The 55,174-nt window shown below is 65.8% G+C and carries 59 protein-coding genes (1 of these 59 cut by a window edge); 47 read left to right on the top strand and 12 right to left on the bottom strand.

Annotated features, from left to right (window positions below; genetic code table 11):
* The 4 genes from Q0C42_RS00325 to Q0C42_RS00310 form a co-directional block, all read left to right on the top strand.
* Window positions 1-342, top strand: partial view of a LysR family transcriptional regulator gene (locus Q0C42_RS00325; protein ID WP_295070360.1) — the final stretch only. 540 nt of this gene lie to the left of the window's left edge; the window shows 342 of its 882 coding nt (coding positions 541-882); its start codon lies beyond the left edge, outside the window; its stop codon occupies window positions 340-342.
* Window positions 339-785 (top strand): methylated-DNA--[protein]-cysteine S-methyltransferase, encoded by a 447-nt coding sequence (locus tag Q0C42_RS00320; RefSeq protein ID WP_295070357.1) that lies wholly within the window; start codon window positions 339-341, stop codon window positions 783-785. Before Q0C42_RS00325 ends, Q0C42_RS00320 begins: the two co-directional genes overlap by 4 nt.
* Window positions 782-1,009, top strand: coding sequence for a DUF3253 domain-containing protein (locus Q0C42_RS00315; protein ID WP_295070354.1), 228 nt, complete (start codon window positions 782-784; stop codon window positions 1,007-1,009). The genes Q0C42_RS00320 and Q0C42_RS00315 overlap by 4 nt, the downstream gene beginning before the upstream one ends.
* A gap of 141 nt (window positions 1,010-1,150) precedes the next feature.
* Window positions 1,151-1,987 (top strand): DMT family transporter, encoded by an 837-nt coding sequence (locus Q0C42_RS00310; protein ID WP_295070351.1) that lies wholly within the window; start codon window positions 1,151-1,153, stop codon window positions 1,985-1,987.
* An 89-nt stretch (window positions 1,988-2,076) separates the two neighbouring features.
* On the opposite strand, the gene Q0C42_RS00305 is transcribed toward Q0C42_RS00310, so the two are convergent.
* Genes Q0C42_RS00305 through Q0C42_RS00295 form a run of 3 tightly spaced genes read right to left on the bottom strand, consistent with a single transcriptional unit; the run spans window position 2,077 to window position 4,455 of the window.
* A complete protein-coding gene (locus Q0C42_RS00305; RefSeq protein ID WP_295070348.1) occupies window positions 2,077-2,781 on the bottom strand; it encodes a CDP-alcohol phosphatidyltransferase family protein in 705 nt (234 codons plus the stop codon).
* Window positions 2,782-2,833: 52 nt separating this feature from the next.
* Window positions 2,834-3,769 carry a tyrosine recombinase XerC gene (locus tag Q0C42_RS00300; protein ID WP_295070345.1) on the bottom strand — a complete coding sequence of 312 codons (936 nt, stop codon included), beginning with the start codon at window positions 3,767-3,769 and terminating at the stop codon, window positions 2,834-2,836.
* Window positions 3,757-4,455, bottom strand: a complete 699-nt coding sequence (locus Q0C42_RS00295; protein WP_295070342.1) for a DUF484 family protein — start codon at window positions 4,453-4,455, stop codon at window positions 3,757-3,759. Before Q0C42_RS00295 ends, Q0C42_RS00300 begins: the two co-directional genes overlap by 13 nt.
* 217 nt (window positions 4,456-4,672) lie before the next feature.
* Between Q0C42_RS00295 and Q0C42_RS00290 the strand changes: the two genes are divergently transcribed.
* Both Q0C42_RS00290 and Q0C42_RS00285 read left to right on the top strand, forming a co-directional pair.
* Window positions 4,673-5,179 (top strand): BrnA antitoxin family protein, encoded by a 507-nt coding sequence (locus tag Q0C42_RS00290; RefSeq protein ID WP_295070339.1) that lies wholly within the window; start codon window positions 4,673-4,675, stop codon window positions 5,177-5,179.
* 125 nt (window positions 5,180-5,304) lie between these two features.
* On the top strand, window positions 5,305-6,111 hold the full coding sequence (locus tag Q0C42_RS00285; protein ID WP_295070335.1) for a hypothetical protein: 807 nt from the start codon (window positions 5,305-5,307) through the stop codon (window positions 6,109-6,111).
* A 511-nt stretch (window positions 6,112-6,622) separates the two neighbouring features.
* Here the strand turns inward: Q0C42_RS00285 and fsa are convergent.
* Window positions 6,623-7,276, bottom strand: coding sequence for a fructose-6-phosphate aldolase (gene fsa / locus Q0C42_RS00280; protein WP_295070333.1), 654 nt, complete (start codon window positions 7,274-7,276; stop codon window positions 6,623-6,625).
* 92 nt (window positions 7,277-7,368) lie between these two features.
* Here fsa and Q0C42_RS00275 point away from each other — a divergent pair, with 92 nt between their 5' ends.
* Entirely contained in the window at window positions 7,369-9,579 is a 2,211-nt protein-coding gene (locus tag Q0C42_RS00275; RefSeq protein WP_295070330.1) for a primosomal protein N', read from the top strand.
* Between the two features lie 42 nt (window positions 9,580-9,621).
* Here Q0C42_RS00275 and Q0C42_RS00270 read toward each other — a convergent pair whose 3' ends face one another.
* From Q0C42_RS00270 to Q0C42_RS00260, 3 genes are all read right to left on the bottom strand, one after another.
* Window positions 9,622-10,227 (bottom strand): hypothetical protein, encoded by a 606-nt coding sequence (locus tag Q0C42_RS00270; RefSeq protein ID WP_295070327.1) that lies wholly within the window; start codon window positions 10,225-10,227, stop codon window positions 9,622-9,624.
* A 274-nt stretch (window positions 10,228-10,501) separates the two neighbouring features.
* Window positions 10,502-10,792 (bottom strand): hypothetical protein, encoded by a 291-nt coding sequence (locus Q0C42_RS00265; protein WP_295070324.1) that lies wholly within the window; start codon window positions 10,790-10,792, stop codon window positions 10,502-10,504.
* A 60-nt stretch (window positions 10,793-10,852) separates the two neighbouring features.
* The gene (locus Q0C42_RS00260; protein WP_295070322.1) at window positions 10,853-11,194 is read right to left on the bottom strand and encodes a hypothetical protein; all 342 of its coding nucleotides are present in this window, start codon (window positions 11,192-11,194) and stop codon (window positions 10,853-10,855) included.
* Between the two features lie 190 nt (window positions 11,195-11,384).
* On the opposite strand from Q0C42_RS00260, the gene Q0C42_RS00255 reads away from it, so the two are divergent.
* The 4 genes from Q0C42_RS00255 to Q0C42_RS00240 all read left to right on the top strand — a co-directional run bounded on the left by Q0C42_RS00255 (window position 11,385) and on the right by Q0C42_RS00240 (window position 14,809).
* Window positions 11,385-12,617, top strand: coding sequence for an MFS transporter (locus Q0C42_RS00255; protein WP_295070319.1), 1,233 nt, complete (start codon window positions 11,385-11,387; stop codon window positions 12,615-12,617).
* A 92-nt stretch (window positions 12,618-12,709) separates the two neighbouring features.
* On the top strand, window positions 12,710-13,363 hold the full coding sequence (msrA, locus tag Q0C42_RS00250; RefSeq protein WP_295070317.1) for a peptide-methionine (S)-S-oxide reductase MsrA: 654 nt from the start codon (window positions 12,710-12,712) through the stop codon (window positions 13,361-13,363).
* Between the two features lie 99 nt (window positions 13,364-13,462).
* The gene (locus Q0C42_RS00245) at window positions 13,463-14,356 is read left to right on the top strand and encodes a 50S ribosomal protein L11 methyltransferase (RefSeq protein ID WP_295070315.1); all 894 of its coding nucleotides are present in this window, start codon (window positions 13,463-13,465) and stop codon (window positions 14,354-14,356) included.
* 105 nt (window positions 14,357-14,461) lie between these two features.
* The gene (locus tag Q0C42_RS00240; RefSeq protein ID WP_295070313.1) at window positions 14,462-14,809 is read left to right on the top strand and encodes a hypothetical protein; all 348 of its coding nucleotides are present in this window, start codon (window positions 14,462-14,464) and stop codon (window positions 14,807-14,809) included.
* A 97-nt stretch (window positions 14,810-14,906) separates the two neighbouring features.
* Here the strand turns inward: Q0C42_RS00240 and Q0C42_RS00235 are convergent, their stop codons facing one another.
* Entirely contained in the window at window positions 14,907-15,110 is a 204-nt protein-coding gene (locus Q0C42_RS00235; protein ID WP_295070310.1) for a DUF1127 domain-containing protein, read from the bottom strand.
* A 320-nt stretch (window positions 15,111-15,430) separates the two neighbouring features.
* Here Q0C42_RS00235 and ruvC point away from each other — a divergent pair, with 320 nt between their 5' ends.
* The 5 genes from ruvC (at window position 15,431) to Q0C42_RS00210 (ending at window position 18,555) form a co-directional block, all read left to right on the top strand.
* On the top strand, window positions 15,431-15,940 hold the full coding sequence (ruvC, locus tag Q0C42_RS00230; RefSeq protein WP_295070307.1) for a crossover junction endodeoxyribonuclease RuvC: 510 nt from the start codon (window positions 15,431-15,433) through the stop codon (window positions 15,938-15,940).
* A complete protein-coding gene (ruvA, locus tag Q0C42_RS00225) occupies window positions 15,937-16,611 on the top strand; it encodes a Holliday junction branch migration protein RuvA (RefSeq protein WP_295070304.1) in 675 nt (224 codons plus the stop codon). Before ruvC ends, ruvA begins: the two co-directional genes overlap by 4 nt.
* Entirely contained in the window at window positions 16,608-17,636 is a 1,029-nt protein-coding gene (ruvB, locus tag Q0C42_RS00220; RefSeq protein ID WP_295070301.1) for a Holliday junction branch migration DNA helicase RuvB, read from the top strand. Before ruvA ends, ruvB begins: the two co-directional genes overlap by 4 nt.
* Before the next feature lie 81 nt (window positions 17,637-17,717).
* A complete protein-coding gene (locus Q0C42_RS00215) occupies window positions 17,718-17,918 on the top strand; it encodes a hypothetical protein (protein ID WP_295070298.1) in 201 nt (66 codons plus the stop codon).
* A 10-nt stretch (window positions 17,919-17,928) separates the two neighbouring features.
* A complete protein-coding gene (locus Q0C42_RS00210) occupies window positions 17,929-18,555 on the top strand; it encodes a hypothetical protein (RefSeq protein ID WP_295072773.1) in 627 nt (208 codons plus the stop codon).
* 118 nt (window positions 18,556-18,673) lie between these two features.
* On the opposite strand, the gene Q0C42_RS00205 is transcribed toward Q0C42_RS00210, so the two are convergent.
* Window positions 18,674-19,588, bottom strand: a complete 915-nt coding sequence (locus Q0C42_RS00205; protein WP_295070295.1) for a LysR family transcriptional regulator — start codon at window positions 19,586-19,588, stop codon at window positions 18,674-18,676.
* 25 nt (window positions 19,589-19,613) lie between these two features.
* Here Q0C42_RS00205 and Q0C42_RS00200 point away from each other — a divergent pair, with 25 nt between their 5' ends.
* From Q0C42_RS00200 to folD, 17 genes are all read left to right on the top strand, one after another.
* Window positions 19,614-19,913, top strand: coding sequence for a hypothetical protein (locus tag Q0C42_RS00200; RefSeq protein ID WP_295070292.1), 300 nt, complete (start codon window positions 19,614-19,616; stop codon window positions 19,911-19,913).
* Between the two features lie 82 nt (window positions 19,914-19,995).
* Window positions 19,996-20,397: a tol-pal system-associated acyl-CoA thioesterase gene (ybgC, locus tag Q0C42_RS00195; RefSeq protein ID WP_295070290.1), complete on the top strand. Its 402-nt coding sequence runs from the start codon at window positions 19,996-19,998 to the stop codon at window positions 20,395-20,397.
* A gap of 220 nt (window positions 20,398-20,617) precedes the next feature.
* On the top strand, window positions 20,618-21,313 hold the full coding sequence (tolQ, locus tag Q0C42_RS00190; protein WP_295070287.1) for a protein TolQ: 696 nt from the start codon (window positions 20,618-20,620) through the stop codon (window positions 21,311-21,313).
* A gap of 3 nt (window positions 21,314-21,316) precedes the next feature.
* Window positions 21,317-21,811, top strand: a complete 495-nt coding sequence (tolR, locus tag Q0C42_RS00185; protein WP_295070284.1) for a protein TolR — start codon at window positions 21,317-21,319, stop codon at window positions 21,809-21,811.
* A gap of 5 nt (window positions 21,812-21,816) precedes the next feature.
* Window positions 21,817-23,055: a cell envelope biogenesis protein TolA gene (locus Q0C42_RS00180; RefSeq protein ID WP_295070281.1), complete on the top strand. Its 1,239-nt coding sequence runs from the start codon at window positions 21,817-21,819 to the stop codon at window positions 23,053-23,055.
* A 102-nt stretch (window positions 23,056-23,157) separates the two neighbouring features.
* Window positions 23,158-24,489: a Tol-Pal system beta propeller repeat protein TolB gene (tolB, locus tag Q0C42_RS00175; protein WP_295070278.1), complete on the top strand. Its 1,332-nt coding sequence runs from the start codon at window positions 23,158-23,160 to the stop codon at window positions 24,487-24,489.
* Between the two features lie 83 nt (window positions 24,490-24,572).
* Window positions 24,573-25,106 (top strand): peptidoglycan-associated lipoprotein Pal, encoded by a 534-nt coding sequence (gene pal, locus Q0C42_RS00170; protein WP_295070275.1) that lies wholly within the window; start codon window positions 24,573-24,575, stop codon window positions 25,104-25,106.
* 4 nt (window positions 25,107-25,110) lie between these two features.
* Window positions 25,111-25,956 (top strand): tol-pal system protein YbgF, encoded by an 846-nt coding sequence (gene ybgF / locus Q0C42_RS00165; RefSeq protein WP_295070273.1) that lies wholly within the window; start codon window positions 25,111-25,113, stop codon window positions 25,954-25,956.
* Entirely contained in the window at window positions 25,947-27,131 is a 1,185-nt protein-coding gene (gene tilS, locus Q0C42_RS00160) for a tRNA lysidine(34) synthetase TilS (RefSeq protein WP_295070271.1), read from the top strand. The genes ybgF and tilS overlap by 10 nt, the downstream gene beginning before the upstream one ends.
* Window positions 27,132-27,222: 91 nt before the next feature.
* Window positions 27,223-29,148, top strand: a complete 1,926-nt coding sequence (gene ftsH, locus Q0C42_RS00155; RefSeq protein ID WP_295070268.1) for an ATP-dependent zinc metalloprotease FtsH — start codon at window positions 27,223-27,225, stop codon at window positions 29,146-29,148.
* A gap of 85 nt (window positions 29,149-29,233) precedes the next feature.
* The gene (locus Q0C42_RS00150; RefSeq protein ID WP_295070265.1) at window positions 29,234-30,211 is read left to right on the top strand and encodes a magnesium transporter CorA family protein; all 978 of its coding nucleotides are present in this window, start codon (window positions 29,234-29,236) and stop codon (window positions 30,209-30,211) included.
* Window positions 30,202-30,978 carry a methyltransferase domain-containing protein gene (locus Q0C42_RS00145; protein ID WP_295070262.1) on the top strand — a complete coding sequence of 259 codons (777 nt, stop codon included), beginning with the start codon at window positions 30,202-30,204 and terminating at the stop codon, window positions 30,976-30,978. Before Q0C42_RS00150 ends, Q0C42_RS00145 begins: the two co-directional genes overlap by 10 nt.
* Window positions 30,978-31,583 carry an MOSC domain-containing protein gene (locus tag Q0C42_RS00140; protein WP_295070259.1) on the top strand — a complete coding sequence of 202 codons (606 nt, stop codon included), beginning with the start codon at window positions 30,978-30,980 and terminating at the stop codon, window positions 31,581-31,583. The genes Q0C42_RS00145 and Q0C42_RS00140 overlap by 1 nt, the downstream gene beginning before the upstream one ends.
* Before the next feature lie 171 nt (window positions 31,584-31,754).
* Complete coding sequence (locus Q0C42_RS00135) at window positions 31,755-33,431, top strand: formate--tetrahydrofolate ligase (RefSeq protein WP_295070257.1); 1,677 nt, start codon at window positions 31,755-31,757, stop codon at window positions 33,429-33,431.
* Window positions 33,432-33,497: 66 nt separating this feature from the next.
* Entirely contained in the window at window positions 33,498-33,809 is a 312-nt protein-coding gene (locus Q0C42_RS00130; protein WP_295070254.1) for a chorismate mutase, read from the top strand.
* 323 nt (window positions 33,810-34,132) lie between these two features.
* Complete coding sequence (locus Q0C42_RS00125; RefSeq protein WP_295070231.1) at window positions 34,133-35,026, top strand: bifunctional 5,10-methylenetetrahydrofolate dehydrogenase/5,10-methenyltetrahydrofolate cyclohydrolase; 894 nt, start codon at window positions 34,133-34,135, stop codon at window positions 35,024-35,026.
* 13 nt (window positions 35,027-35,039) lie between these two features.
* Entirely contained in the window at window positions 35,040-35,930 is an 891-nt protein-coding gene (gene folD, locus Q0C42_RS00120) for a bifunctional methylenetetrahydrofolate dehydrogenase/methenyltetrahydrofolate cyclohydrolase FolD (RefSeq protein ID WP_295070229.1), read from the top strand.
* Window positions 35,931-35,958: 28 nt separating this feature from the next.
* Here folD and pdeM read toward each other — a convergent pair whose 3' ends face one another.
* Both pdeM and Q0C42_RS00110 read right to left on the bottom strand, forming a co-directional pair.
* Complete coding sequence (gene pdeM / locus Q0C42_RS00115) at window positions 35,959-36,606, bottom strand: ligase-associated DNA damage response endonuclease PdeM (protein WP_295070227.1); 648 nt, start codon at window positions 36,604-36,606, stop codon at window positions 35,959-35,961.
* A gap of 148 nt (window positions 36,607-36,754) precedes the next feature.
* Window positions 36,755-39,142: a ligase-associated DNA damage response DEXH box helicase gene (locus Q0C42_RS00110; protein ID WP_295070224.1), complete on the bottom strand. Its 2,388-nt coding sequence runs from the start codon at window positions 39,140-39,142 to the stop codon at window positions 36,755-36,757.
* Between the two features lie 319 nt (window positions 39,143-39,461).
* On the opposite strand from Q0C42_RS00110, the gene Q0C42_RS00105 reads away from it, so the two are divergent.
* The 6 genes from Q0C42_RS00105 (at window position 39,462) to Q0C42_RS00080 (ending at window position 44,639) form a co-directional block, all read left to right on the top strand.
* On the top strand, window positions 39,462-40,274 hold the full coding sequence (locus Q0C42_RS00105; RefSeq protein WP_295070221.1) for a TIGR00282 family metallophosphoesterase: 813 nt from the start codon (window positions 39,462-39,464) through the stop codon (window positions 40,272-40,274).
* Window positions 40,271-41,209 carry a DMT family transporter gene (locus Q0C42_RS00100; protein WP_295070219.1) on the top strand — a complete coding sequence of 313 codons (939 nt, stop codon included), beginning with the start codon at window positions 40,271-40,273 and terminating at the stop codon, window positions 41,207-41,209. The genes Q0C42_RS00105 and Q0C42_RS00100 overlap by 4 nt, the downstream gene beginning before the upstream one ends.
* The gene (locus tag Q0C42_RS00095; protein ID WP_295070216.1) at window positions 41,209-42,987 is read left to right on the top strand and encodes an SLC13 family permease; all 1,779 of its coding nucleotides are present in this window, start codon (window positions 41,209-41,211) and stop codon (window positions 42,985-42,987) included. Before Q0C42_RS00100 ends, Q0C42_RS00095 begins: the two co-directional genes overlap by 1 nt.
* Window positions 42,988-43,011: 24 nt before the next feature.
* Complete coding sequence (locus Q0C42_RS00090) at window positions 43,012-43,377, top strand: hypothetical protein (RefSeq protein WP_295070214.1); 366 nt, start codon at window positions 43,012-43,014, stop codon at window positions 43,375-43,377.
* Between the two features lie 150 nt (window positions 43,378-43,527).
* Complete coding sequence (locus Q0C42_RS00085) at window positions 43,528-44,268, top strand: YebC/PmpR family DNA-binding transcriptional regulator (RefSeq protein ID WP_295070212.1); 741 nt, start codon at window positions 43,528-43,530, stop codon at window positions 44,266-44,268.
* 164 nt (window positions 44,269-44,432) lie between these two features.
* On the top strand, window positions 44,433-44,639 hold the full coding sequence (locus Q0C42_RS00080) for a cold-shock protein (RefSeq protein ID WP_103258861.1): 207 nt from the start codon (window positions 44,433-44,435) through the stop codon (window positions 44,637-44,639).
* A gap of 54 nt (window positions 44,640-44,693) precedes the next feature.
* Here the strand turns inward: Q0C42_RS00080 and Q0C42_RS00075 are convergent, their stop codons facing one another.
* Window positions 44,694-45,578 carry a LysR family transcriptional regulator ArgP gene (locus Q0C42_RS00075; protein ID WP_295070209.1) on the bottom strand — a complete coding sequence of 295 codons (885 nt, stop codon included), beginning with the start codon at window positions 45,576-45,578 and terminating at the stop codon, window positions 44,694-44,696.
* 95 nt (window positions 45,579-45,673) lie between these two features.
* Here Q0C42_RS00075 and Q0C42_RS00070 point away from each other — a divergent pair, with 95 nt between their 5' ends.
* The 8 genes from Q0C42_RS00070 to Q0C42_RS00035 form a co-directional block, all read left to right on the top strand.
* Window positions 45,674-46,057, top strand: coding sequence for an ACT domain-containing protein (locus Q0C42_RS00070; RefSeq protein ID WP_295070206.1), 384 nt, complete (start codon window positions 45,674-45,676; stop codon window positions 46,055-46,057).
* Window positions 46,050-46,655, top strand: a complete 606-nt coding sequence (locus Q0C42_RS00065; protein ID WP_295070203.1) for a LysE/ArgO family amino acid transporter — start codon at window positions 46,050-46,052, stop codon at window positions 46,653-46,655. The genes Q0C42_RS00070 and Q0C42_RS00065 overlap by 8 nt, the downstream gene beginning before the upstream one ends.
* 68 nt (window positions 46,656-46,723) lie before the next feature.
* Entirely contained in the window at window positions 46,724-47,623 is a 900-nt protein-coding gene (locus Q0C42_RS00060; RefSeq protein WP_295070200.1) for a DMT family transporter, read from the top strand.
* 217 nt (window positions 47,624-47,840) lie between these two features.
* Complete coding sequence (locus Q0C42_RS00055) at window positions 47,841-49,118, top strand: DUF2793 domain-containing protein (protein ID WP_295070197.1); 1,278 nt, start codon at window positions 47,841-47,843, stop codon at window positions 49,116-49,118.
* Complete coding sequence (locus Q0C42_RS00050; RefSeq protein WP_295070194.1) at window positions 49,115-49,312, top strand: hypothetical protein; 198 nt, start codon at window positions 49,115-49,117, stop codon at window positions 49,310-49,312. The genes Q0C42_RS00055 and Q0C42_RS00050 overlap by 4 nt, the downstream gene beginning before the upstream one ends.
* Window positions 49,309-50,967, top strand: a complete 1,659-nt coding sequence (locus tag Q0C42_RS00045; protein ID WP_295070191.1) for a hypothetical protein — start codon at window positions 49,309-49,311, stop codon at window positions 50,965-50,967. Before Q0C42_RS00050 ends, Q0C42_RS00045 begins: the two co-directional genes overlap by 4 nt.
* Before the next feature lie 175 nt (window positions 50,968-51,142).
* Window positions 51,143-52,447 (top strand): UDP-glucose/GDP-mannose dehydrogenase family protein, encoded by a 1,305-nt coding sequence (locus Q0C42_RS00040; RefSeq protein WP_295070188.1) that lies wholly within the window; start codon window positions 51,143-51,145, stop codon window positions 52,445-52,447.
* A 180-nt stretch (window positions 52,448-52,627) separates the two neighbouring features.
* Window positions 52,628-55,174: hypothetical protein (locus tag Q0C42_RS00035; protein WP_295070186.1), on the top strand; the 2,547-nt coding region annotated here is incomplete at its 3' end.

Raw genomic sequence — 55,174 nt, 5'->3', positions numbered from 1 at the left:
CGGCGGCCGGTGCCGGTGGCGATGTACTTCAAGTCCGAGTGGAGCCGGGATTACGTGGAAGGCTCGCTGAACCGGCTGAGCATCGACTGGCGCGCGGCCTGGTCCTGCGACATGGCGGCCGGCTTCCGGGTGGCGGTGACGAACGGGATGGCGATTGCGCCCCTGTCACGCAGCACAATCCCGGCGGGCTGTCGCGAGCTGACGACGGAAGACGGGTTCCCCATCGTCGACCAGGCGCGGGTGGTCTTGCGGCGGAACCCGCGGGGGACCTCTCCGGCGATCGAGGGGATGGCCGAGGTGCTGCGACAGGCCTTCGCTCCGTTGCGGGAGGGGGGGCGATGATCCGGGCCGGGATCACGGGGCCGTTCGGGCCGGTCAGCCTGGTGGAGCGGGACGGGGTCCTGGTGGGGCTGGAGTGGCGGCTGCCCGACGCGCAGGGGGAAAGTGCCGTGCTGACCGAAGGGCTGGCGCAACTTGCGGCCTATTTCGACGGGCGCTTGAAGCGGTTCGACCTGCCGCTGGATTGGGGCACGGGGCTGAACGAAGCCGTCCGGCGGGCGATGGCCGCGATCCCCCGGGGCGAGACGCGGACCTATGGCCAGATCGCCAAGGCGGTGGGGGCCCCGGCGCAGGCGGTGGGGCAGGCCTGCGGGGCGAACCCTTTGCCAATCGTCATTCCCTGCCACCGGGTCACGGGGACGAACTGGTTCGGCGGCTTTTCGGCGCCGGGAGGGGTCGAGACCAAGGCGGCCCTGTTGCGGCACGAGGGGGCGCTTTTGCTATGAACGGGGTGCGGGAGGCCATCCTGGATCTGGCGTTGCGGCGCGGGCGGGGCAAGTCGCTGTGCCCGTCCGAGGTGGCAAAGGTGCTGGAACCGGAAGGGTGGGAGGCGATGATGCCCGAGGTTCGCCGGGTGGCGGCAGGGATGCCGGAAATCATGGTGACGCAAAGCGGCGTTGAAGTGGACCCGCTGACCGCGCGGGGGCCGATCCGGCTGCGGCTGCGTTGAGCGGGGGAGCAGGGTGGGCGATATGCCCACCCTACGCTTGGGCTGAACCTATCGACCGCGCGCGACTGGACCTAAGCTTCGGCTTGTGCGCCGTCCTGCCGGGGCTTACGCCTTGCGTGACAGTTTCATGACGGGTGCAATGTGACCCTTGGCGTCTTCCTTGCCGTCCTGGGCGCGGCTTTCCTCCATGCGCTGTGGAATGCGCTGATCAAGGTGGGGACTTCGAAGGTCGGCGGGATGGTGATCCTGTCCATCGTCGAGGTGCCGATCGGGCTGGCGGTGGTGATGCTGACCCCGGCCATCGACCCGGCCGCAATCCCTTGGGTCATCGCGGCGGGTTGCACGCATTTCGCCTACAAGTTCTTCCTGACCTATGCCTATGACCGGGGCGACCTGTCCCGCGTCTACCCCATCGCAAGGGGTGCCGCACCGATGATCGTGGCGCTTTTCGGCGCGGCCTTTCTGGCGGACGCCGTGACGCACCAGGAATACATCGGCATCGCGGTGGTGGCCGCCGGTATCCTTCTGATGGCGCGGGGGGTCTTCACCAGCGGCGAGGACCGCAAGCTCTTGCCCTTCGCCTTGGGGTCGGCCTGCGCGACGGCTACTTATACGCTGATCGACGGCCTCGGTGCGCGCGTGTCGGGCTCACCCGCCGCCTATGTCGCCTGGGTCTTCGTGGCGGACGGCGTGTTCTTCACGCTGGGGATGCTGGCACTGCGGGGCTGGGACGTGATCCCGCGCAACTGGCAGGCCTGGCGGATGGGGTCCTTTGCGTCCGCCGCCAGCTACGGGGCCTATGCCGTCTCGATCTGGGCGATGACCTTTGCGCCGATCGCCGTGGTCGCCGCGCTGCGCGAGACCTCGATCCTCTTCGCGGTGTTGATCGGCTGGCTGGTCTTCGGCGAGAAGATGGGCCGCGAGAAGGCGCTGGCCTCGGTTATCATCGTGGCGGGGGTAATGCTGACGCGGCTCTAGCGGGTTGCTCGTCGTGCGTCTGGCGACTTCTCCTCGCGCGGCGGTGCGCGGCCAGCGAGGAGGGCGCAGCCGTCGACGAGCGTTTGGCCCTAACGCACCCGGCGGATGCCCTCGGGGATGATCTGCTGTGCGATCCCTGCCAGCATCAGGTACATCGAGGTCAGCACCAGAAGCCACTTCGCCACCGGACCCTCGTTGAAATCCCACCAGGCAGCCCAGCCGGCGAGGACGATCCAGGCGATGCAGACGCCGAGCGACAGTTCGTACCAGCGGCTGGTGCGGACCGGATGGATGAACTTGAGGTTGGTGAACATCGTCACCGTCAGAAGGATCACCACCAACAGGATGACCGCCTCGCCGGGCTTGGTCGCGAAGAGGACGAGGACCACCATGTTCCAGCAGGCCGGGAAGCCCGCAAAGCTTTTGTCCTTGGTCTTCATGCGGGTGTCCGCGAAATAGACCACCGAGCCGAAGCAGATCACGATGATGGCCAGCCAGCCGGTCCAGCCGGGCAGCAGGCCGGACTGGAACAGCGCGAAAGCCGGGATGAAGACGTAGGTCAGATAGTCGACGATCAGGTCCATCAGAACGCCGTCATAGGTCGGCCAGTTCTTGTGGACCTCGTACCTACGGGCCAAGGGGCCGTCGATCCCGTCGACGATCAGCGCCACGACGAGCCAGAGGAACATCAGGCTCCACTCGCCCTTCACGGCTGCAAGCATGGCGAACATCGCCAGTACCGCGCCCGAGGCGGTGAGCAGATGGACGGAGAGAGCTTTCAAGCGCGGGGTCATGTGGACTTGATGGCGGATTACGACGCGGCGTGCAACAGTTTGGCGGTCCGCCTCAGGCGCGCGGGTGGGCTTTTTCGTAGACCTCCATCAGGCGCGCCGCATCGACGGCGGTGTAGGCCTGCGTGGTGGACAGCGAGGCGTGGCCCAGAAGCTCCTGGATCGCACGCAAGTCGCCGCCCGCCGACAAGAGGTGCGTGGCAAAGCTGTGCCGCAGCGCATGGGGCGTCGCGGTTGCAGGCAGGCCAAGACGCAGGCGCGCTCGCTCCATCGCGGCCTGGATTAGGCGGGGGTTCACCGGACCGCCGCGCGCGCCGCGAAAAAGCGGGGCGTTAGGCGTCAGGTCGAACGGGCAGTGCCGCACGTAATCCGCAACAGCCTGAGCCGCGGCGGGGATGACCGGAACGGGGCGGATCTTGCCGCCCTTGCCGGTGATGCGCAGTGTGGGCGGCAGGGGATGGTTGGCTCCGGTCAGGGAAAGAGCCTCGGAGATGCGGAGGCCGAGACCGTAAAGCAGCGTGGCGATTGCGCTGTCGCGGGCGGCGATCCAGTCTTCGCGGGCGTCGCTGCCGATCTCGGTCAGCATCGCGGCGGCACCGTCTTCTGACAGCGGGCGGGGGAGTTTGCGCCGGAACTTGGGGCCGCGGGCGGAAAGGACGGTGGTTGCGTCGGTCCCGGTCCGGTCGGCGGCCCAGGCGGTGAAGCCTTTGACGGCGGAAAGCGCGCGGGCGAGGGACCTGGCGGAAAGGCCGCGCGACCGTTCCTCGGCCATCCAGGCGCGGAGGTCGGACTGGGTGGTGCGCGCGACGGCGGCGATGCCCTCGGCACCGCCGTTATGTGCGGACAGGAACTTCAGATAGCGGGTCACGTCGCGGCGGTAGGCCTCGACCGTGTTAACCGCGGCACCCTCCAGCGCGGCGAGGTGCGAAAGCCACTGCGCCAGCGCGGCCCCCAGCGCAGGGGCCAGGTAGGGATCGCTCAGCCCAGCCACCGGCGCATCGAACGTTCGAAGACGCCCGCAAAAAACTGAAGAAGATCAGTGCCGTGGGTGGACTTGAACTGGGTCGGGTCTTCGGAGGCGAAGACCAGCATGCCCGGCAGGCGGTTGGGGCCTAGGTCGAGTTTCATCAGGGCTTCGGACTGGAGGTCTTCGGCGCGTTCACCATAAAGCGTGGGGGCCAGGGTGGTGACGGAGCGCAGCACGATCTGGCGGCCGGCGCCGTTGCGGCCGTTGGTCAGGTAATGGCCGACGAAGCCGGCGGGGACGACTTGCAGGACGTCGCCAAGGCGGCGGAGGGTGGGGTCGGTCTCGGGGTCGTCTTGCAGGCTTTCGAGGACGAGGCGGACCACATCGACGCGGAGGGTCTGGGCGACCTCACCGGTCAAGGCCTTGATGAAGCTTTCAAAATTCGTCGGCTCCAGCAGTTGCAGCACCGCCCGGTGGACCTGGTTGGTCCCGGCCAGGTTCTCGTAAGCCGCTGCAATCACCGAGCGATGGGTGTCTTCCAGCCGGTCTAGACGGCTCTCCAGCCGCTGCATGGCGATGCCGCGGAGGTCGACGACATTGGCCCCCAACTCGCGGTCGTTGGCGGCGACGAGGGCGTTCATCACGTCGCGGTCTTCCAAAAGCCGTTCAGGCTCGGCAAGGATCCGGTCGCGGAGGTCGGGTTCGATCATGGGAGTGCCAGTTTCCGTCAGGATTCCCGCAGACTATAGGCCGAAGCTAAGGCAGATGGCGACACATTTTCGGACGGGTGGGCGGCGGATGGGGCAGGGATGCAACAGTGGGGTCTACACCCCGTATCCATCGCGTATTCGCCCCGTGCATACGCGCGTATGCCTTGGGCGTTGTTAACCTTTGGGCGCGAGGCTGGGGGCCGCAAAGGAGGCCGCCATGCCCGACCTGAAGAAACAGACGCCCCGCCAGCGCGCCCAGATGACCTACATGATGGACGTCATGCGGCGGCTGGAATGGGACCTGCACAACACCATCGAACTGACCGGGCGCATTCCCGAGGCCTGGCACGAGATCGCCACGGCGACGCCGCGACAGGCCAAGCAGCGGGTCTGCATCGCGCTGGAGGCGGATGTGCTGAAGTTCTTCCGGTCGATGGGCGAGGGCTACGGGCCGCGGATCAACGACGTCTTGAAAAGCTACATGCACGCGCGGCTGGCCGGAGTGATCCGCGGGGCCGAGACGCTGGCGCATTACCGGGAGCGGGAGGAGGCCTGGTCCGGCGAGAAGCCGCAGTTCGGGGATGTGGCGAAGGTGACGGGTGGGGCGTGGGAGGACGCAGGGCCGCCGGTGGTGGAGGCCGTCCGGGCGAAGGCTCAGGAGGGGGTGCAGAAGGCGGTGGCGGAGGGGGAGGAGCGGGTGTTCGGCGGGCCGTTGGTGCGGTGAGGGGGTATTCGAGACTAAACGCGGGTTCGCCGGTAAATTGACAACCGCTGAATACAGGCCATAATAATCGATTGATGGATAGGATATCACTGGATCAGCACCAGAGGGAAGATCACTCGGTCGCCGTGGCCGATCTTCACAAATTGGCGCACCTCCTGAATCGAGCGAATTTATCGATGATTCTGATTGGGGCGCGCAAGGATAACGAACTTAGGAGAAACCAATTCCGAGTGGTATCTGCTCATTTGTTGTCTGCACTCGGTACTCTCCACGCAATTCTGCGGTTGACAGAACAACTTAGTCTAAATGTCCGAGAAGCCATAGCACTCTCTCGTGTTTACTATGAAAGTTGTCTTGTTGCTGCCTTTACTGCCCTTGATGAGGGGCAGCGCGCGGAGCGAGCCACCCAATACTCGATATTCAAGGCGTTTTACTCCCAGACTAAGGTCCAGAAAGCGGGGCTGCATTTACTTAGAGTTGACCGACATCCGCGCATTTCGCGTCGTCATCCGAAGGTTCAGGAAGCGATCAAGGCCTTCTCCGGAAAGAGAAGCGATCGTTGCTTTGACGAAAGCCGGGGGGACATGATCGCAGAAGTGACGAATAGAGATGGCAGTGCAGGATTATTTTTTGGAGGAGTTGAAGGAATGATCTTTGACTTGAGTTCTGAAATAATTCATGGCTCCTTATACAGTTACGAGGACTTCAACGGAACATTTGTGCAGCCTGCAAGTGTGTCAGACCATCTGATGTCACACTTTGAGAGCGTTCTGTTTTCCACCTGCCTTTCTAGCGCTGCCGTTGCGAGGGTTCTCGCAAAAACCCTAGCACAATTCCCTGAATTGGAGGCCGTCGACAAGCAAGCATTTTCGGCACTCAAACAGTTTGTACCAGAGGACATGCAGCGGCAATTACCTGACTATTTTTCTTGAAGCTTGCAAAGCACTTAAGCTCTTCAGGGGTGATGACCGGCGCATTGGCACAAGCTTTCGGTGGATGTTGCGATCCGGGAAATGCATCGTGGATGGTGCGCTGTAGCACACCCTACGATTGGGGCTTGTCGCGCTCATGGAGGTCAGACGGCAGCGCCCCTTGGCCCGGAATCAAGGCGCTTGCGCCGCCGGGCCGCGCCCTCTCCCACTGCCCGGCCACGGGCCGGGCGTTCTTCGCGGAAATCCTCCACCGGAGGATTTCTTTTCGCTCATCACCCCCCCGGGAGGGCGCTCTTGACGTGTCACGCGCAGAACTGCGGTGGGAGGGGTTGAGGGATAAAGTGCGCAGAACTGGCGGGGTTTGCGCCCACCCGAGGGAGGGCGCGGCCCTGTGTGGTAGAGGTGCGCAATGAATGCACACCCTACGGGAGTCTGAAGCCCGACCTATGGGTGTGTGGGCGTAGCAGTGCGGTAGTGGTGCGCAATGAATGCGCACCCTACGGTGGCCGCGTCAGATGATCTTCTGACCCGTCTTCGCCCAATCCGCCGTGAACTGGTCCAGCCCCTTGTCGGTCAGCACATGGCTCGCCAGCGCCTTGATCACGGCCGGGGGGGCGGTGATGACGTCGGCTCCGATCAGGGCGCAGTCCTTGACGTGGTTGGCGGTGCGGATCGAGGCGGCGAGGATCTGGGTCTCGAAGTCGTAGTTGTCATAGATCGTGCGGATGTCGCCGATCAGGTCGAGGCCTTCGAGATTGATGTCGTCCAGACGCCCGATGAAGGGCGAGATGAAGGTCGCCCCGGCCTTGGCGGCGATCAGGGCCTGGTTGGCGGAAAAGCAGAGCGTGACGTTGACCATGAAGCCCTCACCCGACAGGACCTTGCAGGTCTTGAGGCCGTCCCAGGTCAGCGGGACCTTGACGGCGATGTTCGGGGCGATCTCGGCCAGCTTGCGGCCCTCGGCGATCATGTCCTCGGCTTTCAGCGCCACGACTTCGGCGGAAACGGGGCCGGAGACGAAGCTGCAGATTTCCTTGGTGACTTCCAGGATGTTGCGGCCGGATTTCAGGATCAGGGACGGGTTCGTGGTGACGCCGTCCACCATGCCGAGGTCGTGCAGCTCACGGATGGCGTCGACGTCGGCGGTGTCGATGAAGAATTTCATGGGGGGCTCCTGGGTCGGAAGGCGGCGGCGGTTGCGGAAGGTGCCGCGCGGGGGTTGAATGCTCTCGGGTCGCGGTTTAGCCCAAACGGTGAATGAGCGAAAGGTTTCAGGTGGCGGACCGGGTCTATCAGGCGGGTGATCTGGTCGGGGTGCTGACGACGGAGCCTTTGGGGCGGGTGCTGGACTATCGCGCGCCGGAGGGGGGCTGCGGGGACGGGGATTTCGTCGAGGTGCCCTTGGGGCCGCGGCGCGTGCTGGGGGTCGTGTGGGGGCCGGGCGTCGGGGGGTGGGACCCTGCGAAGGTGCGGCCTGTCGGGCGGGTGCTGGATGCGCGGCCGATGCGGTTCGAGCTGCGGTCGTTCCTGGCGCGGGCGGCGGAGTACACGCTGACGCCGCTGCCGGCGATGCTGCGGCTGGCGACACGGACTCCGGGGCTTGGGGAGCCGGCCTCGGTGCGGCGGGTGTACCGGCTGGCGGGGGCGGTGCCGAACAGTCTGACCGAGGCGCGGCACCGGGTGGTGGAGGCGTTGCGGGCGTTTGGCGGGGCTCCGGTGACGCTGGGGGAGCTGGCGGAGGCGGCGGCCTGTGGCGCGTCGGTCGTGAAGGGGCTGGTGAAGCTGGGGGTGGTGGCGGAGGAGGACGCGCCGCGGGATACTCCGTACCCCCGGCTGTCGGCGGGCGTCGGGGTTCGGCTGCAGGGGGAGCAGGTTGCGGCGGGGGATGCCTTGGTCGCGGCGGTGGCGTTGGGGGGGTATTCGGCGACGCTGTTGAAGGGGGTGACGGGGTCGGGGAAGACCGAGGTCTATCTTGAGGCGGTGGCGGAGTGTCTGCGGGCCGGGCGGCAGGCCTTGGTGCTGCTGCCGGAGATCGCGCTGACGGCGGAGTTTCTGACGCGGGTCGAGGCGCGGTTCGGCGCGCGGCCGGCGGAGTGGCACTCCGGGGTCACGATGACGGAACGGCGGCGGCTGTGGAAGATGGCGGCGGAAGGGGAGGCCGGGTTGGTGGTGGGTGCGCGGTCAGCGCTGTTCCTTCCGTTCCAGGACCTGGGCCTGATCGTCGTCGATGAGGAGCACGACACCTCCTACAAGCAGGAGGAGGGGGTCCTCTACAACGCGCGGGACATGGCGGTGTTGCGGGCGGCGGTCTGTGGGTGTGCGGTGGTGCTGGCCTCGGCGACGCCGTCGCTTGAGACCTGGGCGAATGTCGAGGCGGGGAAGTATCAGCGGCTGGATCTGGGATCCCGGTTCGGGGCGGCAGAGATGCCGGAGATGCGGGCGATCGACATGCGGGCCGAACGGCTGCCGGGGGACAAGTGGATTTCGCCGACCCTGGCCGCGAAGGTCGACGCGGTGGTCAAGCGGGGGGAGCAGGCGCTGTTGTTCCTGAACCGCCGGGGGTTCGCGCCGGTGACGCTCTGCCGGGCTTGCGGGCATCAGGTGGGCTGCGACCACTGCGACGCGCGGATGGTGGAGCATCGGTTCCAGAAGCGGCTGGTCTGCCACCAGTGCGGCGCGACGAAGCCGGTGCCTTTGGCCTGTCCTGCCTGTGGGGTGGAGGGCCGGATGGCCGCCGTCGGGCCGGGGGTTGAGCGGCTGGCCGAGGAGGTCGCGGCGCGGTTTCCGGAGGCTCGGGTGGCGGTGCTGTCGTCGGACCTGTTTGGCTCGGCCCGCGCGCTGAAAGAGCAGATCGCGGCGATTGCGGCGGGTGGGGCGGACATCATCATCGGCACGCAGATCGTGGCGAAGGGGCACAACTTTCCCCTTCTGACGCTGGTGGGGGTGATCGACGCGGACCTTGGGCTGCAGGGGTCGGACCTGCGCGCGGCGGAGCGGACGTTTCAGCTGATGCGCCAGGTCGCGGGTCGGGCGGGGCGGACGGCGGAGCGGAAGGGCGAGGCCTGGCTCCAGACCCACCAGCCAGAGCATCCGGTGATCCGGGCGATCCTTGGCGGCGACGAGGAGGCCTTCTGGCGGGCCGAGGCGGCGGAGCGGCGGGTCGCAGGCGTGCCACCTTACGGGCGGATGGCGGGTATCATCCTGTCCTCGACCGACGTGGCGCAGGTGTTCGACTTCGGGTCCGAGTTGGCGCGTCGGACCGAGCCTTTGCGGCGAATCGGTGCGGAGGTCTGGGGGCCGGCACCGGCTCCGATTGCCCGGGTGCGGGGGCGGCATCGGGTGCGGCTTCTGGTGAAGGCAGAGAAGGGGGCTCCACTGCAGGCGGCGCTTGCGGAGTGGCTGGCTCAGTTCAAGCTGCCGAGGGATTTGCGGCTGGCGGTGGATATTGATCCGCAGAGTTTCTTGTGAGGGGGTGGTGCGACTTGCGGGCCATCCGGGTCGCAGGGAGTTCTAAGGCGTCCGTTTAATTCGATCTACCAAATCTAAGGCTTCAACAGGCGTGGAAATATGTTGCATACCAAGTTCTGATAGACGGAGGGCGTTTTTCTGAAAGTCACTGGTATTGTTGGTCACGAAGATGTCTCTACCCTCATGGATATGCGAGTAAGCAGAAATAACATCACACCAAGTATTTCGCCACTTCCAAAGCGCTTCTGACTGGATGGCCTGATCGGTTAGCGCCACTCCGTTGGGAAGATGCTCCGATGGCTTGCGTGGAACTTTGGGAGCAATTGTAGCCCAAAGAGCATCCATATCACGCTCGAATTTCTCACCATCTTCAACACGGTAGCAGAAATCCCAATAGCTGAGACCAATGATGCCTGGCATCCGCACCATAGGAAGATCCTGCAGTCCAAGGGCTGAAACTCGTTGGTGAAAAAGTGAAGCGTTTCCCGGAAACTGCTTGGACTTGGAGTTTTCAGACGCCGAGGCCGCAAGGAGCGCGACTTCAAACTTCCCCTTCCGATGCATTGCGACAAGTTCAGTAACATAAGGTGCCTGCGCTCTACATTCTTCAAGCTCGATCAAGCAATTCCAGTCAAGTGTGAGTTTCATAATAGGGCGGGCCCTCTTTACGGCAAGCCGAAGGTGCGCTGTAGCGCACCCTACCATATTTGGCGACCCTTCGAGTTATGATTGGACACAGGGCAACGCCTGACCGCCGGGTGGGCGCAGCGACGGCTGTCTAGGCACTTTATGGTTCAAATCCTCCCACCGAGGTTCTGCGGCTGACGGTGCAGAAGCGCCCGCCCGAGGGGGCGGTCGGGCGCTGCCCGGCGGGCTTCGCCCTTGATTCCGGGCAAGGGAAGGAAGCTTGGGCATCGTGTTATCAGGTTTGCCACAACCGCACCGGAGCTTTCGGCGCGCGCTTCAACACGCCCTTCGCCTCCAGATCAAGTTGCACGCATTTGACCCACCAGCCTGCGGTCTCGCCGCCGGGGAAGAGGGGTCCGGAGAGGTGGGGTTTGCCGGCTTCAATGATCTCGGCGGGGGTGAGGCCGGGGGGTTCGGAGGGCGTGACGGTAAGAACGGCCTTGCGCATCTCGGCGTATTTTGCGGCGTCGACCTTGTAGGTCTTGCCGGGTTGGCCGACGTTTTCGACCTCGATCTTCTCGGACATGGCGGGTTCCTCCAGTCGGGAAAGGGGGGTGAAGTCTGTGCCGGGCCGGGGCCGGACAGGCTAGAGGAGGAGATCGTCCAGCCCGAACCGGGCGCCGACCACGCCGATGACAAGGCCGGCGGGCAGGCTGAGAAGCAGGACCAGCGGCCGGCGCTCTTTGGGTGCAGGATGGGAGGCCGGTCGGACGCCGCTGGGAAAGAACCGCCCGAACAGCCTGCCGAGCAGACTGTCGAACACGAGGACCCCGGCGAAGAGGAGGGGGATGAGGATGATGATGGGCCAGGACGCCGTTCCGACGAGGAGTACCATGTTGGCCAGGGCCAGCCCGAGGAACAGCCCCATTGCGAGGAAGGCAGTGGCGGTCAACCAGTCACCCGGTCCCATCTTGCGCCGGTTCGGCATTGGCTCTGTTCCCGTCCCCAGTTCTGCGCGACCAGCAAACACGACTGATTGCCGTCAGGCAACTCTTCCGTCCCTGGGGCCGTCGAACAGGCGGGGCGGTATCCGGGGACGGGGTCACGGGCGCGGTGCGGATTGTGCGGGGCACAAGGTTTGGGTTTGCCTTGGCCCCCGTTTTCGCTAAGTCCGGCGCATGTCCAGCCCCATACCTCTGTCCGAGACCCATCGCCTGCCTGCGTGGCGGCGGCCGGAGGCGCTGCTCTACCTCATGGCGGCGGCGATGCCCTTGAGTTTCGCGACCTGGTCGGCGCTGCTGAACAACTTCGTCATCGAGGTGGCGGCCTTCACGGGCAAGGAGATCGGCTGGCTGCACACGGTGCGGGAGATTCCGGGGCTGCTGGCGGTGGTGGTGATCGTCATCCTGCTGGCGGTGCGCGAGCAGGTGCTGGCGCTGGTGATGCTGGCGCTGCTGGGGGCTGCGACGGCGGTGACGGGGTGGTTCACCTCGTTTTCCGGGCTGCTGGTGATGACGCTTTTGTCGTCGATCGGGTTTCATTACTTCGAGACGGTGAACCAGTCGCTGCAATTGCAATGGATCGACAAGGCGCGCGCCCCTATCGTGCTGGGGCGGATCGTGGCGGTGGGGGCGGGGGCGTCGCTGGCGGCATACGGGGCAATTGTCGCGCTGTGGGACAGTCTGGGGCTGGACTACAACACGGTGTACATGGCCTCGGGCGGGTTGACGATTGTGATCGTGCTCTTTGCGGCCTTGGCCTATCCGCAGTTCCAAAGCCCGCACCTGCAGCACCGGCATATGGTGCTGCGGCGGCGGTATTGGCTGTATTACGCACTGCAGTTCATGGCCGGGGCGCGGCGGCAGATCTTTGTGGTCTTTGCCGGGTTCATGATGGTGGAGCGGTTCGGGATGAAAGTCTCGGAGATGACGCTGCTTCTGCTCTGCAATTACCTGATCAACATGGCGGTGGCGCCGGTGATGGGGCGGGCGCTGGGCAAGTATGGCGAGCGGAATGTGATGGGGTTCGAGTATATCGGGCTGACGCTGGTCTTCCTGGCCTATGGCGGGATTTACTGGTTCGGCTGGGGGATCGTGATCGCGGGCGGGCTTTATATTCTGGACCAGCTGTTCTTTGCGCTGAGTTTCAGCCTGAAGACCTATTTCCAGAAGATCGCCGATCCGCGCGACATCGCGCCGACGGCGGCGGTGGCCTTCACGATCAACCATATCGCGGCGGTGTTCCTGCCGGCGGCGCTGGGCTATCTGTGGGCGACTTCTCCGGACTATGTGTTCCTTCTGGGGGCCGGGATGGCGCTGGTGGCCTTCGGGCTGATCTGCCTGATCCCGCGGCATCCGGAGCCGGGGATGGAGACGGTGTTTTCGCGCGGGTTGCCGGTGGCGGCGGAGTGACCGTCGGGTCAAGGCTCGGTGATGCGGAGGCATCCGGGCTTGGGCAAGCCGTCGCAGGCGCTATATTCCGATCAGACAATGGAGGTCCGCAGATGTTCTTCACCCGCAAGTCGATGGAAATGGTTCGTCCCGAGGATGCCCTTCCGGGGCGGGCCGAGCCGTTGCCGACGGCCGAGACGCATTTCCTGTCGGGCATCCCGCTGAAATCGCCGGTGCCTGAGGGCATGGAAGAGGCGATGTTCGGGATGGGCTGCTTCTGGGGCGTGGAGCGGAAGTTCTGGCAGGTGCCGGGCGTGTGGCTGACGATGGTGGGCTATGCGGGCGGGTATACTCCGAACCCGACCTACAAGGAGACCTGCACGCAGCTGACCGGGCACAACGAGGTTGTGCGGGTGATCCATGATCCGGCGGTCATCAGCTATGAGGGGCTGTTGAAGCTGTTCTGGGAAGGCCATGACCCGACGCAGGGGATGCGGCAGGGCAATGACGTGGGCTCCACCTACCGGTCGGGGATCTATACCTACAGCCCCGAGCAGATGGAGGCCGCCAAGGCCTCGAAAGCGGTGTATGAGCAGGCGCTGAAGGCGGCGGGGATGGGGCCGATCACGACCGAGATCGTGGACGTGCCGGAGTTCTTCTTTGCCGAGGACTATCACCAGCAGTACCTGGCGAAGAACCCGGGCGGCTATTGCGGTGTGGGCGGGACGGGTGTGACCTGCCCGATCGGGACCGGCGTGCGGGTCTGAGAGCCCGGTTTCTGCAGGACTTCGCGGGGGCGGAAGGTCGGACCGGCTTGAACGGCTGGTCCGCGGCGCGTAAGGGCGAGGGCAAAGGAGTGCCACGCCATGCCAACCTATTCCGCCCTGACGACGCTTCCCGGTGAAGAGGCCGCCCAGTCGCTGGCCGCCGCGATGGAACGGATGACACCCGAACCGACAGGCGTGGGGGTCTTCGAGATCGAGGATGGGTCGGGCCTGTGGGAGGTCGGCGGTTATTTCCTGGAAGCTCCGGACGGGGTGATGCTGGAGGTGCTGGCGACGGCCTTCGGGGCGCGGCCCTTTGCCGTGTCCGAACTGCCCGAGGTGGACTGGGTCGCCCATGTCCGGCGCGAGCTGTCCCCCGTCGAGGCGGGGCGATTCTTCGTCTATGGCAGCCATGACGCCGACAAGGTGCCGCAAGGGGCCGACCGGGTGCCGTTGCAGATCGAGGCGACGGTGGCCTTCGGGACCGGACATCACGGCACGACCCTGGGCTGTCTGAAGGCCTTCGACCGGCTGCTGACCGAGGGCTGGCGCCCGGCGAAAGTCGTGGACATCGGGTGCGGCACGGCGGTGCTGGCGATGGCGGCGGCGGCTACGCTGCCGGATGCGCTGGTGATCGCCAGCGACATCGACCGGGTCGCGGTGGACGTGGCCGAAGCCAATGTCGCCATCAACGGGCTGCAGGGCCGGATCGAATGCCTGGAGGCGGCGGGCCTGGATCATGCCCGAATCAAGGCGGCCGGACCCTATGATCTGGTCTTCGCGAACATCCTGAAGGGCCCCTTGATCGAGCTGGCGCCAGCCATCGCGACTCACCTTGCAACTGGTGGTAGAGCCATCCTGTCGGGTCTTCTATCTGTGCAAGCAGATTCGGTGACGTCGGCTTACGTGGGTTCCGGGATGGTCCTGAACAATAGGGACGATATCGGCGAATGGTCCACGCTTGTTCTACAAAAGCCCGCAGTTGGTGGACAATAGGGCGGACAAACGGCTGTATCATTAACGGCAGATGAACGTGCCGCAATTTCGCCATATCTGTGCGGCAAAAAATTCTTATCAGGGCTGCCACCTGGAGTAATGAAAATGTGGGTTGATCCAAATCTTAACGACTTCTACAGCCGCGTTTCGCGGATCGAGAAATCCCATGCCAAGGGTTACGGTTTCGAAGCCGCTGGCACGCTGGGGCGCAAGGGTGCGCACCGCGGTGGGTCCCGCCTGCTGAAGCTGGTCAAGCCGCTGGTGCTGGTGCTGGCCGTCGGCACCGGGATCAAGGGCGTGATCCACTACTATGTGGGTGCCCAGACTTATGAAAGCCGCGTCAGCGCCCTGGCGGCAGGCGACGGGTTCGATCCCGTCGGCGCCTGGCTGATGCAAGCGGACCCGGTGACCCTCTGGGCCTCGGGACAGATGCAGACCCTGCTTCCTCGTTGATCGAAGCTGCTTGATCGAAAGTATTGAATGAAGAAGGGCCGCATCTTTCGATGCGGCCCGATTTCACGTCTATCAGCGCCCATGCGGGCTGGTGCGATCAGCGACCGATGTAGTCCAGGTCGCCGCGGCACAGGCCGATATCGTCCAGTTCACGGTCCGAAAGCTTGCCCAGCGCCTTGCGGGTCACGCGGGCGTCGTTCCAGCCCCGGAGCACCATGACGGCGTTCGACAGGGCGTTGATGGCACGGTAGGTGGTGATGGCGCCATACGGCGCCGGGCGGGTCGTCTCGACAGCGGCCATGGCGTTCATCCTTGTTCTTACACTGCTCAAATCGGAGGCTCATTCCTCCATGCAATGCCAGATAGTCTTGCTGCATGTGCAAAGCAATCGACGAACAAGCAATCCCGCCATGCAGGCACTGCATGACGTGTGTCAAAATTTTGTCATCTATTTCAGGCGTTTCCGGCTGGCAGCGCGGACCATGTCGTATTTCTGTCCTGCAGCGTCGGATTTTGCAAGTGCGAAATTACAGGCTTTGGCGACGGGCGGCGCCGGAAAGCCATTGGCGGATGTTCCCTTTTCGTGCTAGCCCTAGTGGCAAGAATAAGAGCGGGGGCAAGATGCGGGTCATCGGCATCGATCCAGGGCTTAGAAACCTGGGCTGGGGCGTGATCGACGTGGCGGGCTCGCGCCTGACGCATGTGGCGAACGGCATCTGCCATTCCGACGCTAGCGAGGGCGACCTTGCCGTGCGGCTCTTGTCACTGCATTCCCAATTGACCGAAGTGCTGCGGACCTGGACGCCGGAAACGGCGGCGGTGGAGCATACCTTCGTCAACAAGGACGCGGTGGCGACGCTGAAGCTGGGTCAGGCGCGGGGGATCGCGCTGCTGGTGCCGGCCCAGTTCGGGCTGGCGGTGGGGGAATATGCGCCGAACGCGGTGAAGAAAACGGTGGTGGGTGTAGGCCATGCGGCCAAGGTGCAGGTGGATCACATGGTGAAGCTGCAATTCCCCGGCGTGAAGATCACCGGGCCGGATGCCGCGGACGCGCTGGCGATCGCAATCTGCCACGCGCATCACGTGCAGTCTGCGGGCCGGTTGGCAGCAGCGCTGAGGGCGGCGGAATGATCGGCAGGATCTCGGGGCGGCTGGACTGGCGCGGGTCGGACCACGTGCTGATCGACGTGCGCGGGGTCGGGTACATCGTCTATGTCAGCGAGCGGACGCTGGCGGGAATGCCCGGGTTGGGCGAGGCGGTGTCGCTTTATACGGATCTGCTGGTGCGCGAGGACCTGCTGCAGTTGTTCGGGTTCCCGACCATGCTGGAGAAGGAATGGCACAAGCTTTTGATGACGGTGCAGGGCGTGGGCGCGAAGGCCTCGATGGCGATCCTGGGGACCTTGGGGGCCGAGGGCGTGGGCCGCGCGATCACGCTGGGCGATGCGCGCAGCGTGCAGGCGGCGCCGGGCGTCGGGCCGAAGCTGGCGCAGCGGGTGATCCTGGAGCTGAAGGCGAAGGCGCCGGGTGTCATGGCGGCGGGCGTGGGGCTGTCGGCCAAGGCCGGGGCCGACGACGTGGTGATCGAGGAGGCCGCGCCTGCACCGCGCAAGCCCGCGAAGGTGGATGAGGGTGCCGCACGGCGGGCCACGGCCTCGGCCGATGCGCTGTCGGCGCTGGTGAACCTTGGGTATGGGCAAGGGGATGCGGCGCAGGCGGTGGCGACGGTGATGGGCGACCTGCCCGAGGCCGAGACCGCGACCGTGATCCGGGCGGCGCTGAAGGTGCTGGCGCCGAAATGAGCGATCCGAACCCCGATCTGCGGCCCGAGCGGCTGCCCGAGGATACCGACAAGGCGCTGCGGCCGCAGATGCTGTCCGAGTTCATCGGGCAGGCGGATGCGCGCGCGAACCTGGCGGTGTTCATCGAAAGCGCCCGGATGCGGGGCGAGGCGATGGACCACACGCTGTTCCACGGGCCTCCGGGGTTGGGGAAGACCACGCTGGCACAGATCATGGCGCGCGAGCTGGGGGTCGGGTTTCGGATGACCTCGGGTCCCGTGCTGGCCAAGCCGGGCGATCTGGCGGCGATCCTGACGAACCTGGAACCGCGCGATGTGCTGTTCATCGACGAGATCCACCGGCTGTCGCCCATCGTGGAGGAGGTGCTGTACCCTGCGCTGGAGGATTTCGCGCTGGATCTGGTGATCGGCGAAGGCCCGGCGGCGCGGACGGTGCGGATCGACCTGCAGCCCTTCACGCTGGTCGGTGCCACGACGCGGCTGGGGCTTTTGACAACACCGCTGCGGGACCGGTTCGGGATCCCGACGCGGCTGGAGTTCTATACCGAGGCGGAGCTGTTCGAGATCGTCACGCGCGGGGCACGGCTGATGGGGGTTCAGGCGGAACCGGAGGGCTGCCGGGAAATCGCCCGGCGCGCGCGCGGGACGCCGCGGATTGCGGGGCGCTTGCTGCGGCGGGTGGTGGATTTCGCGCTGGTCGAGGAGGGCGGGCGGATCACCCGTGCGCTGGCCGACCGGGCGCTGACGCGGCTGGGGGTGGACCATCTGGGGCTGGATGGCGCGGACCGGCGGTATCTGATCCTGTTGGCCGAGAACTACGGCGGCGGGCCGGTCGGGGTGGAGACCATCGCGGCGGCTCTGAGCGAGCCGAGGGATGCGATCGAGGAGGTGATCGAGCCCTATCTTTTGCAGCAGGGGTTGATCCTGCGAACGCCGCGGGGCCGGATGCTGGGCGCCAAGGCTTGGCGGCATCTGGGGCTGCAGGCCCCCAAGGCTCCGGGTCAGACGGACCTCTTCGATGCCTGAAGCCGCCTTCGCCGAGAAACCGCCGAATGACCGCCACGTCCTGTCGCTGCAGGCAGCGGGCGACTGGCGGCGGTTCTGTCGGTGGCGCCGCTTTGCTGGCTGGGCAGGCTTTCCTACAGTTTCTACCTCTGGCATTACCCGGTGCTGCGGGTGCTTCGCGAGTATGGCGACTGGCAGATGGCGCTTCTGATCGGGGGGCCACTGTCGCTTGGTCTTGCGGTGGTGTCCTACGGAACGGTGGAGCGCTGGGGTCTGGACCAGCGCGCAAGACGGGGCCTTTGACGTGGACGAACTGACACAGACATGGATCGAGGCTTTGTTCACCCGCTCGGACGGGCAGTATCTGTTCGCGCGCTGGGGGCGTCCGATCGTGCCGGTGGTCTTCGGGGTGGAGGACGCGAGCTTGTCGGTCTTCAAGGGCGCGTTCGAGGCGGTGGTTGTCCTGGCGGGGCACAAGATGGCCGAGACGGACCCGGAACTGGGGGCGAACCTGATGGTGTTCTGCTTCCGGGAATGGGGCGAGTTGCTGGAGGTCAAGGATCTGGGGCGGCTGGTGCCGGAACTGGAGGGGCTGGTCGCGCGGCTGGAGGCGGCGGGGGCGAACCAGTACCGGATCTTCCGGTTCGAGCGGGACGGGTCGATCAAGGCGGCCTTTGTCTTCCTGAAGATGGATGCGGCGCTGGCCGCCATGGAGGCGGAGACGCTGGCCCTTGCCCAGGCGGTGCAGACGGTGGTGCTGTGGTCGGACCGGGCGTTCGACGGGACCTCTCCGCTGGCGCGGGTGGGGGAAACGGTGATCCTGCGGCCGGAGATCGGGGCGGTGATCCGGGCGGGCTATGATCCGGTTCTGCCGGCGATGGCCCGCGATCCGTCCCACGCGCTGCGGCTGGCGGCGCGGGTGTCCACGGTGAACAACTAGGGCAGGTCCTGCAATTTAAAAAGCTTGTCTGTGGGCGTTCAGGGTTTGTTAGCATTTGATCCCCGAATTTTTTCCTGCATTTGATCGACCCCTGATCAGCAACTTCCTCTTTCCTGCATCAGTCTGTTTTGAAAAGCTGTGGAACTGCCGGAAATTGCGCGCGGTAGTGCGGAACGAAGAAGGCAGTGAAGGCTTTCACCTCGGGTCTTCGCCAGGCGACGGGATTGACCAGAAGCCAGATGGTTGTTGCTGTTTCCGGTGGAAGCTCGAAGCATTTGATCAATGTGTCGTTGGTGTTGGGTGTCGGCAGGATTCCGATGCCGGCCCCCATCAGGATTGCAGCCTCCATCGCGGTCATGTTGTGGACGGCCATCGCGATCTGGCCGGGGTCTATTCTGGACAGCACCCACTGATTGGAGTTGGAGTTGACGTGCCGGCCCTGATGCACGGCGAACTTGTGGCCGCCGAACCCCGCTTCGGAGGAGGGCAGGGGGTGTCGTTCGGCATAGCTTTTGGAGGCGAAAAGGGAAAAGCCGATCTTTCGGACAGTGCGGCAGATCAGCGTCGTTTCGCGAACCACGTCCGCGCCACGCAGCGCGATGTCAGCCTCGCCGCCCACAAGGTCGAGCTTGTCGTTGCTTGGCAGGAACTCGAACCGGACGTCGGGGTGGGTCAGCGCGAAGGCCTCGATCACCGATGCCAGGCGATGGTTGAAGGCTTCCTGGAACGCGGTGAACCGGATGGTGCGCGAGGTGCCGGCGCTTTGCTGGCGGGCTGCCTCGGAAAAACCGGTGGCGGCGGCTTCAAGAGATTGCGCGTGCGTGATCAGGGCCCGTGCCGCGGGGGTGGGCTGGCAGCCGCGGGTGTCGCGTTCGAAGAGGACCAGGCCCAGAGCATGTTCCAGCGCTTCGATCCGCCGTGCCACGGTGGGCTGGGCCATCCCGAGGATCTTCGAGGCGGCAAGGGTCGATCCGGCGCGAACGACCGCCAGGAATACCCGCACATCCGACCAATCCCGCAGTTCGCTCTTCATTTTTGTAGAGCCTTACAACACCGGGGTGGATACCCCCGGCAATGCGCATCCGGCAATCTGGTCGAAGAATAACCCGGAGGACCGCGTGATGCAGCTTGAATTTCCACCGATGGGCTTCCTGCATCTGGTGGCGCAGTTTCTTGGGCGTGACCGGATTGCACCCGCATCCGCCGTTGTCGAGTCCGGGCCGTCGCCCCTGCCCGATGCGGATCACGACCGCGCCGACCGTTCCTTTCTGCTGGAGATCATGAACAGCCATCCCGAAGCGGTTCAAAGTGAAACCGGGATGATGCTGTTGATGGCTCAGTATCCAAAATACCTTTAGCCCACTGGCGCGGGGCAGGGTCTTGCGGCAAGAGGACATATGCGCAAGCCGCATCTCGTCCAACGCAATTAACAGGGCGCCCATGACCCACACCCACGCCGTGCGCGTCTATTACGAGGACACCGATCTGGCGGGGATCGTCTATTATGCCAACTACCTGAAGTTCATCGAACGGGCGCGGACGGAATGGGTCACCGCGCTTGGCGTCGACCAGATTGCGCTGAAGGCGCGGGACGGGATCGTCTTCGCTGTGCGCCGGGTGGAAGCGGATTATCTGCGGCCCGCGAGGTTTGGCGATGATCTGGTGGTGGAAACCCGGTTGCAGACGCTGGGCGGGGCGCGGATCGTGCTGGAGCAGGTCGTCCTGCGCGGGGACGAACGGCTTTTCGCCTCGGTGGTGACGCTGGTCTGTCTGGGCGACGACGGTCATGCGGCGCGGATACCAGCGGGGGTCCGGGCGAAGCTTGCCGGGCCGTTGCACTGAAGTTCCGGTGCGGACCGCCACCAACTTCGTTGCTTCCCGCGGCGCGATGCACCGACGATAAGACGAAGGCGCAGGAAGAGGGTCGCCGCGGATGACAAGTTCGTTCATCTGCGGGCAAAACCCCGCCGCCCACAGACATGTGTTGGCAATCTCCCTGCAATCTTGATAGAATCAGCGGTAACGGAGCCGAGAAACGGCCCGATCAACAAGAGCAGGCGTAATGGAAACCGAAACCCTTGCGATGGCGCAGGAGATTGATTTCTCCATGTTCGCCCTTTTTGCCCGTGCAACCCTGACGGTGAAGATCGTCATGTTGATGCTGTTCATCATGTCCTTCTGGAGTTGGGCAATCATCGTCCAGAAACACCTCATGCTGCGCCGGGCGCAGGGCGAGGCGACGGTCTTTGACCGGGCGTTCTGGTCGGGCGAACCCCTGGACGAGCTCTTCGAGAAGATCGGGGCCGAGCCGCAGGGGCAGTCGGAAAAGATCTTTGCGGCGGGCATGCTGGAATGGCGTCGGAGCCACAAGCAGGATGGCGGGCTGATCGCGGGCGCGCAGTCCCGGATCGACCGGGCGATGAACGTGGCCATTGCGCGCGAGTCGGAGGTGATGAACCGGGGGCTGAGCTTCCTGGCCACCACCGGGTCCACGGCGACCTTCATCGGCCTATTCGGCACGGTCTGGGGGATCAAGCACAGCTTCGAGCAGATCGCCATCAGCCAGAACACCAGTCTGGCCGTCGTGGCGCCCGGCATCGCCGAGGCGCTCTTGGCGACCGGCGTGGGTCTGGTCGCGGCCATCCCGGCGGCAGTCTTCTACAACAAGCTTTCGGCGGACATCGACCGGGTGGTCGGGGGCTATGAGGCCTTTGCCGACGAATTCGCGACGATCCTGTCGCGCCAGCTGGACTCGTAAGTCATGGGCATGGGCGCTTCGGGATCGTCGGGCGGCGGAGGGCGGCGCCGGCGCGGCGGCCGGTCGGCCGCGATGAGCGAGATCAACATCACGCCGATGGTCGACGTGATGCTGGTGCTGCTGATCATCTTCATGGTGGCCGCACCGATGCTGACGGTGGGCGTGCCGGTCGAACTGCCGAAGACGGCGGCGGCGGCCCTGCCGACCGAGCAGGAAGAGCCGCTGACGGTGACGATCACCTCGGATGGGCGGTTGGCGATCCAGACGACGGAAGTGTCGGACGACGAAATGATCCCGCGGCTGACGGCGATTGCGGCGGAGCGCACCTCGAACAAGATCTTCCTGCGCGCCGATGGGGCGATCCCTTACGAGCGGGTGGCGCAGGTGATGGGTGCGCTGAACGCGGGCGGCTTCAACGAGATCGGTTTGGTGACGGATGCCGAGGGGCCAAGCTTTGGGGCCGGGCCCGCGTCCAACACTGAAAGCGATGGCGGCTGAGGCGGATGGACACGCGGTTCCAGACGGGAACGGTTGTTTCGGCGATCGGGCACTTGGGGGTCGTCCTCTGGGTGCTGGTCGGCGACTGGCTGTTCACGGATGCACCTGCGGAAGAGGTTATCGTGACCTCGGTTTCGATGATCAGTTCCGAGGAATTCGCGGCATTGCAGGCTGGCGCGACACCGACGCCGTCCGAGGAGCCCGCCCCGGTCCGGCCGCAGGCGCGGCCCGAGGAGGTGGTGGAGCCGGAGCCCGCGCCTGAGCCAGAGCCAGAGCCGGTGCCTGAACCCGAGCCGGAGCCAGAGCCGGAGCCGGAGCCGCTGCCCGAACCGGAACCGCTGCCAGAACCCGAACCCGAACCGGAGCCGGTGGTCGAGCCGCCGCCTTCGGACGCGGTGCAGGCCGAGGAAGAGCAGGCGATCCCGTCGGAATCGACCGAGATACAGCCAGCCCCCGAGGCCGAAGAGATCATCGCGCCCGATCCGGTGCAGCCGGAGACCGAGGCGGAGACGTCGGAGGCCCCTGAACCGGCGGTCAGCGAGGACCCGGCGGCCGAGGTGATCATCGAAGAGGAGCCGACCGAAGCGACGGCCCCCGAGGATACCGGCGACGTGACGCAGACCGAAGCCAACGAGGAACAGACGGCGGAGACGGGGATGACGACCTCGGTCCGTCCGCGGTCGCGCCCCGAGCCTGCGGCCGAGTCCGAGCCGGAGCCCGAGCCGGAGCCCGAAACCGAGGTGGCGACCGAGGAGGCCCCGGTCGAGGAACCGTCGGAGGAGCCGTCGGAGTCGGCCGCGCTGAACGTCCAGCCGGTGGACGATTCCGCCACGCAGGATGCCATCGACGCGCTTCTGGGTGAGGCGAGCGAGGAGCCGGTCGAGGAAACCTCGGAGACGGGCGGGCAGGACCTGCCGCAGGGCCCGCCGCTGACGGGGGGTGAGATGGGCGACATCTCCAGCGCCATCGCGCGGCGGTGGAACCTGGGCGCGGCGTCCACGGACGTGCTGAGTTCGATGGTGGTGATCCGGGTCAGCTTTGACGAAAGCGGGCGGCCGGTGGACTTCGAGCTTCTGGAGTCGAGCGGGCCGACCCAATCGGCGGTAGACAATCTGTTCTCGATCGCCAAACGGGCAGTGAACCGCACCCATAGCGAAGGCGGAATTCCGCTGCCTGCGGACAAGTTCGACACCTGGCGCGTGCTTGACTTCGTCTTCGATGCCAATGGCATGCGGGTGCGATGACAGGTCCCGTGGAACCAAATCGGGGAAATTCCCCTTCTCTCCTGCGGCCGACGCAGGCAATGACATAGAAAAGAACGGAGCATGAGGCCGATGATCAGACCCATGAGTAAAGCTTTAGGTGCGCTGCTGGCGCTGGCCCTTGGGGTCGTGACGCTGGTGGCCGCCCCGGTTCTGGCCCAGTCCAGCCCGCCGCGGATCGTGATCGGGCAGGGCGTGATCGAACCGATGCCGATCGCGATCCCGACCTTCATCGACGAGGGCGGCGCGGGGGAATACGCGCGGGAGATCAGCCGGGTCGTGATCTCGGACCTGGAAGGCACGGGCTTTTTCCGCAACATCGGGGAAGAGGCGCATATCAGCCGGATCACCAGCTTTGACGGCGGGGTCGCCTTCGAGGACTGGAAGGCGATCAACGCGCAGGTTCTGGTCACGGGGGCCGTGTCGGTCAGCGGCGACCGGATCACGGTGAAGTTCCGGGCCTATGACGTGTTCAACGGGACCACGCTGGAAGGGGCCGCGCTGCAGTTTGCGGGCACCACGCAGGGCTGGCGGCGGATGTCGCACAAGGTCGCCGACGTGATCTATTCGACGATCACCGGCGAGGGCGGCTATTTCGACAGCCGGGTGGTCTTTGTCAGTGAGAGCGGGCCGAAGAACGCGCGCCTGAAGCGGCTGGCGGTGATGGATTACGACGGGGCGAATGTCGCCTATCTGACGGACAGCGCGTCGATCGTGCTGGCTCCGCGCTTTTCGCCGCGGGGGGACCAGATCGTCTACACCAGCTTCGAGACCGGCTTTCCGCGCATCACGCTGATGGATGTGGGCAGTCTGAACCGGCGCGCGCTGGAAGAGCAGCCCGGCACCATGACCTTTGCGCCGCGCTTTTCGCCAGACGGCGGGACCGTCGTGTTCAGCCTTGAGCGGGGTGGCAACAGCGACATCTATCTGCTGGACCTGAATTCGGGCGGGCTCAGCCAGCTGACGAATTCCCCGTCCATCGAAACGGCGCCGTCCTTCAGCCCGGACGGCAGCCAGATCGTCTTTGAAAGCGACCGGTCGGGGGCGCAGCAGATCTATGTGATGCCCTCCAGCGGCGGAGAGGGCACCCGGATCTCGGGCGGCGAGGGGCGCTATGGCACCCCGGTCTGGAGCCCGCGCGGCGACTACATCGCCTTCACCAAGCAGAATGCGGGCCGCTTCCACATCGGGGTGATGCGGACGGATGGCAGCGAAGAGCGCCTTCTGACCGCGAGCTTCCTGGACGAGGGTCCGACCTGGGCGCCGAATGGCCGGGTGCTGATGTTCACCCGCGAGACCAGTGGCGCGGGCGGGCAGACCTCGCTGTGGTCGGTGGATATCACCGGGCGGAACCTGAAGCAGATCCCGACCGAGGGCCCGGCCAGCGACCCCGCCTGGTCGCCGCTTTTGCCCTGAAATGTGACGCGCCGCCGATTCCCTCGGCGGCGCAAAGCTGTTAATCTGGCCGCAATCGAGCCAACAAGAAGGATGAGCCTCCCATGAGCCTTGCTGCGAAGTCACTTCTCCTGATCGCCGTTCTGGGCCTCGCGGCCTGCAACAACCCTGACCGCTACGGCGCCGGTGGCGCGGGCGCGGGTGGTGCCGGTGGGGCCGGAGGTGCGGGCGGGATCGACACCACGGGTCTGGGCGATCCCAGCAACCCGACGTCGATCGCCTACTTCAACCAGACGGTCGGTGACCGGGTGCTGTTCGCGGTGGACCAGTCGACGCTGTCGCCCGAAGGTCGCGACGTCCTGGCCCGCCAGGCGCAGTGGCTGATGACCAACCCCGGTTATGCCGCGATCATCGAAGGCCATGCCGACGAGCAGGGAACCCGGGAATACAACCTTAACCTCGGTGCCAAGCGCGCTGCGGCAGTGCAGAACTTCCTGATCAGCCAGGGCGTCCCCGCAGGGCGTCTGCGCACGATCAGCTACGGCAAGGAACGCCCGCTGGAGGTCTGCTCGGAAGAGGCCTGCTATGCCAAGAACCGCCGCGCGGTGACGGTCCTATCGGCCGGCGCCGGGGTCTGACCTGATGCTGCGCTTTGGCCTGGCCGTTGCGCTGTGCCTGCTGCCGGTCCTGGGACATGCCCAGGATCGGACGCAGACACTTGCCGATATCCGCGCTGAACTGGGGGCGCTGGCCGCCGAGTTCAACGCGTTGAAAGCCGAACTGGTCTCGTCCGGGGCGGCTGCGTCGGGCGCGGCGGGTGGCGATGCGCTGACGCGGATGGACACCATCGAAGCCGAACTGGCCCGCCTGACCGCGCGGACCGAGGAGGTCGAGCTGAAGCTGAACCGCGTCGTCTCGGACGGGACGAACCGGATCGGCGACATGGAATACCGCCTGTGCGAGGTGACCGAGGGCTGCGATCCGGCCAATCTGGGTGCCACGCCGACGCTGGGTGGCGACGCGGGCGGGGCTGCGGCTCCGGTCGTTGACGCGGGTGCTGCACCCGCGACGGGCACGACGGGTGGCGCTGGTGGCGCGGAACTTGCGGTGGCAGAGCAGCAGGACTTTGACCGGGCCAAGGAGGTGCTCGGTCAGGGTGACTTTCCCGGAGCTGCAACGCTCTTTGCGACCTATGCCCAATCCTATCCTGGCGGGCCGCTAGTCCCCGAGGCGCATTTCCTGCGCGGCGAGGCTTTGACGAAGCAGGGTGACACGGCCGGTGCGGCGCGGGCCTATCTGGACGCGTTCTCGGCCAAGCCGGACGGGCCGATGGCGGCGGACGCGCTGCTGAAACTGGGCGAGGGTCTGGGGGCTTTGGGTCAGGTGCCCGAGGCCTGCGTGACGCTGGCCGAGGTCGGTACGCGCTTTCCCGGCAGCATGGCGGCGACGCAGGCGACGGTGGCGATGCAGGGCTTCGGGTGCCAGTAGAGGAGCGGCTGTTCGGGTTGATCCGGACGGCGCTTCCCGCGGACCAGACCATTGGCGTGGCGCTTTCGGGCGGTGGGGATTCCACCGCCCTTCTGCATTTGTGTCTTCGCGCGGGTTTGCGGGTCGAGGCGGTGACGGTGGATCATCGGCTGCGCCCGGAAAGTGCGACGGAGGCGTCGGCGGTAGGCGCATTGTGCCAGGCCTTGGGGGTGCGGCATGAGGTGCGGGTCTGGGAGCATGGGTCGATCGGCGGCAACCTGATGGACGCGGCGCGGCGGGCCCGGATGGAACTGATCCGGGATTGGGCGGAGGTGCGGGGGGTCGGGGTGATTGCCTTGGGCCATACGCGGGACGATGTGGCCGAGACGGTCCTCATGGGCCTAGCGCGGTCGGCCGGGATCGCGGGTCTGGCAGGGATGCGGCCGAGCTGGGAGGAGGCGGGCCTGAAGTTCGTCCGGCCCCTGCTTGCCGCGGGTCGGCAGGAACTGCGGGACTGGCTTGAGTCCGGGGGGATCCCATGGGTGGATGATCCCACCAACGAGAATGACCGCTTTACCCGGATCAAGGCGCGGAGGGCGCTGGCGGCCCTGGCGCCTTTGGGGATTGGCGCGGAACGGCTGGCGGAGGTCGCGGCAAACCTCGCGCGGGCGCAGGAGGCCTTGGCGGTTCAGGTCGCTGCCGCCGGGCAGTGGGTCGAAGAGCGGGCGGGTGCCTTGCGGTTCGAAGCGGGGGTCGGGGCCGAGCCGGGGGAAGTGCAGCGCCAGGTGGTGATGGCGGCGGTGCAGTGGCTTTCCGGTGACCTCTATCCCCCCCGGGCCGCCGAAGTGGGACGACTTGCCGCAGCACTGACCGCGGGGCGGGATGCGACGCTGGCAGGCTGCCGGGCGCGCGGGGGGTGGCTTATGCGGGAAGCTCGTGCTGTCGGTGGCCCTGTCGCCGTTGGCCAGGTCTGGGACGGGCGCTGGCTGGTCGAGGGGCCTGCGGGCGAGGTCAGGGCCTTGGGGGCCGAAGGGTTGCGGCAGGTCAACGACTGGCGCAATTTGGGGCTGCCGCGGGAGGTGCTGCTGGTCACTCCCGGCGTCTGGGAGGGCGACCGGCTGCTTGCAGCGCCCCTGGCGGGGGTTTCCGCCGGTTGGACCCTGCGGCTTCAGCGCCCGTTCACACTTCACCGTTAGTGGATTGAACACCGGCCCCAAAGGTTTATCTTAAGTCCAAGCCGCTTCAGCCCCGCTTGGGGGTTGAGGGCGCATTCAGGAGATCCCTGCATTGGGTAATGCACGCAATATCGCGTTCTGGGTCGTGCTGCTGATCTTGGTCATGGCGCTGTTCCAGCTGTTTTCGGGCAACCAGACGACGATGTCGTCCCGGTCGCTGTCCTATTCGGACTTCATCGAACGGGTGGACGCCGGGCAAGTCAGCAAGGTGGTGCTGGACGGCGAACGGCTTGTGGTCGTCGGCAAGGACGGCAATTCCTACGTCACGATCAAACCGCCGGGCGACATGGTCACGGAAAACCTTTCGCGCGAGCTGATCGGCAAGGGCGTCGAGGTCGAGGCCGAGCCGCAGGCGCAGTCCGGGTTTGTTTCTGTGCTTCTCAGCTTCCTGCCGTTTCTTCTGCTGATCGGCGTCTGGATCTACTTCATGAACCGGATGCAGGGCGGCGGCCGTGGCGGCGCGATGGGCTTTGGCAAGTCGCGCGCCAAGTTGCTGACGGAAAAGCAGGGGCGCGTCACGTTTGATGACGTGGCGGGCATCGACGAGGCCAAGGAAGAGCTGGAAGAGATCGTGGAATTCCTGCGCAACCCGCAGAAGTTCAGCCGTCTCGGCGGCAAGATTCCGAAGGGGGCGCTGCTGGTCGGTCCCCCCGGTACCGGTAAGACGCTGCTGGCCCGCGCCATTGCAGGCGAGGCTGGGGTGCCGTTCTTTACCATCAGTGGTTCGGACTTCGTCGAAATGTTCGTCGGCGTGGGCGCGTCCCGTGTCCGCGACATGTTCGAGCAGGCGAAGAAGAACGCGCCCTGCATCGTCTTCATCGACGAGATCGACGCCGTGGGCCGGGCCCGCGGTGTGGGCATCGGCGGCGGCAATGACGAACGCGAGCAGACGCTGAACCAGCTTCTGGTCGAGATGGACGGGTTCGAGGCGAACGAGGGTGTGATCATCATCGCGGCCACGAACCGGAAAGACGTTCTGGACCCGGCGCTGCTGCGTCCCGGCCGTTTTGACCGTCAGATCCACGTGCCGAACCCGGACATCAAGGGCCGCGAGAAGATCCTGTCGGTCCATGCCCGCAAGGTGCCGCTGGGGCCGGATGTCGACCTGCGCACGATCGCACGCGGCTCGCCGGGGTTCTCGGGTGCCGACCTGATGAACCTCGTGAACGAGGCCGCGCTGATGGCCGCCCGAGCCGGTCGCCGCTTCGTGACGATGATCGACTTCGAGAATGCCAAGGACAAGGTCATGATGGGCGCCGAGCGTCGCAGCATGGTCCTGACGCCCGAGCAGAAGGAGATGACCGCCTACCACGAGGCCGGCCACGCCATCGTCGGCATGGCTTTGCCGAAGTGTGACCCGGTCTACAAGGCGACGATCATTCCGCGCGGTGGTGCGCTGGGCATGGTGATGAGCCTGCCGGAGATTGATCGTCTGAACTGGCACCGCGACCAGTGCGAAGAGCGCATCGCGATGACCATGGCCGGCAAGGCGGCGGAAATCATCAAGTGGGGCGAGGACTCGGTGTCGAACGGGCCGTCGGGTGACATCCAGCAGGCTTCGGCTCTGGCCCGCGCGATGGTCTTGCGCTGGGGCATGTCGGACGTCGTCGGCAACATCGACTATGCCGAGGCGGCCGAGGGATATCAGGGCAACACCGGCGGCTTCTCGGTTTCGGCCGAGACCAAGCGGCTGATCGAGCAGGAAGTGAAGCGCTTCATCGACGAGGGCTATCAGACGGCCCGCCGCATCCTGCTGGAAAAGCAGGAAGACTGGGAGCGGCTTGCCAAGGGCCTGCTGGAGTACGAGACGCTGACCGGCGACGAGATCCGCAAGGTTGTCGCGGGCGAGGCGCTGGGTGGTGACGACAATGCCGACAAGCCCTCGTCGGGCGGCGGCACGACATCTGTCGCGGCGATCCCCAAGACGCGGGGTCGCACGAAGAAGCCCGGCACCGAGCCGGAACCGGCTCCGCTGTAAAGAAGGAAAGGCCCCGCATCGTCGGGGCCTTTTGCTTTTCCCCCCCTGCCGCTAACCTGCCACCCGGGCCAGGGAGAGACGGCGGATGATCACGGCATATGCAACCCGGGGCGCGCGGCTGGAGAAGCTGGACCTGTCGGACCGCCACCTGTCCGAGTCGCTGTGGATCGACCTTGAGACGCCGACGGATGCCGAGGAAGACGCGGTCGAGGCAGTGCTGGCGCTGGACATCCCCACGCGCGAGGACATGCAGGAGATCGAGGTCTCGTCCCGCATCTACCGTGAGGATGGCGCGCTGTTCCTGACCGCGCAGGTCATCGCCAGCCCCGAAGCCCGCGAGGCCGAGATCGGCCCGGTGACCTTTGCCGTGCGGCACGACCGGCTGGTCACGGTGCATTACCATCACCCGCGGTCCTTGGGCTATTTCGCGGACTGGGCGGCGCGGCACGATACGGCGCTGGAGAACGGGCTTGATGCGCTGATCGGCCTTCTGGAGGCCATCGTCGACCGGCTGGCCGACATTCTGGAGGCCGAGGCGCGCCAGCACGAACTGCTGTCCAAGGCGATCTTCGCCGCGCACCGCCCCACGGGTCGGGCCGAGACGCTGGGTGCTGTCTTGCAGCGGATCGGGCGGGCCGAGGCGATGAATGGCCGGGCCAACGAAAGCCTGGCGACGATCCTGCGGATTCTGACCTACCTGACCTCTACCCCCGAGACGGCGGACGGACCCTGCCTGCAGGCGCGGCAACTGCCCATCGCGCAGGCGCAGTTGCAGGACGTCCGGTCCCTGCGCGAGGTGGCGGCGGCGCAGGCCGAGAAGGTGCGGTTCCTGCTGGATGCAACGCTGGGGGTGATCAACATCCGGCAGTCGGACGTGATCAAGATTTTCTCGGTGGTGGCCTTCGTCTTCCTGCCCCCGACGCTGATCGCCAGCGTCTACGGGATGAACTTCAAGCACATGCCGGAACTGGAGTGGACCTGGGGCTATCCGATGGCGCTGGGCTTGATGGTGATGTCGGCGCTGGTGCCGTACCTGCTGTTCCGGTGGAAAAAGTGGCTCTAGCCCCGACCGACTGGGACCCCGACCGCTACGGAGCGTTCCGCGACCTGAGGCTGCGCCCGGCGCTGGACCTTCTGGCGCAGGTGGCGGCGCTACCGCCGGGCGAGGTGGTGGACCTGGGCTGCGGCGACGGGGCCGTTGCGGCGGCGTTGACCACGCGGTTTGCCGGGCGGGGGCTGATCGGGGTCGATGCATCCGCTGCGATGTTGAGGAAGGCGTCCGGGCGTCTGTGCTATGACCGGCTGATAGAGGCGGACATCGCAGGTTGGACGCCGCTGGTGCCGCCCGCGCTGATCTTCTCCAACGCCGCGCTGAACTGGCTGCCGGACCATGCGGCGCTGATGCCGCGGCTGGCGGGGATGCTTCCGCGGGGCGGAGTGCTGGCGGTGCAGATGCCGCGGCAGGGCGAGGCGCCGTCGCACCGCCTGTTGCAGGACCTGGCCGAGCAGCTGTTTCCCGGGCGCTTCCCGGCGCGGCCCTCGGTGCTGCAGGCGGGGGAGTATGCCGAACTGCTGCTTCCCATGGGCGAGGTGCGGGCCTGGACGACGGATTACATCCAGATGCTGGACCCGGTAGCCCAGGGCCACCCGGTCCGCGCCTTTACCGAAAGCACCGCGATGCGGCCATTTGTGGCGGCGATGGCCCCCGAGGAGGCGCAGGCCTACATTGCCGCCTACGATGCGGCCCTGATCGCTGCCTACCCGGCATTGCCTGATGGCCGCGTCCTGTTCCCCTTCACCCGCGTCTTCTTCATTCTGGAGCGTTCCTGATGCCTGCCCTTGTCCCGACCGAATACACCGCCCGCGTCGTCTGGTTGGGCTTCCAGCCGGTGCCGGTGGAAAAGCTGGTGATCACCTCGCAGCCGGTGTCGGAGATGCCGCTGAGCTTTGCGGGGTTCGAGGGTGAGGTGCATGCGGGGGAAACCCGGCCCTCATGCAGCCGGGTGCTGAAGCAATATCCGCGCAACACGGTGATCCGGAACGTGCGGCAGCTTTGCGTGGTCAGCGCCGAGGAGATGGCGGAGGTGGCCGCGACGATGGGGCTGGCGGCGATGGATTATGCCTGGGTGGGTGCCTCGCTGGTGCTGGAAGGAATTACGGACCTGACGCATTTGCCGCCCTCCAGCCGGTTGCAGGGGCCGGACGGGGTGACGCTGGTTGTCGATATGGAGAACCTGCCCTGCCAGGAGCCTGCCGTGACCATCGAGAAGGCTTTGCCGGGGCAGGGCAAGGGGTTCAAGCGGGCGGCAGAGGGCAAGCGGGGCGTGACAGCCTGGGTGGAGCGCGAGGGGGTGTTGCGGTTGGGCGATGTGGTGCGCCTGCATGTTCCGGCGCAGAAGCCTTGGGCCGGTCGGAACAACGCTACGGAAAAATAGTTAATTCTGGTGAAAATTTCCCGTTCGGGACCCGTGGTTTCGTATCGGAAACGCGGGCTGGCGAATTTGGCGGTGTTTAGGTCGCAAAACACCTTCGGCAAGTGGCTCCGGACCGGTATCACGTCGCAAATGGCACAATTTGCCGCACATAAGCCCATCGGGGAGACGCACATGGCCTTCAAGACCGACATCGAGATTGCACGCGAAGCGAAGAAGAAGCCGATCATGGAGATCGGTGCCAAGTTGGGCATCCCGTCGGAGCACCTGCTGCCTTACGGCCACGACAAGGCCAAGGTCAGCCAGGAGTTCATCAAGTCGCTGGCGGGCCGTCCCGATGGCAAGCTGGTCCTGGTGACCGCGATCAACCCGACCCCGGCGGGCGAGGGCAAGACGACGACCACGGTGGGTCTGGGCGACGGTCTGAACCGCATCGGCAAGAAGGCCGTGGTCTGCATTCGCGAAGCCAGCCTTGGCCCGAACTTCGGGATGAAGGGCGGCGCTGCGGGCGGCGGGATGGCGCAGGTCGTGCCGATGGAGGAGATGAACCTTCACTTCACCGGCGACTTCCACGCGATCACCAGCGCGCACAACCTTTTGTCGGCGATGATCGACAACCACATCTACTGGGGCAATGAACTGCAGATCGACGAGCGCCGGATCGTCTGGCGCCGGGTCATGGACATGAACGACCGCGCGCTCCGCGACATCGTGGTGAACCTGGGCGGCGTCGCCAACGGCTTCCCGCGCCAGACCGGGTTCGACATCACCGTGGCCTCGGAAGTCATGGCGATCCTCTGCCTGTCCAACGACCTTGACGACCTGCAGAAGCGTCTGGGCGACATCGTCGTCGCCTATACCCGCGAGAAAAAGGCGATCTATGCCCGCGACATCAAGGCCGACGGCGCGATGACGGTGCTTCTCAAGGACGCGATGCAGCCGAATATCGTGCAGACGCTGGAGAACAACCCGGCCTTCGTGCACGGCGGGCCGTTCGCCAATATCGCACACGGCTGCAACTCGGTCATCGCGACCAAGACCGCGCTGAAGCTGGGCGAGTACGTCGTGACCGAAGCCGGTTTCGGGGCTGACCTTGGCGCCGAGAAGTTCTTTGACATCAAGTGCCGCAAGGCGGGGCTGAAGCCTTCCGCCGCGGTGATCGTCGCCACGGTGCGGGCGATGAAAATGAACGGCGGCGTGGCGAAGGCCGATCTTGGGGCGGAAAACGTCGAGGCCGTGCAGAAGGGCTGCCCGAACCTCGGCCGTCACATCGGCAACGTGAAGTCGTTCGGGGTGCCGGTCGTCGTCGCGATCAACCATTTCTACAGCGACACCGATGCCGAGATTGCCGCCGTGAAGGCCTATGTCGCCGAACAGGGTGCCGAGGCGATCCTGTGCAAGCATTGGGCTTTGGGGTCGGAAGGGATCGAGGAACTGGCGCACAAGGTCGTGCAGATGGCGGAATCGGGCGCGGCCAACTTCGCGCCGCTGTATCCCGATGCGATGCCGCTGTTCCAGAAGCTGGAGACCATCGCCAAGCGCATCTACCACGCTGACGAGGTGATCGCCGACAAGTCGATCCGCGACCAGCTGAAGACCTGGGAAGCGGCTGGCTACGGCCACCTGCCGATCTGCGTGGCGAAGACCCAGTACAGCTTCACCACCGACCCGACCGTACGGGGTGCGCCGACCGGCCACACCGTTCCGGTCCGCGAAGTGCGGCTCTCGGCTGGCGCTGGCTTCATCGTAGCGATCTGCGGTGAGATCATGACGATGCCGGGCCTGCCCAAGGTGCCGTCGGCCGAAGTGATCCGGCTGAACGACGAGGGCAACGTCGAAGGGCTGTTCTAAGCGGTCGCATTGCCCTTTGCAGGGCTTCCCCTTATCTCGGGGAGGCCTTTGCGAAGGGAGACCAAGATGCTGAAGCCCGCCGATTGCACCACGATGGCCGAGATCCGGGCCGAGATCGACCGGCTGGACGAAGACCTCGTCCGGCTGTTCGCGGAACGGGCGGGCTATATCGACCGCGCGGCGGAGATCAAGGCCGAGGTGGATCTGCCGGCTCGGATCGGAAGCAGGGTGGAGGAAGTGGTGTCGAACGTGCGCGCCCATGCCGAAACCTACGGGCTGCCGCCCGAGCTGGTGGAAAAGCTGTGGCGGCGGCTGATCGACTGGTCCATCGCGCGTGAAGAAAACAAGCTTGGACCGGACAGTCTGCGGAAGGGATGAGGGGGTGACGACTCACCACGGCAGGCCCGGTGGACGGTTGGTTGAGGTGCTGTTTGCCCTGGGGTTGGCGGTGCTGTCGGCTGCCTTTCTCTGCGCCGTGCTTGCTGGGGCAATGTATGTCCTGGGACCGCTTGCATCTAGTGGGGGCAGTCGAGGTGGCGGTTTGCTCATGGTCGGCATCTTGGGGCTGGGCGTCTGGGTTCTGAAGTATCCTTGGACGGCGCTACTTCGCTACTACCGCTACGAGGCGCACACGCTGCGTCCACTCAAGGATAACGAGACTGCGCCGCCACATAAGGCGCGCGACAAGAACGAGGGATGACATGACGGCCACGCTGATCGACGGCAAGGCCATCGCGGCCCGGATGCGTGACGACACGAAGGCGGAGGCGGGGCGGCTGACCGCCCTTGGTTGGGCGCCGCGGCTGGTGTCGATCTCGGTTGGGGATGTGGCGGCGGCGGAGCTGTACGTCAGGAACCAGCAGAAGTCGGCGGAAGCCAATGGCGTGGCTTTCGAGGCGCGCAATTATCCCGACAGCATCAGCCTTGAGCAGTTGCAGGGTGTCCTTGCGGGCCTGAATGCGGACCCGCGGGTCAACGGGATCATCATCCAGCGGCCCTTGCCCGCACATATCCCGGTGAAGGCGCTGCAGAAGGCGGTGCATCCGATGAAGGACGTGGAGGGGATGCACCCCTCGTCCATCGGCAACATCGTCTATAATGACCTGACCCTTGGCCCCTGTACGGCGGTCGCGGCGGTGGAGATCCTGAAGACGCTGCCCCTGACGATGGAGGGGTTGGACGTCTGCGTGATCGGACATTCGGAGATCGTGGGCAAGCCCATCGCCTTTCTGATGATGGGGCTGGGGGCGACGGTGACGGTCTGCCACCACATGACGCGGCAGGTCGCGGTGCATTCCCGTGCGGCGGATGCGGTCTTCGTGGCGGTGGGTAAGCCCGGCCTTGTGCGCGGAGAGATGCTGAAGCCGGGGGCGGCGCTGATCGATATCGGGATCAACCGCGTTGTCGATCCTGACGGAAACGCCAAGACGGTAGGCGATGCGGATTTTGCCAGCTGCAAGGATGTGGCGGGCTGGATCACTCCCGTCCCGGGCGGGGTCGGCCCGGTGACGGTGGCGATTCTGATGAAGAACGCAGTGCTGGCGACGCGCCTGCAAATGGAACATTACCGCACGGCATTTGCTGCTGCGGTCTAACGGAGGATACGGGATGACGGCCAAGGTGATCGACGGCAAGGCTTTCGCGGCCAAGGTGCGGGCAGAGGTCGCAGAGCATGTGGCGCGGCTGAAGGACGAACATGGTCTGACGCCGGGATTGGCGGTCGTGCTGGTGGGCGAGGACCCGGCCTCGAAGGTCTATGTGAAGAACAAGCACGCTTCGACCATCGAGGTCGGAATGGCATCTTTCGAACATCGGCTTTCGGCAGAGACGGGCGAGGCGGAGTTGCTTGCCCTGATCGACACGCTGAACGCGGACCCTGCGGTGCATGGGATTTTGGTGCAGCTGCCGCTGCCGGGGCATCTGAACTCGGAACTGGTGATCAACCGGATCGATCCGGCGAAGGATGTGGACGGATTTCACATTTCGAACGTCGGACTTCTGGGGACCGGGCAGAAGTCGATGGTGCCCTGCACCCCACTCGGGTGCCTGATGATGCTGCGGGACCATCATGGGAAGCTGGCCGGGTTGAACGCCGTGGTGGTGGGGCGGTCGAACATCGTGGGCAAGCCGATGGCTCAGTTGCTGCTGGGCGACAGCTGCACGGTGACGATCGCGCATTCGCGGACCAAGGATCTGGCCGAGGTTTGCAAGCGGGCGGATATTCTGGTGGCGGCGGTCGGGCGGCCCGAGATGATCACGGGCGACATGGTGCGGCCGGGGGCGACGGTGATCGACGTCGGCATCAACCGGATCGAGCGCGACGGCAAGGCGAAGCTGGTGGGCGACGTGCATTACGAAAGCGCTGCGGCAGTGGCGGGGGCGATCACTCCGGTGCCGGGCGGGGTGGGGCCGATGACGATTGCCTGCCTTCTGGCCAACACGATGACGGCCTGCTGCCGGACGAACGGGCTGGCCGAGCCGAAGGGGCTGACGGCATAGGTGGCATAGGTGCGCCTGAAGGCACACCCTACTTGGGCATTGGAATTGCAAGGACGCGCGGGCCGGTCAGGATGGCCAGCGCGTCCTTTGCCATCAGAGCGGTCAGGGCCGAGTGATGCGACCGGAGGCCTCCGGTGTAGACGCCGTAGGCGGGCATGATGAGGCGGCTGGCGTCGGCCAGGAAGCAGGGCTTCGACTGGCCCGCCAGGCTGGCCTTGGGGTGGTAGTGGCCTGAAATCTCGGCCCGATCGGCAGGATCGGCAATGTGGCGGAAGGTGAAGGGCTGGAGCTTCAGTTCCGCCCGGTGCGTGCCGCCAAGGTCGATCGGTCCGGGGTCGTGGTTGCCGGTGATCCAGGTCCAGTCGCGGCCGGCCATGAGACGGGTGATCCAGAGGCGTGAGGTCTCTTCGATGCCGTCCAGCGCGGCGAGGTCGTCGAAGCTGTCGCCGAGGCAGATGACGGTCTCGGCCCTGGTGTGTTCAAGGTCACGGTCGAGTTTTTCCAGCGTCGCCTGCGTCTCGTAGGGGGGGAGCAGCGTGCCGCCCCGGCGGGCGAGGCGTTCGGATTTGCCCAAGTGCAGGTCGGAGACGGCAAGCGTCTTCCGCGCGGGCCAGTGAAGCGCGCCCGAGGGCATCAGGTGCAGCGTTTCGCCGTGGAAGAAGAGCGCGTGGTGCATGGGTGGGTGAATGCCCCGGCGGCGGGTCTGCTTCAAGGGGCGGCTGTGAAATTGAGTGCTTCGCACAAGGTTTTTGCCTCGGCTGCGCGGACTGCGCCGCTTGCCTCGGATGCGCTCCGCGCGGGGATATTTGGGCAAAGATGAAAGGTCAGGCGAGGCCTGCGGCTTCCATCAGCGCTTGGGCCTGCGAGACGGCGAGGCGGTCGCGGCCTTCGCCTTGGACCGGGATGCGGCTGGGTTCGAAGAAGAGCGGTGCGGCGAGGGGGGTGACCCGTTTCAGGCGTTTGAGGTCGATGTTGGGGCCGACGCGGGCGAGCATCGCCTCGATCCGGGAAAAGTCGATGAGGCCGCGGAGCGCCTCTTCGCGGGTGATCTGCAGCAGAAGGTGGTCGGGGTCGTACTTCTTGAGCGTGTCGTAGAGGATGTCGGAGGAGAAGGTGGCCTGGCGGCCGGACTTGCGGCGGCCCTGGTGGGAGCGTTCGATCAGGCCGGAGATGATGGCGGTGTCACGGAAGGTGCGCTTCATCACGGCGTTGCCGGAGAGCCAGGATTCGAGGCCGTCTCTGAGCGTTTCGAGGCTGAAGAGGGGGGCGGGGTCGGTGACCGGGTCGAGGCCCCAGGTGAGGGTGGCGTAGTCGGTGGCGACGAAGCCCAAGGGGGCAAGGCCTTGTTGTTCCATCTGTTTGGTGACGAGGAGGCCGAGGGTCTGCTGGGCGTTGCGGCCGGCAAAGCCGTAGATCACCAGGTGTTCGCGGCCGTCGTGGGGGAAGCTTTCGAGGAGGAGTGAGTGGGGGTCGGGAAGGCGCGAGACCTCCCGCTGGAGGGAGAGCCACTGGGCGGTGTGGGCGGGGAGGTCGGGCCAGCTGGGTTGCTGGAAGATTTCCAGGATGCGGTCGGCGAGGAGGGTGGAGGTGGCGAACTTGGTGCCGTTGAAGACGGCGACCTTGGGGTCGCGTCCGGGGGTTTTTGAGACCTCCACCGTCATCTCGCGCAGGGATTCGTAGCGGACGATCTGGCCGGCGATGAGGAAGGTGTCGCCGGGGGTGAGGGAGGCGGCGAAGCCTTCCTCGACCTCGCCGAGCGGTGCGCCATGGTTCCGGAGGCGGACCTTCAGGTTCTCGGTATCGATGATGGTGCCGAGGTTCTGGCGGATCAGGGCAGCGGCGCGGGGGTCGCGGAGGTGCCAGTTCCCGTGGGTCTGTTTCAGTCGCTGCCAGCGGTCGTAGGCTTTCAGCGCGTAGCCGCCGGTGGCGGTGAAATCCAGGCAGGCGTCGAATTCGGGTCTGGTGAGGGCCGCGTAGGGGCCGGCTGTGGTCACTTCGGCGTAAAGCTGGTCGGCGTCGAAGGGACCGGAGCAGGCGGTGGCGAGGATGTGCTGGCAAAGGACATCGCGTGGCCCGGGGCCGCGGGGCTCGCCGTCGAGGGTATGGGCGTGCACGGCGTCGAGAGCCGCCTGGCATTCGACGACTTCGAAGCGGTTGGCCGGGACGAGGAGCGCTTTCGAGGGCGCGTTGTAGCGGTGGTTGGCGCGGCCGATGCGCTGGACGAGGCGCTTGACGTTCTTCGGCGCGCCGACCTGGATCACGAGATCGACATCGCCCCAGTCGATGCCGAGATCGAGGGAGCCGGTGCAGACGACGGCCCGGAGGGCGCCAGCGGTCATGGCATGTTCGACCCGCTCGCGCTGTTCGCGGGAGAGAGAGCCGTGGTGGATGCCGATGGGCAGGTCTTCGGTGTTGGCAAGCCAGAGGTCGTGGAAGAAAAGCTCTGCCTGCGCGCGGGTGTTGTGGAAGATGAGGGTGGTCTGGTGGCGGGTGACTTCGTTCAGGATCGCGGGGATGGCGTAGCGTCCGCCGCCGCCGGACCAGGGGGGGGGCGCCTCAGTTTCCAGCATGGAAATGTCGGGGTCGGGGCCGGGGTCGGCTTCGAGGATGGTGGTTTCGGGGGCGAGGAAGCGGGCGAGGGCCGGGGGGTTCTCGACCGTGGCGGAAAGGCCGATGCGGCGGAGGCCGGGGTTCAGGGATTGCAGGCGGGCGATCTGCAGGACGAGCTGGTCGCCGCGTTTGGATTCGGCGAGGGCGTGGATTTCGTCGATGATGACCCGCTGTATGCCTTGGAAAATCCGGGGGGCATCTTCGTAGCTGAGGAGGAGGGCGAGGCTTTCCGGTGTGGTCAGGAGGATGTGCGGCGGGTCGGCGCGCTGGCGGCGGCGCTGGGTGTAAGAGGTGTCGCCGGTGCGATCCTCGACCCGGATTTTCAGGCCCGCGCCTTCGATGGGAGTGCCGAGGTTGCGGCGGATATCGGCGGTCAGCGCCTTGAGGGGGGAGACGTAGAGGGTGTGGAGACCCGGCGCGGGGTTTGGCCCGAGTTCGGCGAGGGTGGGGAGGAACCCGGCGAGGGTCTTGCCACCTCCGGTCGGGGCGATGAGGAGGGTGGCGGGGTCCTGGGCCTTGGCCAGCATGTCGAGCTGGTGGGGGTGGAGGGCCCAGCCCTTGGCGGCGAACCAGTCAGCGAGGGCGGGGGGGAGATTGGTCATGAACAAAGAGATAACGCGGCGGGGTGGGCAGGGAAACGGCGTGCGGCGTGTACTGTGATAAGCTGTTGATCCCGCAGTTAAACTTATGTCTGCATCGCGTCTTCCGTTCGTCTGCCCCGACATCAGCGCCGAAGTCGGCAACCTTCTGGGCGAATCGCTGGAGGAGAAGGATTTGCTCTGGCGGAGGATTTTCGGAGAAGCGACTCGCTCTTGGGCGGTTGTTCCGGACAAGGCAGTGCCGCCGGAATTGCGGCGCTTTTTCCGGGGCTGCGCTGTCATTCCGCTTGCCGGAACCCGGTCCCCCGCCTAATCGGGACGTATGAAACTGCTTTTTCTGGGCGATGTCGTGGGCCGGTCAGGCCGGGCGGCGGTGATCGAGCGGCTGCCGGGACTTCGGCAAGCCTGGGGGTTGGATTTCGTCGTGGTGAACGGCGAGAACGCGAGCCAGGGGGCCGGGATCACTGGCGATCATGCGAAGGAGCTGCTGGCGGCTGGGGCGGATTGCCTGACGCTGGGGGACCATGCCTTCGACCAGAAGGACATGCTGAGCTTCATCGAGCAGGAGCCGCGGATCGTGCGGCCGCTGAACTTCTCGAAGGTGGCTCCGGGGCGGGGGTTCCGGGTGTTCGAAGCGACCCACGGTCGGAAGGTTCTGGTGACGCAGGCCCTGGGGCAGGTGTTCATGAAGCGCCCGTTTGACGACCCCTTCAGCGCTCTGGAGACGGTGTTGAAGCAGCATACCCTGGGGGGGGTGGTGCAGGCGGCGGTGGTCGATTTCCATGCCGAGGCCACATCCGAGAAGATGGGGATGGGGCATTGGTGCGACGGGATGGCGTCGCTGGTGGTGGGCACGCATACCCATGTGCCGACCAGTGATACGATGATCCTGGGCAAGGGCACGGCGTATCAGTCCGATGCGGGCATGTGCGGCGATTATGACAGCGTGATCGGGATGGAGAAGCTGGAGCCGCTCCGCCGCTTTCTGACCGGGATGGCCAAGGGGCGGTTCGAGCCTGCGAATGGCGAAGCGACGCTGTCGGGGGTCTATGTCGAGACCGACGACAAGACGGGGCTTGCCCAGAAGGTGCGGATGATCCGGGTCGGCGGCAAGTTGCAGGAGTCGGTGCCGTGAGCGCCGTGACAGAGGCTGCGCCGGTTCCCGGCCGGGGAACGCCGGGGCGCTGGTTCTTCGTCGGCGTGCTGCTGTGGCTTGGGATCGGCTGGGGCTCGACCCATCCCCTGGGCAAGATCGCGACCGAGACGGGGCATGGACCCTTCGGGCTGATCTTCTGGCAGCAGGTGGTGATGGTCGTCGTCCTGGGCGCGATTGCGCTGGTGCGGCGGAAAGGGATGAAGCTGACGGTCCCCGCGCTGCGGTTCTATGCCGTGGTGGCGGTGCTGGGGACGATCATCCCGAACGGGACCTTCTATGCCTCGGTGGCGCATCTGCCGTCGGGCGTCATGTCGATCATCATCGCGATGATCCCGATGCTGGCCTTTCCGATGGCGCTGGCTTTGGGGATGGACCGGTTTTCGGCCCTGCGGCTGGTCGGCCTGGCGATGGGGCTTCTGGGGGTGGGGCTTCTGGCGGCTCCGGGGGCGGCGCTGCCGGATGCGGCGCTGGTCGCGTGGCTGCCGGTGGCGCTGGTGGGGCCGCTGTTCTATGCGATGGAGGCGACCTACGTGGCCCATCGCGGCACGTTGGGGATGGATGCGTTGCAGGCGATGCTGGGGGCAAGCCTGATGGGCCTGATCCTGTGCGCGCCGGTGATGCTTGTGATGGATCAGAGCTATTCGCCCTGGCCCATGGGCCGGGATGACTGGGCGCTGGTGCTGTCCTCGGCGCTGCATGCGCTGCTTTACGCAAGCTATGTCTGGCTGGCCGCGACAGCCGGGGCAGTCTTTGCTGCGCAGTCGAGCTATCTGGTGACGGCGGCGGGGATGATCTGGGCGATGGTGCTACTGGGCGAGCGGCCCTCGGCGACGGTGTGGGTGGCTCTGGCCGTGATGCTGGCGGGGGTGGCCCTGGTGCAGCCCCGCGAACGGGCGAAGAAGGGGGCGGTCTGATGTTCGGACTGTCCATCCCGGCAGAGTTCCAGCCCTGGGTCGCGCTGGCGATTCTGGTGGTCATGTTCGTGCTGTTCGTGCTGGAGCGCACACCGGTCGAGGTTACGGCCATCGGCGCGGCGGCCGCGATGCTGGCTCTGGGAATCCTGCCGGTGAAGGAGGCGAGCTCGGTCCTGTCGAACCCGGCCCCCTGGACCATCGCGCTGATGTTCCTGGTGATGGGCGGAATGGTGCGGACTGGCGCGGTCGAGGCGGTGATAACGGCTGTGGGGCGTCACGCGTGGGACCGGCCGAAGACCACCGTCGCGGTGCTGATCGGGACCACGGCGCTGGCCTCGGCCTTCATGAACAACACTCCGCTGGTTGCGGTGATGATCCCCGTGGTGATCCAGTTGGCGATGAAGCTGGGCACGGCTCCGTCCAAGCTGCTGATTCCGCTCAGTTACATGACGGTTCTGGGCGGGATGATCACGCTTATCGGCACCTCGACCAACATCCTAGTGGATGGGGTCGCGGTGAAGCAGGGGCTGGAGCATTTCAGCATGTTCGAGATCGCGCCCTTGGGGATCGCGGTGACGATCGCGGGCGGGCTGTATCTGATGCTGTTCGGCGATCGGCTTCTGCCGGTGCGGCAGTCGATGGGCGTGCTGCTGAACGACCGGCGCAAGATGAAGTTCTTCACGGAGGTTGCAGTCCCCGAGGACAGCCAGTTGATCGGCCAGCCGGTCATGGACATCGACCTTTTCAAGCGCGACGGCGTGCGGGTGATCGACGTGTTGCGCGGCGATGCCAGCTTGCGGCGGGACCTGGCTCCGGTGACGCTGGAGGCGGGGGACCGGGTGGTCCTGCGCACCGAGATGACCGAGCTGATGGGCCTGCACGAACGCACGGACGTGCATCTGGTCGACAAGCTGTCGTCGGTGAACACCGAGACGGTGGAGGTGCTGATCGGTCCCGGCTGCCGGATGGAGGGCAACAGGCTGGGCGATCTGCGGCTTCGGCGGCGCTATGGCGTCTATGTGCTGGCGGTGCACCGGCGGAACCAGAACATCGGGCGGCAGCTGGACGATCTGATCGTGCGGGTGGGTGATACCTTGCTTTTGGAGGGCACGGTCGAGGATATCCAGCGGCTTGCGGCGGACATGGACCTGGTCGACGTGAACCGGCCGCGCGTCATGGCGTTCCGGCGCGCGAAGGCCCCCATCGCGCTGGGTGCGCTGGCGCTGATCGTGGTCTTGTCCGCGCTGGACCTGGCGCCGATCCTGCCTTTGGCGCTGCTGGCGGTGGCGGTGATCCTGATCACGCAATGCGTGGACAGCGACGAGGCGTTTTCCTTTGTCGACGGGCGCTTGCTGGCGATGATCTTCGCGATGCTGGCGGTGGGCGAGGGGCTGGAGCAGTCGGGTGCCGTCGGGATGATCGTGACCGGCGTCGCGCCCTGGCTGGAGAATCTCGGGCCATTCGCGATGATCCTGGCAGTCTATTTCATCGGCCTCGTGCTGACCGAGTTCCTGTCGAACAACGCCGTGGCGGTGATCTACACGCCCATCGCCATCGAACTGGCCGAAAAGCTGGGCCATGATCCGCGGCCTTTCGTGGTGGCGGTGATGTTCTCGGCCACGCTCGCCTTTGCGACCCCGGTGGGGTATCAGACCAACATGATGGTCTACGGGCCGGGGGGCTATCGCTTCAGCGATTTCACCCGGATCGGATTGCCGCTGAACATCATCGTGATGCTGGTCAGCTGCGCGTTGATCCCGCTGATCTGGCCCCTGTAAGCTGGCCCCCTTAAGGAGAGCGACATGCGGAAGCTTCTGTTGGTTCTGACGCTTGGCGGCTGTGTGGGGCTGCAGGCGACCCCGGTTCCGCAGGCGGCGCGGCTGTCGGCGGAAGTGCTGACGCTGACGCTGTCCGACGGGACGGTGTGCCGGGCGGGCTGGGCCGCGGCTGGCGGCGCGGGACGGTTCGACGACTGCGGGCCGGGGTATGGCTATGCCGTGGATGTGGTCGAGAACCCGAACCTCTTGCGGCAGCTTTTCACCGGCCTGACCGAGGCGTTAGGGGCTGAGGGCGCGGTGCCGCCGATGGCCGAGGTGGTGATCACCGATGCGATGGGACGGGATCATGTCTTCGTCTCGCCACCGCCGGCCGATCTGTCGGACGACTGAGACGCGGCGCTCGTCGTACTTCTTCGACTTCTCCTCGCCTGCGACGAGGGACGAAGTCGCCGAGGAGCGTTCCCGGGCGCGGGGGTTGCTCTTGAGCGGCGCGCCGGTGTAGAGGACGCCATCATCGAAATGGGACTGAGGTAAGGCCAAATGGCAGGCCATTCGAAATGGGCGAACATCCAGCATCGCAAGGGCAAGCAGGACAAGCTGCGCTCGAAGATGTTTTCCAAGCTGTCGAAGGAAATCACCGTCGCGGCCAAGATGGGGATGCCTGACGTCGACATGAACCCCCGGCTGCGGCTGGCGGTCAAGGCGGCCAAGGCGCTGTCGATGCCGAAGGACGTGATCGACCGTGCCATCAAGAAATCGCAGATGGGCGATGGGGCAGAGTATACCGAGATCCGCTATGAGGGTTACGGCGTCAACGGGATCGCGATCATCGTCGAGGCGATGACCGACAACCTGAACCGGACCGCGTCGAACGTCCGCAGCTATTTCAGCAAGTGTGGCGGGAACCTGGGCACCACGGGCTCGGTTGCGCACAGCTTCGACCGCGTCGGCGAGATTTCCTATCCGGCCACGGTCGGGTCTGCCGATGACGTGATGATGGCGGCGCTGGATGCCGGAGCGGACGACGTGGAGTCGGACGAGGACGGCCACTGGATCTATTGCCAGGTGGAAAGCCTGTCCGAAGTGTCGGACGCGCTGGAAAAGGCGCTGGGAGAATCGACGGAATCCAAGCTTGTCTGGCGGCCGCAAAGCCGGACCGATGTCGATCTGGACACCGCGCAGAAGCTGATGCGGCTGATCGATCTTCTGGAGGAAGACGATGATGTGCAGACTGTGACGCACAACTTCGACGTCCCCGAAGACGTGGCGGCCCAGCTTTAATTCTTTGCTGCCCCTTGCTTTTTGAGCCGAAAGCGCGCATGTGTGGGGGGCAAAGCTTCTTCTCTTTCGTTCTACTGTCTGCTTCGGCCTTCAGCTTCGATCGTGACGACACTGGGCCAGGCCACCGCACGCTGCGGGTGGCATACATGACAGGAGACATCACGATGGCCAATGGCACCGTGAAATGGTTCAACGCCACCAAAGGCTTCGGCTTCATCGCTCCCGCAGGCGGTTCCAAGGACGTTTTCGTCCACGTGACCGCGCTTGAGCGTGCGGGCATCCGCTCGCTGCCCGATGGGCAGGCCGTGACCTATGACATCGAGCAGGATCGTAACGGCCGTGAATCGGCTGTGAACCTGGCTCTGGCGTAAGCCTTATCCCTTCGGGGACCAGGGAACGGGGGTGGCGCAAGCCGCCCCCGTTTTCTATTGCACCAGGGTGTTTCGGGCAGCACGGCGGATGGCTTCGGTGACGGGTGCCAAAGCCGGGGCGGCGAGACGGGTGAACTGCCAATGCAGCGCCACGTCGAGGTGTGTGTCAGGGACCAGTTCGACCAGTGTCCCGGCGGCGAGGTGGCGTGCCACGAGTATTTCCGGGTTCATGCTCCAGCCAAGGCCATGCAGAGCGGCGTCAAGGAATGCTTGCGGCGAAGCGATCCGGTGGCTGGGAAACAGCACCCGGCGGGCGCTGGTGCCGGTCTGCCGGATGATCCAGCTTTCCTGCAATCGGTCCTTGTCCGAAAAGGTCACTGCCGGTGCCCGGGACAGAGCCTCGGCGGTCGGGCCGTCGGGGAACCAGCGTTTCACGTACGCGGGTGAGGCGGTGGCGCGAAAGCGCAAGCGACCGAGTGGTAGGGTATCGCACCCCTGAAGCGGACCGGCGTGGGAAGTGATGGCGGCGACGACCTCCCCCCGTTTCAGCCAGTCCTGGCTGACATCCTCTTCATCGATCACGAGGTCGAACAGCAGGCCTTCCGTCGCTGCCAATGCCGGGACGACCCAGGTGGCCAGGCTGTCTGCGTTGACGGCGATACGAAGCGTGGCAGGCCCGGCGGACAGGCCTGGCAGATCGACCAGCAAGGTTCGCTCCAGAAGCGCGACCTCGTCATGATAGCGGATCAGGCGAAGCCCGGTTGCGGTCGCCGTGCAGGGCTGACCCCGGCGGACGAGCAATGTCCCGGCCGTCTCTTCAAGCGCCTTTATCCGTTGCGATATGGCCGATGCGGTGACCCCAAGCGCCGCAGCGGCGAAATCGAAGGACCCGCGGCGATGGACGGCCGCCAAAGCGGCCAGTTGGTCGAGGTCCAGCATCAGTTTCGCTAACTTTGTCGCAGAGGATTTAATTTGATTGATTCCAAGTCCTGCCGTTAGTCAAGCCCGAACGGAAGCGTCACGGAGGGTCGGTCATGGGTGAGCGGGATATTGTGGTCTTGTTGCGGGACATGCAGCCGGTCCTGTCGGACGTTTCCTACGGTTTCGGGGTCTGGACCACCGGGGCACTGACGCTTCAGCCCTTTGCGACGGTGGCCGAGGCCGAGGGTCTGACGGTTGTGGCCGCACTGGCGGACATGGAGGCGGCAGGGATGCAGTCGGATCCCTGGGCGCGGTTGAGCCTGACGGTCCACAGCGACCTTGCCGCGGTTGGCTTGACTGCCGCGATTGCCGGGGCTCTGGCGGCAGAGGGGATCAGCGCAAACGTGATCGCGGGGTTCCACCACGACCACATCTTTGTCCAGTGGCCCCGGCGGCATGATGCGCTGGCCGCCTTGCAGGAGCTGTCCCGTGCTTGAGGCCGCCATTCACGGGTATCTGGTGGCGATCAGCCTGATCCTGGCAATCGGAGCGCAGAACGCCTTCGTGTTGCGGCAGGGGTTGCGGCGGGAGCATGTGGCGGCGGTTGTGGCCATCTGTGCGCTGTCGGACGCGGTGCTGATTGGCGCCGGAGTGACGGGGTTCGGTGCCCTGTCGCAAATGGCGCCCTGGATCGGCGAGACGATGCGTGTGCTGGGCGTGGCGTTCCTTCTGGTCTACGGCGCTTTACGGTTTCGCGCGGCCCTGCAAGGCGGAGAGGCGCTTTTGCCCTCGGAAGCGAAGGTGGTTCCATTGGGCCGGGTGGTCGCGACCTGCCTGGTGCTGACCTGGGCCAACCCGCATGTTTATCTGGACACGGTGTTGCTGATCGGATCGATCTCGGCTCAGTATGCGCCGTGGCAACTGGCTTTCGGGACGGCGGCGGCGCTGGGCTCGTTGAGTTTCTTCACGGCGCTGGGGTTCGGGGCCCGGTTGCTGGCCCCGGTCTTCGCGAGGCCTGCGGCCTGGGTCTGGCTGGAAGTGGCGGTGGGGGTGACGATGTGGGCCATCGCCGCCGGCCTGGCGTTTGGGGGCTGAGTGGGCAAAGCCCCTTGTGCCGGGACAGGCGGGTTGCCTTCGCCTTTGCATTCGGCTTCTGTCCCGCCATGCAAGCCGTGAATGATCTTGGACGACCCCTTGAGGGGGCCTTGTGGATGGCGGGAGCCGGGCTTTCCTTTGTGGGGGTCAACGGGATCGTCCGATACCTTGGGACCGAGCTTCCCGCAGCGCAGTCGGCGTTCATCCGATTCGGATTTGGCCTTCTGTTCCTGCTTCCAGCCCTTTGGGCGATGCGGGGAATGCGGTTCGACCCGGGCGTGGGCCGGATGTTCCTGGGCCGTGGGGCTTTGCATGTCGTTGCGGTGGTGCTGTGGTTCTATGCCATGGCGCGGGTGCCGGTGGCGGAAATGGCGGCGATTGCGTTCCTGGGGCCGGTGATGGTGCTGGTGATCGGCGGGTTGATGCTGGGCGAAGGGTTGGGCGCGCGCCGGGTCGCTGCGGTTCTGGTCGCGGTGGTGGGCGGGTTGATTGTCCTGCGGCCGGGGGTGCGGGAATTGTCGCTGGGACACCTGTCGCAGTTGGGGGCGACGGTGTTCTTCTCGTTGAGCTACATCATCGCGAAGCGGCTGAGCCGGGAGGCTCCGGCTTCGATGATCGTGGCGGTCTTGTCGGTGACGGTGACGGTGGGGCTTTTGCCGTTGGCGATGGTGCAATGGCAGCCGGTGCGCTGGGAGCAGTGCGCCTGGCTGGCCTGCGTGGCAGCGCTGGCGACGCTGGGGCATTACGCGATGGCGCGGGCCTTCCGCGCGGCTCCTCTGGCGGTGACGCAGCCGGTCACCTTCCTGCAACTGATCTGGGCGGCGCTGCTTGGGGCACTTGCCTTTGGCGAGCCGGTGGAAACCTGGGTTCTGGCCGGGGGCGCGCTGATCATCCTGGCGATCAGCGTGAACACCTGGATGGAGGCCAAGCGGGACCGGGTGGCACCGGCGCTGGTCGAGGATCCCTGAGCGCAGGGTGGGCGCATCGCCCACCCTACTTTGCGCACGTCCTGGCAATGGTCGGGTGTGGGCGATGACGCCCGCATGCATGGGCGCAGGCGTCGGGTGGGCGATGCGTCCAGGCGTGGTCCGTTGCGGGCCGGGGCTTCCCGGCGCACGGTCCGATCAGCGAGTGTAAAGGCAGCTTCCCTAGGGTCCAGGCCAAGGCGATCCCGCGGAGGTTCTGATGCCCGATGAAACGACGATCCTGTCGCTGCCCCTGATCCTTCCGGCGCAGGCGCAGAAGCATGTCACCCACAACGAGGCGCTGGTGAAGCTGGACCTCATGGTCCAGCTTGCGGTGATCAACCGCACGCTGACCACGGCCCCGCCGCTGCCCACGATCGGCGACCGGCATATCGTGGCCGCGGGTGCCACGGGCCCCTGGGCCGGGCAATCCGGGCGCATTGCTGTTTTCACCGAGGCCGGTTGGCAGTTCACCCAGCCGCTGGCGGGCTGGCAGGCCTATGTGATGGCGGAAAGCCAGATGGCCTTCTACAACGGGCTGACCTGGATCGCGCTGTCGGATGGGCCGTTCACCGTGGGCCGCCTGGGCGTCTCGGCCACGCCGGATGCGACGAACCGGCTGGCGGTTTCCTCTCCCGCGACGCTGTTGAACCATGCGGGCTCGGGCCATCAGCTGAAGCTGAACAAGGCGGTGGCGGGCGATACGGCGAGCCTGTTGTTCCAGACCGGCTTCGGTGGCCGGGCCGAGATGGGCACCGCAGGGTCGGATGACTTCAGCGTCAAGGTGAGCGCGGATGGATCGACCTTCTTCACGGCGCTGGAGGCGGATGCGGCGACGGGCGAGGTGACGCTGCCGCAGCCCTTGCATCTGGGCGGGCAGGCGGCGGACCCGGCGGGAGCTGCCGACGGGACATTGTGGCTGAACACCACCACGGGCGAGGTCAAGGTCCGCAGCGCCGGGGTGACGCAGGTGGTCGGCGGCGCGAGCGGCGGAGTCAGCGACGGCGACAAGGGCGACATTATCGTCTCGGGGTCCGGTGCGGTCTGGACCATCGATCCCGGTGCGGTCACGCTGGGCAAGCTGGCAGACCTGGCGACGAGCACGATCCTGGGCCGGACCACGGCGGGGACTGGCAGCCCCGAGGCGCTGACGGCGACGCAGGTGCGCACGATCCTGAACGTCGCCAACGGAGCGACGGCGAACGCGGCGGATGCGGTCCTGCTGGCACGCGCGAACCACACGGGGACGCAGGCGGCAGGCACCATCACCGGATTGGCGGGGGTGGCGACCAGCGGCTCGGCTGCCGATCTGACGGCGGGGACGCTGCCTGCGGCGCGGTTCGACGACACGGCGCATGGTACCCGCGCTGGCGGTGCGCTGCATGCGGTGGCCACCGTATCAGTGGCGGGCTTCCTGTCGGCGCGGACAAGACAAAGCTGGACGGGGTTGCGGCGGGGGCGAACAATTATGTCCACCCGAACCATTCCGGGGACGTGACTTCGGTCGCGGACGGGGCCATCACGATTGCGGCCAATGCGGTGGGCTTCACCAAGCTGGCGGATATTGCCACCGACAGCCTGGTCGGTCGGGATACGGCGGGGACGGGCGATCCGGAGGCGATCACGGTCAGCGGCGGGATCGAGTTCAGCGGGACGGGGTCGATCCGGACTGCGCCTTCACGGGGGATGTGACGAAAACGGCGGGTGGCACGGCTTTGACCATCGCGGCCAATGCGGTGGACAACACCAAGGCCGCGGACATGGCGCCCAACACGGTCAAGGTCAACGCAACCGGGTCGAGTGCGGACCCGGCGGACCTGGCGGTGACGACGAACTCGGTCGTCGGGCGGGTCGCGGGCAACATCGTGGCTGGGCCGCTGGTGGACGCGCAGGTTGCGGCGGCAACGCTGACCAATGCCAAGCTGGCCAACGTGGCGACAGCGACGTTGAAGGGCCGGGCGACGGCGGGAACGGGAGCGCCGGAGGACCTGACGGGAACGCAGGCGACAGCACTTCTCGACACCTTCTCCAGTGCAGCGAAGGGATTGGCTCCGGCTTCGGGCGGGGGGACGGCGAACTTTCTGCGGGCGGACGGGACCTGGGCGGCTCCGGCAGGAGGCGTCAGCGATGGCGACAAGGGCGACATCACTGTCAGCGGCTCGGGCGCGACCTGGACGGTCGATGCCGATGCTGTGACGAATGCAAAGCTGGCCAATATGCCGGCCACGACCATCAAGGGCAACGCCACGGGGTCGGCGGCAGACCCGGCGGACCTGACGGGAACGCAGGTTACGGGGATTCTGGACACGTTCAGTTCAGGCGCGAAAGGGTTGGCTCCGGCGTCGGGCGGGGGCACGGCCAACTTTCTGCGGGCCGACGGGACCTGGGCTGCGCCCGCGGGCGGGGGTGGCGGTTCACCGGGCGGTGCGAACGGCGAGATCCAGTTCAACAACGCGGGCAGTTTCGCGGGGGCGGCGGATGTCGAGATTGAAGGGGGCCAACTGCGCCTGCCCGCGATCGCAACCCCGACGGCCCCGGCGGCGGGTGGGGTGAAACTGTTCGGGCGGGATGTAGGCGGGCGTATCCTCCCGGCGATTGTCGGGCCGGCGGGGCTGGATACTTCGCTGCAACCCTTCTTCGGTCGCAACAAGATGGGGCTTTTCGTCCCGGCCGGGAACGGTGGGGCGGACACCCAGATGGGGTTGGTCATCTCGGCCACCGGCACGGCGACGACGGAGAACGTGGCGACGACCAACCTGCACAACTACATGCGCCGACGGTCCTGGCGGATCACGACCGCGTCGACCACGGCGGTTGCGGGCATCCGGGGCGGGGCGTTGCAGTTCACCCTTGGTGGGCCATCGGCAGGCTTGGGCGGCTTTCACCTGGTCTGGCGCCGGGGTCCGGCAACCGGCGTCACCAACGCGTCGCACCGGGCCTTCGTGGGGATGCGCAATACGACTGCGGCGCCCACGGACATCAATCCGTCGACCCAGACCAACATTTGCGGGATGGGCTATGACTCGGCGGATACGAACATCCAGTTCATGCACAACGACGGAACCGGGACTGCAACGAAGATCGACCTTGGCGCAGGTTTCCCGAAACCCAACGCCGACCTGACCTCGGTTTACGAACTGGCGCTGTTTGCGCGGCCGGGCACGACGCAATCGCTGGGCTACGAGGTGACGAACCTGGTGTCGGGCGCAGTGGCAAGCGGAACGGTGACCACAGATCTGCCCTCTACAACGGCGCTGATCAATCCGTTCAGCTATATGAGCGTGGGCGGCGTGTCCTCGGTGATCGGCTTTACGACGATGAGCCTGTATATCGAAACGGATTATTGACGAGTAGAAGAGCGACGCGGGCGGTTGGGTTGGCGATTCTGGCCGGCAGCGAGGCCCGCGTCGCCCGGCCTGACAGCCGGGTAAGCAGCTTTGGGTCCCTCAGGTTAAAAGGGGCCCGATTTGACAGGTCCGGGCGGCCTGCATAGACAGGCCCCCTGGGCAAGAGGGCGGCATCATGCGCATCGCGATGGTCGGTACGGGATATGTCGGGCTGGTCTCGGGTGCCTGTTTTTCTGATTTCGGACACGAAGTGGTTTGCGTCGACAAGGACGCAGCCAAGATCCAGCGCCTGACGCGGGGTGAGGTGCCGATCTTCGAGCCGGGGCTGGAAGCGCTGATCGCGAAGAACGCGGCGGCGGGCCGGTTGTCCTTTTCTACGGACCTTGAGACCGCGGTGGCCGGGGTGGAAGCGGTGTTCATCGCGGTGGGCACTCCGACGCGACGGGGCGACGGGCATGCCGACCTGAGCTACGTCATGGCCGCCGCGGCTGATATCGGCAGGGCGCTGACGGGATATGCGGTGGTCGTGACGAAATCCACGGTGCCGGTCGGGACCAACCGCAAGGTGGCCGAGGCGTTGCGTGCAGCGAATCCGGAGGCGGAGTTCGACGTGGTCTCGAACCCCGAATTCCTGCGCGAGGGCGCGGCGATCGACGATTTCATGCGCCCGGACCGGGTGATCGTGGGGGTGGAGACGGCGCGCGGGCGCAAGGTCATGGCCGAACTTTACCGCCCCTTGTCGCTGCGCGAATTCCCGATGGTCTACACCGGACTGGAAAGCGCCGAGATGATCAAATACGCAGCCAACGCGTTTCTTGCCACCAAGATCACCTTCATCAACGAGATGGCGGCGCTGTGCGAAAAGGTCGGCGCGGATGTGAAGATGGTGGCCAAGGGCATCGGCATGGACGGCCGGATCGGCGACAAGTTCCTGCATGCCGGGCCCGGATATGGCGGAAGCTGTTTTCCGAAGGATACCAAGGCCCTGGCGCGGATTGGGCAGGAACATGCCGCACCGATGCAGATCGTCGAGACCGTGATCAAGGTCAACGAGGAGGTGAAGCGCCGGATGATCGACAAGATCGTCGATCTGTGTGGTGGCACCTTGCGCGACAAGACCATCGCGGTGCTGGGTGTAACGTTCAAGCCGAACACTGACGACATGCGCGATGCCCCGGCTTTGACCATCATTCCGGCGCTGGTCGGGGCCGGTGCCAAGGTCCGCATCAGCGATCCCCAAGGCCGGCACGAGGGCGAAGCCTTGTTGCCGGGCGTGAAATGGATCGAAAATCCCTATCAGGCGGCCAACGATGCCGACCTCCTTGTCCTGCTGACCGAATGGAACGAGTTCCGCGGTCTGGATCTGGCAAAGCTGGCGCGCAAGATGGCGAACCCGCAAATGGCCGACCTGCGCAACATCTATGATGCCGCCGAAGTCCGCGACGCGGGCTTTACCGCCTATATCGGCGTCGGACGCTAAGGCTTTTAGCCAGCTTTACCGAAAATCGCGGGGAAACGCCGCGATTGCGCCCAGATTGCTTCACCAGCTGTAACCCGGTTCAGGCGCAGTCTTCACCTTGGGTACATGGGTGTGTGACTGGGGCCGAAAGTGATCAACTTTCAGGTAGTGGACGTATTTTCTGCGGCGCCGTTGCATATGGTGTCCGGCATCTCCGATCTGGAGCTGGTGGTGCAGGGTGGCCGGGTGCTGCTTTACACCGCCACGCGCGCCGGAGGCGGGGTCCTGGCGCTGGACGTGACCGGAGCGATGACGCTGGTCGATCAGGAAAGCCTGACACCGGGCGCGTCCCTGCCGGCCGAGGCGGTGCTGGAAACCGTGCTGATCAACGGTGCGCGGCATCTGGTGGTCACGGGGGGCAGCACGGCGGGCGTGATGGCCTACGGACTGGGGGGCGACGGGGCGTTGCTTTCGCCGCTGCAGCTGCCGGGCAGCCTGTCGGGCGCGCTGGCGGCGCAAAGCGTGGTCCAGGTCGGGGGGCAGACCTTCTTTTACGCCGCGCGCTCGGGTGAAAGCACGATCCATTCCTATTCGGTCGCTGCCAATGGTGCGATGACCCTGATCGGGTCGCGCGTGCTGGACGGGGCGCATCCGGGGGTCGACATCTCGTCGCTGATACCGGTGACGGTGGGCGGCAACCGGTTCCTCGTCAGCCTGTCGCTGGACGCCGACGTGGTGCGCGCTTTTCCCGTGGGTGCCAGCGGGGCGCTGGGCAACCCCCGGATGATCGGCGCGCCGAACGGTCTTGGAATCAACGATCCGTCGGATGTCGAAGTGGTCGAGATGTCCGGGGTGACCTACCTCGTCGTCGCCTCGGCCGGGTCGTCGTCGGTCAGCGTGCTGGGCATCGGGGCGGACGGCGCCATGCGGGTCGCGGATCACGTCATCGACACGCTGGATACCCGGTTTCAGGGCGTTCAGGCGCTGGCGACTGCCACGGTGGGCGACCGGGTCTTCGTGATCGCAGGCGGCGGGGACGAAGGGCTGACTGTGATGACTCTGACGCCCGACGGCCAGTTGCTGTTTTGCGGCCAGATGCTGCAGACCCCGGGTGTGATGCTAGACAATATCACCGCGATGACCGCGCGGGTGGTGAACGGCATGATCGAGCTTTTCATCACCGGGGAGAGCGCGGGGATCACCCGGCTCCAGCTTGATCCGGGGACCCTGACGCCGATCCAGACCGGCAGCCCGGTCGCAGGGAACCTGACCGGAACCGCGGACTCGGACATGATCCTAGGCGGCGACGGGGATGAGGGGATTGCAGGTGGGCAGGGCACGGACATCCTGTCCGACGGGGCGGGTCAGGACACGCTGTTTGGGGGCGCGGGGGCCGACACCTTCGTTCTGACGGCCGACGGTGTGCGGGACGTGATCGGTGACTTCCAGCTGGGAACCGACCGCATCGACCTGTCGGGCTGGGGTCCGATCCATTCGCTGGCTGCGCTGAGCATCACCGCAACCGCGACGGGGGCGACGATCACCTACGGCGAAGAGATCCTGGAACTGCGCACACCCAATGGCCTGCCGCTCCTGCCGGTGGGGTTCCATCTGAAGGACGTCATCAGCCTCTGGCATGCCCTTCCCTCGGGTCCCGATCCCGAAAACCTGATCTACGGCACCAACCAGATCGACGTCCTGCAGGGCGGCGCGGGCGACGACATGTTCATGGTCTCGTCGGGCATCGACACGCTGGAGGGGGGCGCGGGTTTCGACACCATCGTTCTGACCCGCGCGACCGGAGCGGTGCGGTTGAACCTGGAAAGCCTGAACCACAACACCAACATCGCAACCGGCCAAACTTATGTTTCGATCGAAGGCATCATCGGATCGGCCTTTTCGGACCAGCTGACCGGAGACAGCTTCGCCAACCGCATCGACGGTGTGGATGGCCATGACCGGCTGAACGGCGGAGCGGGGTCCGACAGCCTGTTCGGTGGCTTCGGCAACGATACGCTGCTGGGTGGATTGGGGGCGGACCTCCTGGACGGTGGGATCGGCCGCGACCGGGCCTGCTACCGTGAAGCTGCCATTGCTCTGGTGGCCGATCTTGGCCAGCCGGACCGCAACACGGGCGAGGCAGCCGGCGACAGCTATCTCGCAATCGAAGATCTGGAGGGATCGGGCTATCATGACACGCTTGGCGGCGATGCACAGGGCAACCAGATCTTCGGAATGGAGGGGAACGACCGAATGGTCGGGCGAAATGGCAACGATTCGCTGTTTGGCGGCGACGGGAACGACACATTGCAGGGCGACGAAGGCGGGGACCGGCTGGACGGCGGCGCCGGCATCGACTTCGCCAGCTATGAAGGCAATCTGGTTGCGATCCGCATCGACCTGACCAACCCTGCTCTGATCACCGGGGATGCCGTTGGCGACAGCTATCTCTCGATCGAAGGGTTCGTCCTCACCGGCTTTGCAGACAGTTTCGTCGGCAGTGACCTTGGCGAAAGGGTCCTGGCTGCCGCTGGGAACGATGTGGTGACCGGTCGCGGGGGCCATGACTGGCTGTCGGGCGGGGCGGGGACTGACGGGCTTTACGGGGGCGAGGGGGATGACACGCTTTTGGGCGGAGCGGGGGCGGACCGTCTGGAGGGGGGCGCGGGGCGCGATCTGGTCAGCCACGCCGATGCGGGCGCGGGGGTGTGGTCGGACCTGACCAACGGGGCCTGGAACAGCGGCGAG

The sequence above is a fragment of the Tabrizicola sp. genome (assembly GCF_022842145.1).
In the GTDB taxonomy this organism is placed as follows: Bacteria; Pseudomonadota; Alphaproteobacteria; order Rhodobacterales; family Rhodobacteraceae; genus Tabrizicola.
Note: the sequence above shows the minus strand (reverse complement) of the source record. Positions and strands in the feature narration are given on the sequence as shown.

Coding starts and splice junctions, on each gene's coding strand:
- Q0C42_RS00320 (WP_295070357.1), top strand. CDS start 339: ATGATCCGGGCCGGGATCACGGGGCCGTTCGGGCCGGTCAGCCTGGTG.
- Q0C42_RS00315 (WP_295070354.1), top strand. CDS start 782: ATGAACGGGGTGCGGGAGGCCATCCTGGATCTGGCGTTGCGGCGCGGG.
- Q0C42_RS00305 (WP_295070348.1), bottom strand. CDS start 2,781: ATGACCCCGCGCTTGAAAGCTCTCTCCGTCCATCTGCTCACCGCCTCG.
- Q0C42_RS00295 (WP_295070342.1), bottom strand. CDS start 4,455: ATGATCGAACCCGACCTCCGCGACCGGATCCTTGCCGAGCCTGAACGG.
- Q0C42_RS00290 (WP_295070339.1), top strand. CDS start 4,673: ATGCCCGACCTGAAGAAACAGACGCCCCGCCAGCGCGCCCAGATGACC.
- fsa (WP_295070333.1), bottom strand. CDS start 7,276: ATGAAATTCTTCATCGACACCGCCGACGTCGACGCCATCCGTGAGCTG.
- Q0C42_RS00275 (WP_295070330.1), top strand. CDS start 7,369: ATGAGCGAAAGGTTTCAGGTGGCGGACCGGGTCTATCAGGCGGGTGAT.
- Q0C42_RS00270 (WP_295070327.1), bottom strand. CDS start 10,227: ATGAAACTCACACTTGACTGGAATTGCTTGATCGAGCTTGAAGAATGT.
- Q0C42_RS00265 (WP_295070324.1), bottom strand. CDS start 10,792: ATGTCCGAGAAGATCGAGGTCGAAAACGTCGGCCAACCCGGCAAGACC.
- Q0C42_RS00260 (WP_295070322.1), bottom strand. CDS start 11,194: ATGCCGAACCGGCGCAAGATGGGACCGGGTGACTGGTTGACCGCCACT.
- Q0C42_RS00255 (WP_295070319.1), top strand. CDS start 11,385: ATGTCCAGCCCCATACCTCTGTCCGAGACCCATCGCCTGCCTGCGTGG.
- msrA (WP_295070317.1), top strand. CDS start 12,710: ATGTTCTTCACCCGCAAGTCGATGGAAATGGTTCGTCCCGAGGATGCC.
- Q0C42_RS00245 (WP_295070315.1), top strand. CDS start 13,463: ATGCCAACCTATTCCGCCCTGACGACGCTTCCCGGTGAAGAGGCCGCC.
- Q0C42_RS00240 (WP_295070313.1), top strand. CDS start 14,462: ATGTGGGTTGATCCAAATCTTAACGACTTCTACAGCCGCGTTTCGCGG.
- Q0C42_RS00235 (WP_295070310.1), bottom strand. CDS start 15,110: ATGGCCGCTGTCGAGACGACCCGCCCGGCGCCGTATGGCGCCATCACC.
- ruvC (WP_295070307.1), top strand. CDS start 15,431: ATGCGGGTCATCGGCATCGATCCAGGGCTTAGAAACCTGGGCTGGGGC.
- ruvA (WP_295070304.1), top strand. CDS start 15,937: ATGATCGGCAGGATCTCGGGGCGGCTGGACTGGCGCGGGTCGGACCAC.
- ruvB (WP_295070301.1), top strand. CDS start 16,608: ATGAGCGATCCGAACCCCGATCTGCGGCCCGAGCGGCTGCCCGAGGAT.
- Q0C42_RS00205 (WP_295070295.1), bottom strand. CDS start 19,588: ATGAAGAGCGAACTGCGGGATTGGTCGGATGTGCGGGTATTCCTGGCG.
- ybgC (WP_295070290.1), top strand. CDS start 19,996: ATGACCCACACCCACGCCGTGCGCGTCTATTACGAGGACACCGATCTG.
- tolQ (WP_295070287.1), top strand. CDS start 20,618: ATGGAAACCGAAACCCTTGCGATGGCGCAGGAGATTGATTTCTCCATG.
- tolR (WP_295070284.1), top strand. CDS start 21,317: ATGGGCATGGGCGCTTCGGGATCGTCGGGCGGCGGAGGGCGGCGCCGG.
- Q0C42_RS00180 (WP_295070281.1), top strand. CDS start 21,817: ATGGACACGCGGTTCCAGACGGGAACGGTTGTTTCGGCGATCGGGCAC.
- tolB (WP_295070278.1), top strand. CDS start 23,158: ATGAGTAAAGCTTTAGGTGCGCTGCTGGCGCTGGCCCTTGGGGTCGTG.
- pal (WP_295070275.1), top strand. CDS start 24,573: ATGAGCCTTGCTGCGAAGTCACTTCTCCTGATCGCCGTTCTGGGCCTC.
- ybgF (WP_295070273.1), top strand. CDS start 25,111: ATGCTGCGCTTTGGCCTGGCCGTTGCGCTGTGCCTGCTGCCGGTCCTG.
- Q0C42_RS00150 (WP_295070265.1), top strand. CDS start 29,234: ATGATCACGGCATATGCAACCCGGGGCGCGCGGCTGGAGAAGCTGGAC.
- Q0C42_RS00140 (WP_295070259.1), top strand. CDS start 30,978: ATGCCTGCCCTTGTCCCGACCGAATACACCGCCCGCGTCGTCTGGTTG.
- Q0C42_RS00135 (WP_295070257.1), top strand. CDS start 31,755: ATGGCCTTCAAGACCGACATCGAGATTGCACGCGAAGCGAAGAAGAAG.
- Q0C42_RS00130 (WP_295070254.1), top strand. CDS start 33,498: ATGCTGAAGCCCGCCGATTGCACCACGATGGCCGAGATCCGGGCCGAG.
- Q0C42_RS00125 (WP_295070231.1), top strand. CDS start 34,133: ATGACGGCCACGCTGATCGACGGCAAGGCCATCGCGGCCCGGATGCGT.
- folD (WP_295070229.1), top strand. CDS start 35,040: ATGACGGCCAAGGTGATCGACGGCAAGGCTTTCGCGGCCAAGGTGCGG.
- pdeM (WP_295070227.1), bottom strand. CDS start 36,606: ATGCACCACGCGCTCTTCTTCCACGGCGAAACGCTGCACCTGATGCCC.
- Q0C42_RS00110 (WP_295070224.1), bottom strand. CDS start 39,142: ATGACCAATCTCCCCCCCGCCCTCGCTGACTGGTTCGCCGCCAAGGGC.
- Q0C42_RS00105 (WP_295070221.1), top strand. CDS start 39,462: ATGAAACTGCTTTTTCTGGGCGATGTCGTGGGCCGGTCAGGCCGGGCG.
- Q0C42_RS00095 (WP_295070216.1), top strand. CDS start 41,209: ATGTTCGGACTGTCCATCCCGGCAGAGTTCCAGCCCTGGGTCGCGCTG.
- Q0C42_RS00090 (WP_295070214.1), top strand. CDS start 43,012: ATGCGGAAGCTTCTGTTGGTTCTGACGCTTGGCGGCTGTGTGGGGCTG.
- Q0C42_RS00085 (WP_295070212.1), top strand. CDS start 43,528: ATGGCAGGCCATTCGAAATGGGCGAACATCCAGCATCGCAAGGGCAAG.
- Q0C42_RS00080 (WP_103258861.1), top strand. CDS start 44,433: ATGGCCAATGGCACCGTGAAATGGTTCAACGCCACCAAAGGCTTCGGC.
- Q0C42_RS00075 (WP_295070209.1), bottom strand. CDS start 45,578: ATGCTGGACCTCGACCAACTGGCCGCTTTGGCGGCCGTCCATCGCCGC.
- Q0C42_RS00070 (WP_295070206.1), top strand. CDS start 45,674: ATGGGTGAGCGGGATATTGTGGTCTTGTTGCGGGACATGCAGCCGGTC.
- Q0C42_RS00060 (WP_295070200.1), top strand. CDS start 46,724: ATGCAAGCCGTGAATGATCTTGGACGACCCCTTGAGGGGGCCTTGTGG.
- Q0C42_RS00055 (WP_295070197.1), top strand. CDS start 47,841: ATGCCCGATGAAACGACGATCCTGTCGCTGCCCCTGATCCTTCCGGCG.
- Q0C42_RS00040 (WP_295070188.1), top strand. CDS start 51,143: ATGCGCATCGCGATGGTCGGTACGGGATATGTCGGGCTGGTCTCGGGT.